Annotated in this window: 59 protein-coding genes (2 of these 59 cut by a window edge); 30 read left to right on the top strand and 29 right to left on the bottom strand. The window is 61.8% G+C overall.

Features of this window, described 5'->3' with window-relative positions; all coding sequences use genetic code 11:
- The 5 genes in view from mdcE to mdcA are tightly spaced (each overlapping or abutting the next) and all read right to left on the bottom strand, a layout consistent with a single transcriptional unit that may run on beyond the window.
- Positions 1-354, bottom strand: the 5' portion of a protein-coding gene (mdcE, locus tag QOM08_RS26345) for a biotin-independent malonate decarboxylase subunit gamma (protein WP_107323038.1). 450 nt of this gene lie to the left of the window's left edge; 354 of the gene's 804 nt are visible here — the first part of the coding sequence; it begins with the start codon at positions 352-354; its stop codon lies beyond the left edge, outside the window.
- On the bottom strand, positions 351-1,202 hold the full coding sequence (locus QOM08_RS26350) for a biotin-independent malonate decarboxylase subunit beta (protein WP_139048952.1): 852 nt from the start codon (positions 1,200-1,202) through the stop codon (positions 351-353). The genes mdcE and QOM08_RS26350 overlap by 4 nt, the downstream gene beginning before the upstream one ends.
- On the bottom strand, positions 1,195-1,494 hold the full coding sequence (locus tag QOM08_RS26355) for a malonate decarboxylase subunit delta (RefSeq protein WP_047226946.1): 300 nt from the start codon (positions 1,492-1,494) through the stop codon (positions 1,195-1,197). Before QOM08_RS26355 ends, QOM08_RS26350 begins: the two co-directional genes overlap by 8 nt.
- Positions 1,494-2,369 (bottom strand): triphosphoribosyl-dephospho-CoA synthase, encoded by an 876-nt coding sequence (locus QOM08_RS26360; protein WP_139048951.1) that lies wholly within the window; start codon positions 2,367-2,369, stop codon positions 1,494-1,496. The genes QOM08_RS26355 and QOM08_RS26360 overlap by 1 nt, the downstream gene beginning before the upstream one ends.
- Positions 2,370-4,040, bottom strand: a complete 1,671-nt coding sequence (gene mdcA / locus QOM08_RS26365; RefSeq protein ID WP_047226944.1) for a malonate decarboxylase subunit alpha — start codon at positions 4,038-4,040, stop codon at positions 2,370-2,372.
- A 289-nt stretch (positions 4,041-4,329) separates the two neighbouring features.
- Here mdcA and QOM08_RS26370 point away from each other — a divergent pair, with 289 nt between their 5' ends.
- Positions 4,330-4,698 carry a hypothetical protein gene (locus QOM08_RS26370; RefSeq protein ID WP_310663007.1) on the top strand — a complete coding sequence of 123 codons (369 nt, stop codon included), beginning with the start codon at positions 4,330-4,332 and terminating at the stop codon, positions 4,696-4,698.
- 257 nt (positions 4,699-4,955) lie between these two features.
- Here QOM08_RS26370 and QOM08_RS26375 read toward each other — a convergent pair whose 3' ends face one another.
- From QOM08_RS26375 to QOM08_RS26415, 9 genes are all read right to left on the bottom strand, one after another.
- Positions 4,956-5,381: a hypothetical protein gene (locus QOM08_RS26375; protein ID WP_139048949.1), complete on the bottom strand. Its 426-nt coding sequence runs from the start codon at positions 5,379-5,381 to the stop codon at positions 4,956-4,958.
- Complete coding sequence (locus QOM08_RS26380) at positions 5,344-5,973, bottom strand: nucleotidyltransferase domain-containing protein (protein ID WP_139048948.1); 630 nt, start codon at positions 5,971-5,973, stop codon at positions 5,344-5,346. Before QOM08_RS26380 ends, QOM08_RS26375 begins: the two co-directional genes overlap by 38 nt.
- A gap of 338 nt (positions 5,974-6,311) precedes the next feature.
- Positions 6,312-6,500, bottom strand: a complete 189-nt coding sequence (locus tag QOM08_RS26385) for a nucleoid-structuring protein H-NS (protein ID WP_171061304.1) — start codon at positions 6,498-6,500, stop codon at positions 6,312-6,314.
- Between the two features lie 193 nt (positions 6,501-6,693).
- Positions 6,694-7,161, bottom strand: coding sequence for a chemotaxis protein CheW (locus QOM08_RS26390; protein WP_139048946.1), 468 nt, complete (start codon positions 7,159-7,161; stop codon positions 6,694-6,696).
- Positions 7,154-13,072 carry an Hpt domain-containing protein gene (locus tag QOM08_RS26395; RefSeq protein WP_139048945.1) on the bottom strand — a complete coding sequence of 1,973 codons (5,919 nt, stop codon included), beginning with the start codon at positions 13,070-13,072 and terminating at the stop codon, positions 7,154-7,156. Before QOM08_RS26395 ends, QOM08_RS26390 begins: the two co-directional genes overlap by 8 nt.
- 138 nt (positions 13,073-13,210) lie before the next feature.
- Positions 13,211-15,268, bottom strand: coding sequence for a methyl-accepting chemotaxis protein (locus tag QOM08_RS26400; protein ID WP_139048944.1), 2,058 nt, complete (start codon positions 15,266-15,268; stop codon positions 13,211-13,213).
- 213 nt (positions 15,269-15,481) lie between these two features.
- A complete protein-coding gene (locus QOM08_RS26405) occupies positions 15,482-16,021 on the bottom strand; it encodes a chemotaxis protein CheW (RefSeq protein WP_047225996.1) in 540 nt (179 codons plus the stop codon).
- Between the two features lie 10 nt (positions 16,022-16,031).
- Positions 16,032-16,397, bottom strand: coding sequence for a twitching motility response regulator PilH (pilH, locus tag QOM08_RS26410; RefSeq protein WP_047226188.1), 366 nt, complete (start codon positions 16,395-16,397; stop codon positions 16,032-16,034).
- A 47-nt stretch (positions 16,398-16,444) separates the two neighbouring features.
- Positions 16,445-16,873: a PleD family two-component system response regulator gene (locus QOM08_RS26415; RefSeq protein WP_047225997.1), complete on the bottom strand. Its 429-nt coding sequence runs from the start codon at positions 16,871-16,873 to the stop codon at positions 16,445-16,447.
- 223 nt (positions 16,874-17,096) lie between these two features.
- Here QOM08_RS26415 and gshB point away from each other — a divergent pair, with 223 nt between their 5' ends.
- The 7 genes from gshB (at position 17,097) to QOM08_RS26450 (ending at position 23,099) form a co-directional block, all read left to right on the top strand.
- The gene (gene gshB / locus QOM08_RS26420) at positions 17,097-18,050 is read left to right on the top strand and encodes a glutathione synthase (RefSeq protein WP_139048943.1); all 954 of its coding nucleotides are present in this window, start codon (positions 17,097-17,099) and stop codon (positions 18,048-18,050) included.
- 77 nt (positions 18,051-18,127) lie between these two features.
- Positions 18,128-19,024 carry an energy transducer TonB gene (locus QOM08_RS26425; RefSeq protein WP_047225999.1) on the top strand — a complete coding sequence of 299 codons (897 nt, stop codon included), beginning with the start codon at positions 18,128-18,130 and terminating at the stop codon, positions 19,022-19,024.
- A 179-nt stretch (positions 19,025-19,203) separates the two neighbouring features.
- Positions 19,204-19,773, top strand: coding sequence for a YqgE/AlgH family protein (locus QOM08_RS26430; RefSeq protein ID WP_188251403.1), 570 nt, complete (start codon positions 19,204-19,206; stop codon positions 19,771-19,773).
- Entirely contained in the window at positions 19,773-20,210 is a 438-nt protein-coding gene (ruvX, locus tag QOM08_RS26435) for a Holliday junction resolvase RuvX (RefSeq protein WP_188251404.1), read from the top strand. Before QOM08_RS26430 ends, ruvX begins: the two co-directional genes overlap by 1 nt.
- 85 nt (positions 20,211-20,295) lie before the next feature.
- Positions 20,296-20,802 (top strand): bifunctional pyr operon transcriptional regulator/uracil phosphoribosyltransferase PyrR, encoded by a 507-nt coding sequence (gene pyrR, locus QOM08_RS26440; protein WP_047226002.1) that lies wholly within the window; start codon positions 20,296-20,298, stop codon positions 20,800-20,802.
- Positions 20,803-20,826: 24 nt separating this feature from the next.
- Entirely contained in the window at positions 20,827-21,831 is a 1,005-nt protein-coding gene (locus QOM08_RS26445; RefSeq protein WP_047226003.1) for an aspartate carbamoyltransferase catalytic subunit, read from the top strand.
- A complete protein-coding gene (locus QOM08_RS26450) occupies positions 21,828-23,099 on the top strand; it encodes a dihydroorotase (RefSeq protein ID WP_316912305.1) in 1,272 nt (423 codons plus the stop codon). The genes QOM08_RS26445 and QOM08_RS26450 overlap by 4 nt, the downstream gene beginning before the upstream one ends.
- A 121-nt stretch (positions 23,100-23,220) precedes the next feature.
- Here QOM08_RS26450 and QOM08_RS26455 read toward each other — a convergent pair whose 3' ends face one another.
- A complete protein-coding gene (locus tag QOM08_RS26455; protein ID WP_139048940.1) occupies positions 23,221-23,649 on the bottom strand; it encodes an NINE protein in 429 nt (142 codons plus the stop codon).
- A gap of 249 nt (positions 23,650-23,898) precedes the next feature.
- On the opposite strand from QOM08_RS26455, the gene QOM08_RS26460 reads away from it, so the two are divergent.
- Positions 23,899-24,510 (top strand): C40 family peptidase, encoded by a 612-nt coding sequence (locus QOM08_RS26460; protein ID WP_188251405.1) that lies wholly within the window; start codon positions 23,899-23,901, stop codon positions 24,508-24,510.
- Positions 24,511-24,654: 144 nt separating this feature from the next.
- Here the strand turns inward: QOM08_RS26460 and QOM08_RS26465 are convergent, their stop codons facing one another.
- The gene (locus QOM08_RS26465) at positions 24,655-25,689 is read right to left on the bottom strand and encodes a type IV pilus twitching motility protein PilT (RefSeq protein ID WP_047226007.1); all 1,035 of its coding nucleotides are present in this window, start codon (positions 25,687-25,689) and stop codon (positions 24,655-24,657) included.
- A 54-nt stretch (positions 25,690-25,743) separates the two neighbouring features.
- Between QOM08_RS26465 and QOM08_RS26470 the strand changes: the two genes are divergently transcribed.
- From QOM08_RS26470 to QOM08_RS26510, 9 genes are all read left to right on the top strand, one after another.
- Positions 25,744-26,430, top strand: a complete 687-nt coding sequence (locus tag QOM08_RS26470; RefSeq protein ID WP_047226008.1) for a YggS family pyridoxal phosphate-dependent enzyme — start codon at positions 25,744-25,746, stop codon at positions 26,428-26,430.
- A 42-nt stretch (positions 26,431-26,472) separates the two neighbouring features.
- Complete coding sequence (gene proC / locus QOM08_RS26475) at positions 26,473-27,291, top strand: pyrroline-5-carboxylate reductase (protein WP_047226009.1); 819 nt, start codon at positions 26,473-26,475, stop codon at positions 27,289-27,291.
- Between the two features lie 10 nt (positions 27,292-27,301).
- Complete coding sequence (locus tag QOM08_RS26480; RefSeq protein ID WP_047226010.1) at positions 27,302-27,892, top strand: YggT family protein; 591 nt, start codon at positions 27,302-27,304, stop codon at positions 27,890-27,892.
- A gap of 241 nt (positions 27,893-28,133) precedes the next feature.
- Positions 28,134-29,273 (top strand): homoserine O-succinyltransferase MetX, encoded by a 1,140-nt coding sequence (locus QOM08_RS26485; RefSeq protein ID WP_188251406.1) that lies wholly within the window; start codon positions 28,134-28,136, stop codon positions 29,271-29,273.
- A 7-nt stretch (positions 29,274-29,280) separates the two neighbouring features.
- Positions 29,281-29,901 carry a methionine biosynthesis protein MetW gene (metW, locus tag QOM08_RS26490; RefSeq protein WP_047226012.1) on the top strand — a complete coding sequence of 207 codons (621 nt, stop codon included), beginning with the start codon at positions 29,281-29,283 and terminating at the stop codon, positions 29,899-29,901.
- 25 nt (positions 29,902-29,926) lie between these two features.
- Complete coding sequence (locus QOM08_RS26495) at positions 29,927-30,361, top strand: DUF4426 domain-containing protein (RefSeq protein WP_047226013.1); 435 nt, start codon at positions 29,927-29,929, stop codon at positions 30,359-30,361.
- Entirely contained in the window at positions 30,358-30,954 is a 597-nt protein-coding gene (gene rdgB / locus QOM08_RS26500) for an RdgB/HAM1 family non-canonical purine NTP pyrophosphatase (RefSeq protein ID WP_047226014.1), read from the top strand. Before QOM08_RS26495 ends, rdgB begins: the two co-directional genes overlap by 4 nt.
- 62 nt (positions 30,955-31,016) lie before the next feature.
- Positions 31,017-32,150, top strand: a complete 1,134-nt coding sequence (hemW, locus tag QOM08_RS26505) for a radical SAM family heme chaperone HemW (RefSeq protein WP_223194443.1) — start codon at positions 31,017-31,019, stop codon at positions 32,148-32,150.
- Positions 32,151-32,167: 17 nt separating this feature from the next.
- On the top strand, positions 32,168-32,491 hold the full coding sequence (locus QOM08_RS26510) for a DUF3392 domain-containing protein (protein WP_047226016.1): 324 nt from the start codon (positions 32,168-32,170) through the stop codon (positions 32,489-32,491).
- 146 nt (positions 32,492-32,637) lie between these two features.
- On the opposite strand, the gene trmB is transcribed toward QOM08_RS26510, so the two are convergent.
- The 4 genes from trmB to QOM08_RS26530 all read right to left on the bottom strand — a co-directional run bounded on the left by trmB (position 32,638) and on the right by QOM08_RS26530 (position 34,884).
- Entirely contained in the window at positions 32,638-33,363 is a 726-nt protein-coding gene (gene trmB, locus QOM08_RS26515; RefSeq protein WP_047226017.1) for a tRNA (guanosine(46)-N7)-methyltransferase TrmB, read from the bottom strand.
- A gap of 9 nt (positions 33,364-33,372) precedes the next feature.
- Positions 33,373-34,167: a thiazole synthase gene (locus QOM08_RS26520; protein ID WP_003177480.1), complete on the bottom strand. Its 795-nt coding sequence runs from the start codon at positions 34,165-34,167 to the stop codon at positions 33,373-33,375.
- A gap of 54 nt (positions 34,168-34,221) precedes the next feature.
- Positions 34,222-34,422 carry a sulfur carrier protein ThiS gene (gene thiS / locus QOM08_RS26525; RefSeq protein WP_160893822.1) on the bottom strand — a complete coding sequence of 67 codons (201 nt, stop codon included), beginning with the start codon at positions 34,420-34,422 and terminating at the stop codon, positions 34,222-34,224.
- A 90-nt stretch (positions 34,423-34,512) separates the two neighbouring features.
- A complete protein-coding gene (locus tag QOM08_RS26530; protein WP_047226019.1) occupies positions 34,513-34,884 on the bottom strand; it encodes a DUF423 domain-containing protein in 372 nt (123 codons plus the stop codon).
- A gap of 73 nt (positions 34,885-34,957) precedes the next feature.
- Between QOM08_RS26530 and mtgA the strand changes: the two genes are divergently transcribed.
- Entirely contained in the window at positions 34,958-35,680 is a 723-nt protein-coding gene (mtgA, locus tag QOM08_RS26535; protein ID WP_047226020.1) for a monofunctional biosynthetic peptidoglycan transglycosylase, read from the top strand.
- Positions 35,681-35,879: 199 nt separating this feature from the next.
- Here mtgA and rpoH read toward each other — a convergent pair whose 3' ends face one another.
- From rpoH to ftsY, 4 genes are all read right to left on the bottom strand, one after another.
- On the bottom strand, positions 35,880-36,734 hold the full coding sequence (gene rpoH, locus QOM08_RS26540) for an RNA polymerase sigma factor RpoH (protein ID WP_003177476.1): 855 nt from the start codon (positions 36,732-36,734) through the stop codon (positions 35,880-35,882).
- A 113-nt stretch (positions 36,735-36,847) separates the two neighbouring features.
- A complete protein-coding gene (gene ftsX / locus QOM08_RS26545) occupies positions 36,848-37,870 on the bottom strand; it encodes a permease-like cell division protein FtsX (RefSeq protein ID WP_047226021.1) in 1,023 nt (340 codons plus the stop codon).
- Entirely contained in the window at positions 37,867-38,538 is a 672-nt protein-coding gene (gene ftsE / locus QOM08_RS26550; protein ID WP_024778908.1) for a cell division ATP-binding protein FtsE, read from the bottom strand. The genes ftsX and ftsE overlap by 4 nt, the downstream gene beginning before the upstream one ends.
- Positions 38,535-39,977 carry a signal recognition particle-docking protein FtsY gene (gene ftsY / locus QOM08_RS26555; protein WP_316912306.1) on the bottom strand — a complete coding sequence of 481 codons (1,443 nt, stop codon included), beginning with the start codon at positions 39,975-39,977 and terminating at the stop codon, positions 38,535-38,537. The genes ftsE and ftsY overlap by 4 nt, the downstream gene beginning before the upstream one ends.
- A gap of 342 nt (positions 39,978-40,319) precedes the next feature.
- Here ftsY and QOM08_RS26560 point away from each other — a divergent pair, with 342 nt between their 5' ends.
- From QOM08_RS26560 to QOM08_RS26575, 4 genes are read left to right on the top strand one after another with little or no spacing between them, the layout of a single operon-like run.
- A complete protein-coding gene (locus QOM08_RS26560) occupies positions 40,320-41,675 on the top strand; it encodes a M16 family metallopeptidase (protein ID WP_047226023.1) in 1,356 nt (451 codons plus the stop codon).
- On the top strand, positions 41,668-43,158 hold the full coding sequence (locus QOM08_RS26565; RefSeq protein WP_188251409.1) for a M16 family metallopeptidase: 1,491 nt from the start codon (positions 41,668-41,670) through the stop codon (positions 43,156-43,158). Before QOM08_RS26560 ends, QOM08_RS26565 begins: the two co-directional genes overlap by 8 nt.
- Positions 43,158-43,769, top strand: coding sequence for a 16S rRNA (guanine(966)-N(2))-methyltransferase RsmD (gene rsmD, locus QOM08_RS26570; protein WP_047226025.1), 612 nt, complete (start codon positions 43,158-43,160; stop codon positions 43,767-43,769). Before QOM08_RS26565 ends, rsmD begins: the two co-directional genes overlap by 1 nt.
- 29 nt (positions 43,770-43,798) lie before the next feature.
- Complete coding sequence (locus tag QOM08_RS26575) at positions 43,799-44,800, top strand: hydrolase (RefSeq protein WP_316912307.1); 1,002 nt, start codon at positions 43,799-43,801, stop codon at positions 44,798-44,800.
- Between the two features lie 39 nt (positions 44,801-44,839).
- On the opposite strand, the gene QOM08_RS26580 is transcribed toward QOM08_RS26575, so the two are convergent.
- Positions 44,840-45,694 (bottom strand): sulfurtransferase, encoded by an 855-nt coding sequence (locus QOM08_RS26580; protein ID WP_274090482.1) that lies wholly within the window; start codon positions 45,692-45,694, stop codon positions 44,840-44,842.
- Positions 45,695-45,727: 33 nt separating this feature from the next.
- Positions 45,728-46,399 carry a TetR/AcrR family transcriptional regulator gene (locus QOM08_RS26585; RefSeq protein ID WP_047226027.1) on the bottom strand — a complete coding sequence of 224 codons (672 nt, stop codon included), beginning with the start codon at positions 46,397-46,399 and terminating at the stop codon, positions 45,728-45,730.
- Between the two features lie 148 nt (positions 46,400-46,547).
- Here QOM08_RS26585 and QOM08_RS26590 point away from each other — a divergent pair, with 148 nt between their 5' ends.
- From QOM08_RS26590 to QOM08_RS26610, 5 genes are all read left to right on the top strand, one after another.
- Positions 46,548-47,978: a coniferyl aldehyde dehydrogenase gene (locus QOM08_RS26590; protein ID WP_316912308.1), complete on the top strand. Its 1,431-nt coding sequence runs from the start codon at positions 46,548-46,550 to the stop codon at positions 47,976-47,978.
- 27 nt (positions 47,979-48,005) lie between these two features.
- Complete coding sequence (locus tag QOM08_RS26595; RefSeq protein ID WP_316912309.1) at positions 48,006-48,551, top strand: twin-arginine translocation pathway signal protein; 546 nt, start codon at positions 48,006-48,008, stop codon at positions 48,549-48,551.
- A 146-nt stretch (positions 48,552-48,697) separates the two neighbouring features.
- Positions 48,698-50,293, top strand: a complete 1,596-nt coding sequence (locus QOM08_RS26600) for a GMC family oxidoreductase (protein WP_316912310.1) — start codon at positions 48,698-48,700, stop codon at positions 50,291-50,293.
- A 115-nt stretch (positions 50,294-50,408) separates the two neighbouring features.
- Positions 50,409-50,888 (top strand): pantetheine-phosphate adenylyltransferase, encoded by a 480-nt coding sequence (gene coaD / locus QOM08_RS26605; protein WP_007897855.1) that lies wholly within the window; start codon positions 50,409-50,411, stop codon positions 50,886-50,888.
- A 136-nt stretch (positions 50,889-51,024) separates the two neighbouring features.
- Positions 51,025-51,276 carry a YfhL family 4Fe-4S dicluster ferredoxin gene (locus QOM08_RS26610; RefSeq protein WP_047226031.1) on the top strand — a complete coding sequence of 84 codons (252 nt, stop codon included), beginning with the start codon at positions 51,025-51,027 and terminating at the stop codon, positions 51,274-51,276.
- A gap of 148 nt (positions 51,277-51,424) precedes the next feature.
- On the opposite strand, the gene QOM08_RS26615 is transcribed toward QOM08_RS26610, so the two are convergent.
- The 3 genes from QOM08_RS26615 to QOM08_RS26625 all read right to left on the bottom strand — a co-directional run bounded on the left by QOM08_RS26615 (position 51,425) and on the right by QOM08_RS26625 (position 53,478).
- Positions 51,425-51,742, bottom strand: a complete 318-nt coding sequence (locus QOM08_RS26615; protein ID WP_047226032.1) for a hypothetical protein — start codon at positions 51,740-51,742, stop codon at positions 51,425-51,427.
- Positions 51,743-51,804: 62 nt separating this feature from the next.
- Positions 51,805-52,617 carry a bifunctional DNA-formamidopyrimidine glycosylase/DNA-(apurinic or apyrimidinic site) lyase gene (mutM, locus tag QOM08_RS26620; RefSeq protein WP_047226033.1) on the bottom strand — a complete coding sequence of 271 codons (813 nt, stop codon included), beginning with the start codon at positions 52,615-52,617 and terminating at the stop codon, positions 51,805-51,807.
- 45 nt (positions 52,618-52,662) lie between these two features.
- A complete protein-coding gene (locus tag QOM08_RS26625; RefSeq protein ID WP_171061309.1) occupies positions 52,663-53,478 on the bottom strand; it encodes an HDOD domain-containing protein in 816 nt (271 codons plus the stop codon).
- Positions 53,479-53,677: 199 nt separating this feature from the next.
- Here QOM08_RS26625 and QOM08_RS26630 point away from each other — a divergent pair, with 199 nt between their 5' ends.
- Together QOM08_RS26630 and QOM08_RS26635 are read left to right on the top strand one after the other, a co-directional pair.
- Entirely contained in the window at positions 53,678-54,874 is a 1,197-nt protein-coding gene (locus QOM08_RS26630; protein WP_047226035.1) for a class I SAM-dependent rRNA methyltransferase, read from the top strand.
- Positions 54,875-55,279: 405 nt separating this feature from the next.
- Positions 55,280-55,521, top strand: partial view of a SagB family peptide dehydrogenase gene (locus QOM08_RS26635; protein WP_316912311.1) — the start only. It continues 841 nt past the right edge of the window; 242 of the gene's 1,083 nt are visible here — the first part of the coding sequence; the start codon lies at positions 55,280-55,282; its stop codon lies beyond the right edge, outside the window.

Genomic DNA, 55,521 nt, shown 5'->3' on the forward strand with positions numbered 1-55,521 from the left:
TGCGGCACCGGCCAAGGCCTGATGAATGCCCAGGGCTTCTTCGCGACGACCGTAGGCCTGGCTCGGCACATCGACGATGGCAATCAGCGCGCGCTTGCTGGACGCATCACGGTCGGCGTCAATAGCCTCATCCACGGCTTTGGCCAAGCCCCAGCCTTCCAGCAAACCGACTTCGCCGTTGCGGGCACGAGGGAAACGGCTATCGGGATCGGCCACGACGGCCAACAGCCGCACGTTTTGCTCGCCCAGTGTGACGTCGGCCACTTTCAGCGAAGCGGGCAGTCCTGCCAACGGCGTGGCGCCGTCGCTCAGAGCCGCGAACCAGCGCAAGCCTCTCAACGAATACGAATTCATGGGCGTTCTCCCTGATACAGCTGGCGAACCGCGGCCGGTTCGATTTGCACTTCAGTGTCCAGTCGGGCCAAACGTTGCAGGAATACCTCGGCCTGACCGCTGCGGTGCTCGGCGGGTACACCCAACTGCAACAACTGGCTGACTTGCTCGCGGATCTGCGCCACGTCATCAGCCACATAGCGGTCCACCAACCCGGTGGCGAAGCGTTGCTCACCGCCGGTCAGGCTCCAGATGAACGGCCGATCACGCGAGTCGTACTCGTCGATCCCGGCTTCCTGCTCGATCACTTGCGGACCGTTCAGGCCCAGTCGCGCTTCCTGGGTCACCAGCAGATAGCTGCACAGCCCAGCGGCGATGGACATGCCGCCAAAACAACCGACGCTGCCGGCCACCACGCCGATGACGGGCTGGTACTGGCGCAAGTCGACAATCGCCGAATGAATCTCGGCAATCGCCGCCAGCCCCAGATTGGCCTCTTGCAGACGCACGCCGCCGGTTTCCAGCAGCAACACGGCGCGGGTCGGGATGCCCTTGCGGTTGTCTTCAGCGGCCAGCTCCAGCGCGCCGGCGATCTTCGCCCCCCCGACTTCGCCAAGGCTGCCGCCCTGGAACGCACCTTCGATGGCCGCGATCACCACCGGCAGGCCAGCAAGCAAACCCTTGGCGATCACCACACCGTCGTCGCTTTGCGGCACCACGCCCTGGCGCAGCAGCCACGGCGACATGACTCGCTGAAAGGGGTCGAGCAGTTCACGGAACGAACCGTTATCCAGCAGGGCCTTGGCCCGTTGCCGGGCACCCAGCTCGACGAAGCTGTGTTTGTTGAGCAACGCGGCGCTGTCAGTCATGGCCGATCTCCTCGAAGCCCTGTTCCAGGCGCAAACGCACCACCCCGGGGGTGGCGCCGAAATCGTGGATGTCGATCGCCAGGGCCGGCGGCATCTGGCCGTCGAACATGCGGGCGAACAGGTGTTGCCAGCGTTGTTCACTGCCGTTGACCGAGGTCTGCACCTGAATGGTCAACTTGCCCGCCAGGCCCGGCTCGATCAGCACTTCCAGGTCGCCCGAGCCGACACAGCCCACCAGCGCCCGGCCCCGTGGCGGCTGCCCGGCGGGAAATTCAAAGGATAAGGTTTGCATCAGCACACTCCTGGGAAGAGGCCATCGCCGCGCTCGATACGGTCGAGGAACAGGCAGGCGGCGAGCAAGTCAGCAGCGCCGCCGGGCGAGGCGTTCATGGCAATCAGTTGTTGGTCCAGCGCATGCAACTGGCGACGACCGCCCAGGCTGGCACTGCCACCAGCGTCGAGCACCGCTCTGGCACCGTGGTGCATGGCCTGCAAACCCGGCTCACCGGCGCGGTAGAGCACGCAGGTGTCGGCCAACGTCGTCATGATCGCCAACAAGGCATCGAGCCGCGCGTTCTGTTCTCCCGCCCCCGCCGCGCGACTGCGCTTGAGTTGTGGCAGGCCCAGGCCGGTGACGGCCGGGAATGCCAGTTGCGCTTCTTCCCGGGCACCGCGCACGCCGTAGCGTTGGGCCACTTGAGCGCCATGGCTGAAAGGTTTGGGGGCGTAGCGATCGTTGAGCAAGGCCAGGCGGGCGGCACGTAAGGTGACGGCGCTGGCGACGCTGGATTCAGGTTCCAGCGCGGCCGCAGCCACCAACAACCCCAACGCCCAGATCGCGCCGCGGTGGGTGTTCACACCATCGGTGGTAGCGAGCATCGCCGCTTCCCCCTCACGGCCGATCCGCCCAAGGGCTTCGCGTAACGGCAGGCCGATCTCGCCGCATTCAAGGGCGGCGTCGGCCATTTCCTTGAATGCCGGCCACAGCGACAGCGCCGAAGCGTGCATCAGCCCCAAGTGCAGATCAGTGTGGGCGCCATTGCCGCGCCGATCCACCAGGGCCGGTTTGGGTGACAGGTCGGCTTCGTCGATCAGCGCGTCCACGGCCATGTCCGCCAAGCGCTCGGCCAAGGACAATTTTTTCGGTTGCAGGTTGAAGGCGTGCATTTACCAACTCCTGAACTTGGCGGGCGGGTTGTAGAGACCACCGGACCACTCCACCAGATCGGCCACGCTCTTGGCGGCGAGCAACTCGCGGGTGGCATCGGTGCGACGAATGCCGAGGTCTTCAGGCAGGGCAATCAAGCCTTCGCGGCGCATACGGGCAGTGTCTTTCGGGTTATGGCGCAAACCGATGGCAGTGACCCCGGCCACGGCCGCGATCATTGCCTGACGCTCTTCCAGCGAGCGGGCCTTGTACAGGTAGGCGATGCCTTCTTCGGTGAGCAAATGGGTGACGTCGTCGCCGTAGATCATGATCGGTGCCAGGGGCATGCCGGCTTTTTTCGCCACCTCCACCGCGTCGAGGGTTTCGACGAAGGTGGGTTTGCCGCCCTCCTGGAAGGTCTCGACCATCTGCACCACCAGTTTCTTGCCCCGTTCGAGCAACGGCGCCTCGCCATCGCCGTGGCGCATGTCGAGCCAGGCCGGCGTGCCGTGACGGCGCCCGCGCGGGTCGTGGCCCATGTTCGGCGCACCGCCGAAACCGGCCAGTCGGCCACGGGTCACCGTCGAGGAATGTCCGTCACCGTCCACCTGCAAAGTGGCGCCGATGAACAGGTCCACCGCGTATTGCCCGGCCAGTTGGCAGACCATGCGGTTGGAGCGCAGCGAGCCGTCATGACCGGTGAAGAACACGTCCGGCCGCGCGGCGATGTAGTTTTCCATGCCCAGTTCGGTGCCAAAGCAATGCACGCTTTCGACCCAGCCGCTTTCGATGGCCGGAATCAGGGTCGGATGGGGATTGAGGGTCCAGTTACGGCAGATCTTGCCCTTCAGGCCGAGGGACTCGCCGTAGGTCGGCAGGATCAGCTCGATGGCGGCGGTGTTGAACCCGATGCCGTGATTGAGGGACTGGACGTTGTGTTTTTCGTAGATCCCGCGGATGGCCATCATCGCCATCAATACATGCACCGGCTTGATGTGGCGCGGGTCGCGAGTGAACAACGGTTCGATGTAGAACGGCTTGTCGGCCACCACCACGAAATCGACCCAGGACGCCGGGATATCAACCCGTGGCAGGTCGCTGACATCGTCCACCAATTGGTTGACCTGGACGATGACGATGCCATCGCTGAAGGCCGCCGGCTCGATCAGCGCGGGGGTATCTTCGGTGCTGGGGCCGGTGTAGATATTGCCGGCACGGTCGGCCATGAACCCGGCCGAGAGCACCACGTTGGGAATCAGGTCCACCACCAACCGGGCATAGAGCTCGATGTAGGTGTGGATCGCGCCGACTTCCAGCAGCCCGTCTTCGAGCAACTGGCTGATGCGCAGGCTCTGGGTTCCGGCGAAGGAAAAATCCAGCTTGCGGGCAATGCCGCGTTCGAACAGGTCCAGATGTTCGGAGCGGCCGACGCTGGGCATGATCATGTGCAGGTCGTGCAGCTTCGCCGGGTCGACTTTGGCCAGAGAGCGTGACAGGAAATCCGCCTGCTTCTGGTTATTGCCTTCCAGCACCACGCGATCGCCCGGCAGAATCAACGCCTCCAGCGCCGCAACGATCTTGTCGGTGGGCAACACCACACCGTCGGCAAGCCCCTTCACCAGCTCGAGACGCCGCTGCTTTTCGCAACGCCGCCGCGTCCAGCGCGAGTCGGGGGATATTGTTGTTGTCATGACCACTCCACGGGTTCGCTGTCGTGGAGGCCACATTAGGAGTGTTGTGGCGAGGGCATCAATCAAGCTTAGCGGCGGATCGTTACGGTTGGCGTAATGGTTGTCCGGGTTGGAATCAGCCCATCCAATGCAAAACCATCCGTCGCATAACCGATCGGACCTGTCAGCCCTGACAGTATCTGATTTGCCGTTTGCAGGGCTGAATAAGCTGTGCAGCGATCCTCAATGCTCGCTTTCCAGGAACAAGGTCGATGCGCCTGTAACCTCACACAATATTTTGGAGGCATTTATGGAATACGAAGATCTCACCACATTCGATAGGGAAGACAGGAACAAGTGGGTTGATGGCGATGGGGCAGTCGACGCAAGAGTTGTGACTGAAGGCGAGAACAGTTTCTGGTCTGGAAAAATCGAGGGGCGTGAAATTTCTACGTTCAAACCAAGTCTGCGCAAGATCTTTAATATCGATCCCAGGTTGATGGGGAACATGTTTCTAGTAACTTACCGTTACCGCTTCAAACAGGAAGTGCTTCACTATATTCAGATTGCGATGACCAACGATAAGCATCAGATTTGGGCCGGCACATTGGTACATCCTGGCACACCTGGCGAAGAGTGGCAGGATTCAGAAACGTTTGCTTTTTCCCTTCACCCCTAACAATCGAGAGATGCTGCTAGGCCTGCGTGTCGGTAAGGACCATGCCGGAACGCTCTACGAATTTGAAATCGATAACATCAGGGTCAAGATGGTGTCCTAATCTGCGGAAAGCTGTAACACCCCCTGTGGGAGCGAGCTTGCTCGCGATGGCGGAGTGTCAGGCAACGTCAATGCTGACCTGTTCTGCCGCTATCGCGAGCAAGCTCGCTCCCACAGGGGAACGGGTTGGATTGGAAGTTTGCGGCGACCGCAACGGGTCAACTCATACTCATCAATTGCCGGACCCGTTCGAGCAGTTCTACCGCACTCTCAATCAGCTGGGTAAGCAGTGCATCATCTTCATTCATATACCCCTCGTACTCGGCAAGGTTGCGCCGCTCATGGCACAGCGCGAATAACCGGACCTGCACTTTACTGGCGTCTGCGGTGTGGACCAGACATTGAAAGACCAGATAACGCTTGTCCGAACGATAGCCGCTCAAGCGTAGCGCCGTGAGCGCTGCGGCATGGGCGGCGTTGTAGGCCAGGTCGAACCGGCTGGCAAATGAGAGGGAAGTTGTTTGTGCGTCCTTCAGGCGATCCACTGCAGAACGCATCAAGCCTTCACATTCCTGACGATCAGGCGGTTCGGCTTTCAGGCCGCCGCTATGTAACAGATTCTTCAGGTTTTCGTGCTTGCCCATCCTTGGACTCCAAAGGGTCTTCACCCAGCAAATTGATCTTGTCCTGTTGCGCTACCCGCACCACGAAACTGTTGCCAGCCGCAAATTTCGCAGCCCAGTCCTGGGGCGTGTAGAGCGTAGGGTTGAGGGGGCGACCCAGCTGCTCTTCCAAGGGCATGAGCCGCTCCATCACTTCACTGTAGTGCAGGCCTTCGCCGATCAGCATGAGATCTATGTCACTGGATGCGTTTGCCTGGCCCTTGGCAATGGAGCCATAGACGAACGCCCAGCTCAGTTGTTCTGAAAAGGGTTCCAGCGCCTGGCGCAACGGTTCGGCGATGCCGATGGTTTTCTGCACGATGCCCAACAGTTCGCTGTAAATCGGGCAATGTGGATTGGCTTGATAATGGGTTTGATTGCCCAGACGCGTCATGGTGAGCACACCAGAGCGTTGCAGGCGCTCCAACTCCCGCACGAGGCTGCCCTTACCGACTTGAGCCCAGCGGGCGATTTCGTTGGTGTAGAAGCTTTGATCCGGCTTACCGAACAACAAGCCCAAGACTCGCTGCTGGGTGGCAGTGAATAGAGCATCACTGAGAGAGAGCTGATTCATGGAGGCCACCGCGAGTCCCAAAAAGGGAACGATAGATCCCTTTTTGGGACCTATCAAGCTCTGAGCCCTGAATAAGTCCCAAGAAGGGACTGATCAGACCCTTTATGGGAACGATCCGTTGATATGACGCTGAATCAGCGGCATGCCTGAATCCAGTAATCGACACATAAATCATTGTGGGAGCGAGCTGGGTCTCGATAGCGGTGGGTCTACTTGCATCAATGCTGAATGTGCCGCCGCCTTCGCGAGCAAGCTTTGCTCCCACAGGTCCTACTCAAACAGGTCCAGTCCAAACAGGTCTGATGGCTGTACGCCCCCCGCAAGAGCCCGGCCGGCTATCAGGCCGCCTCGCGCAGGACGTTGATCTCGGGCGCCCCGTTAACCACGCTGGCCGAACGCAGGCATTGTGGAGTGGGCATCCCGGCATGGGTGCCGGGATAGCCGCGCTGGGCCATGGATGGCCCTTCGCGGCGGGCCCACGGAGCAATGCCTTCGTTCGGGCACACCGAGCCTAGGCGAGGTGTCAAGTGGTGGGGCAAAAGCGTTTTGCTTACTTTTGCCTGGGCCGGCATTCCGGCTTCTCAAAAGTGAGCCGCTGTAAGAGCGGAACCGCCAGCGGCCGTTACCGCATCAATGGATATGTACCCGGTCAACAAAACCCTGGTCGGCTGTCAGGCCGCCATCGCGAGCAAGCCCGCTCCCACAGGTACTGTGTCTGACCTAGTTTTTTGCCAACCCCGAGGCAACGACCAACTCCTCCAGCGCCAACAAATCCGGCACCTTCGCTACATGCTCGCCCACTTGTACCGCCGCCTGTTCCAGCCCACACAGCGGTACATCGACGTAGCTCAACTGGGTGTCGAGTTTGTAGGAACGCGGGATACCCTGGACCAGCAACGCAATGAACCGCAACTCCGGGTGCCCGCCCAGGGCATTGAGCACGACGATGCGCGCACGCTCGCCGATCACGGTTTTCTGGCCGCAGGCCGACTCGAAACTCAGCAACGGGATTTGCCGTTCGCGCCAGCTCACCCAACCCAGGAACCACGGCGGAGTGTCCATATCGAACGCGCTGCTCTGGTAGTCGATCAGCTCGGCCACAGCCACGTTGGGCAAAATCAGGTGCCGGTCGGCCAGGGGTAGCAGCAGCCCGGTGATGTGCCCGGTGCGCGGGTGAAGGTCATGCATGGGTTTTGCTCCAGCGGGCGATGCTGTCGAGCAGCACCGATTCCTGGTACGGCTTGCCCAGGTAGTCGTTGACGCCGATGGCCATGGCGCGGTCGCGGTGTTTCTGGCCGGTGCGGGAGGTGATCATGATGATCGGCAGGTGGGCCAGGCGCGGGTCATTGCGTACTTGCGTGGCCACTTCGAAGCCGTCCATGCGCGGCATTTCGATGTCCAGCAACATCAGGTCGGGGGAGTGTTCGGCCAGCAGCGCCATGGCATCCACGCCGTCCTTGGCGGTGAGCACGTGCATGCCGTGGCGCTCCAGCAGGCGGCTGGTGACCTTGCGGACCGTCACCGAGTCGTCCACCACCAGCACCAGCAATGCTCGCGGGTGTTCGCCCTCGCCTTGCGCCGCTGCCGGGCGGCGTGGGACCTGATGAGGCAAGGCGCGGATCGGCGCCAACAGGTCGAGAATCAACACCACCCGGCCATCGCCCAGGATCGTCGCCCCCGACAAGCCCTGCACCGCCGAAAATTGCGGGCCGAGGCTCTTGACCACGATCTCCCGGGTCCCGGCGGTAGCATCCACTTGCACCGCGATATGCCGCTCGCTGCATTGCATCAGCAGCACCGGCAACGGTTGGCTCTGGCCCAACAGTTTCGGGCGAGCGCCGGTTTTCAATAGCTCACCCAGGTAGCACAGCTCATAGCGTTGCCCGGCGTAGGTGTAGGTCGGCGGGTCGAGCTGGTAATAGCCATCCAGTTCAGCGGGCAACACCCGGACGATACTTTCGATGGTGTTCAGTGGGATCGCGTACTGGTCTTCGTGACATTGCACCATCAACGCCCGGTTGACCGCCACGGTAAACGGCAGGCGAATGCGGAAATGCACGCCCTGCCCCGGTGTGGAGTCGATGACCATACTGCCACCCAGTTGCCGCACCTCTTCATGGACCACGTCCATGCCGACGCCGCGCCCGGAAATCTGGGTGATTTTTTCGGCGGTGGAAAAGCCCGGCTGCAAGATGAATTGCAGCACGTCGCGGTCGCTGATGTCGCTGTCCGGTGCCAGCAGGCCACGCTTGATCGCCTTGCTGCGCACCGCCTCCAGCGGCACGCCGGCGCCGTCGTCGCGAATGTCGAAAATGATGTCGCCACCTTCCCGGGACAGGTCGAGGCTGATGCGCCCCCGGGCCGGTTTCCCGGCAGCGATGCGCACGTCGGCCGGCTCCAGGCCGTGGTCGACGGCATTGCGCAGCATATGCTCCAAGGGCGCGGCCATGCGCTCCAGCACGCTACGGTCCATTTCGCCTTCAGCATTGCCAACCACGAACTCCACGTCCTTGCCCAACTCCTGCGCCACTTGCCGCACGATGCGTTTGAGGCGCGGCAACATGCGCTCGAACGGCACCATGCGCGTGCGCATCAACCCTTCCTGAAGTTCGGTGTTGACCCGCCCCTGCTGTTGCAGCAGGTTCTCAGCGTCGTGATTGCTGCGTTCGAGGGTTTCCTTGAGATCGAGCAAGTCCGAGGCCGATTCGAACAGCGCCCGGGACAATTGCTGCAACTGGGAATGCCGGTCCATCTCCAGCGGGTCGAATTCTTCGTAGCCCAGGCGCTCGGCCTCGACCTGCTGGCGACTGAGGATCCGGCCCTGGGTTTCGGTATCAAGACGGCGCAACTGGTCGCGCATGCGCTCGATGGTGGTTTCCATCTCGCCCAGGGCCACGCGCGCGTCGTTGACCTGCTGTTCGATACGCCCACGGAAAATCGAGGTTTCCCCAGCCAGGTTCACCAGGTCGTCAAGCAGTTCGGCGGAGACCTTGACCATGTCCGCGCCGTCGCTCGGGGTGCCGGTCTCAAGCCTTGTGGGCGCAGGCGGCGGGGTCGGGGCCGGTTCCGGCGCGGGGACGACTTTGGGCGTCTCGCTGTCCTGCGGATGATTCACCGCCTGGATCTGCGCGATCAGCCGGTCGGCAACAGGGCACGGGTGGCCGGCGCGTACCGCATCGAGCATCTGCGCCAGCCGGTCATGGCTGCTTTGCAGCAAGGCGAACAGCGCCGGTGTCGGTTGGAGCAGCCCCGCCGACAAGCCTTCATAAAGATTTTCCAGCTCATGGGCCAGGTCGCCGATGGGGACGATTTCCACCATCCGCGCTCCACCCTTGAGGGTGTGCAAATCCCGCAACAGCGTTTCCAGGGCCTGACGGTTCGATGGTTCGTCCTGCCAGCGCAGCAGCGCTGAGCCTGCGCTGTCGAGAATGTCGAAACCTTCTTCGAGGAAGATTTCCAGCAGCTCCGGGTCATGTCCGGCCCCCTCGCCCTGGATCGCCCCTGCCGAATCGATTGGGTTCGGCTTGTCCTGACGGAACCGGCGAATGGCGTCGATCAGCGCAACGGGATCGCCCAACGGCTGGCCCTGCTGCAACTGCCCGAGCAGCAGATCGAGGCGTTCGTGACTGCTGCTGAGCAGTTGCTCGAGTTCCTCGCTGTGGCTGTAACGGCGGTCCACCAGCCCTTCGTAGAGATTTTCCAGCTCCTGGGCCAAGTCGCTCACCGGCCGGATATCGGCCATTCGTGCGCCGCCCTTGAGGGTGTGCAAGTCTCGTTGCAACGAGGACAGCGGTGCTGCGTTGTCCGGGTCGGCCAGCCAACGTTGCAGGGCCTGGGCGGCGCTTTCGAGGATGTCCTGCGCCTCTTCGAGGAAAATCGAGGCAATGTCGTCGTCCACTGAGGTCTCAGCAGGGGCGCTGCGCTGCAGTTCCGCTGTCGCGTTACCCAGTTCGCGGATGCTCAGGGTGCGGCTGCCATCGCTGCGGATCAGGCCGGTGGCGGATGGGTCCAGGCTCTCTTGGAGCAAGCCGCGCAGGGCCTGCACCCGCTCGGGCTGCGAGTGCACGTGTTGCCCGGCGGCCAGTTCATCGAGCATGTCGATCAAGGCTTCATGGGCGCGCTGCGCTTCCTGGAAAAACACGTCGCTGACTGCCAGGCTGCTTTCCTCCACTGCGCCATAGAGATCGAGCAAGGCTTCACAGAGCTCGTCCACCGGGTGCAAGTCGGCCAAGTGCGCGCCTTCGCCGAGGGTGGTCAGCTCGTCCAGCAGCGCACTGAGTTCCTGGCCTTCGCCGGGGTGCTGCTGCCAACGGCGCAAGAGGTTTTCGGCATCGAGCAGGATATCCATGCCCTGGGCGAGGAAGTTGTTGATCAGTTGGGGATCGCGCTTGGTCCGCAAGCCTTTGTCCGGTGCACTGAGGGCCGTTTGCAGGCGCTCGGCCAGCAGCGTTTGGGTTCGCTGGATCAGCTCTTCTGCGCCGGGGATCGGCGCCAGGGGGTCACCGTGCAACTGACGCAAGCCCAGGCGCAACAGGCCCTCGGCCTCCAGCAGCAATTCAGTTTCATCAAGGTCGAGGGCGATCAGGTGCGCCTTGTATTCCCGGGCCAACTGGTCCATCGCGCCGGCCAGCTCGGCAATCGGCAACACGCCGGCCATTGATGCGCTGCCCTTGAGGGTATGCAAGGCTCGCTGCAATTCGTCGTTGGCCTGCAGCGGCAAGTGTTCGGCGGCCTGGTCGAGAAAGCGATTGAGGCTGGCAAGGTGACCCTGGGCTTCGTTGTCGAATATCTTCAGCAACAACGGGTCGAGGGCGGCGACATCCTGGGCGTCTTCATCGTCATCGACGCCCTTTGCCAGCGCATGGGCACGGGCCGCCAGACGGTCGACATCGTCGCGCTGACGCTGGCGGTTGTCTGCAAACTCGCTCACCAGGGCCGGTAGCAACTGCACCGTCTCATCGAGCAACTGCCGGACCGCAGCACCCGGCTCAACACTGCGCTCCAGCACCCGGTTGAGCAGGTTTTCCACAGCCCAGGCCAGCTCTCCCAAGACCAGCGCCCGCACCATCCGACCGCTGCCCTTGAGGGTATGGAAGGCCCTGCGCAATTCGGCCAGGGCGCCATGGTCGTCAGGGTGAGCGGCCCAGCGCGGCAGGTATTCGCGCAAAACGTCGAGTACCTCGTCGGCTTCTTCAAGGAAGACCTCGCGCAGCTCGTCGTCCACCGGATGCTCGTCCAACGGCGGCGGCAGCAGGCTACCCGGCGTGCTCCGGGCCGGCGGGTTGACCGCCGAGACCGGGCTGGCCAGCATTTGGGCCAAGGACTGCACGGTCTGCGGGTCATCCAGCTCCTGCAAGTCCTGCATGACCTGGGCCTCGTTCGGGCTCAGCACATCGTCAAGCAACGGCACCCGGGCTTCGTCGGGGAAATAACCGAGGGCCCCCAGGCTGCGCTCGACCACGTCCAACAAGGGTTCGCCGGGCGTTTCCGGGTCTTCGCTCAAACGTTCCAGGTAATATTCGAGGCCGGTGATTACGTCGGCCAGGTGATCGAGTTCTTCCCAGCCCGGCTGGGCGTGATCCAACAGCAGATGCTCGCGAATGAAACCATTGCACGCCTCCACAAGGCTGGCGGCGCGGCTCAAGGGGATCATCGCCAGCGCGCCGCGCACCTGGGTCAGCAACGCCGGTAGCGCTTGCAGTTGTTCGCTGTTCCAGTCGGCGTCGATGTAGTCGACGATCATGTCCTTGGCCTGTTGCAGGCAGGTGTGGGCTTCCTTGATGACGATTTGGTGGATCTGGGTCAGGTCTGTGGTGGGCAGGTGGCTGTCTTCAGGGCTCTCGGGCTCGACGGTGCCGACCATGCCGGCCAGAGTGGCCTCGACGTAGAGCAAGGCCCCGGCGACATCCATGAGCGTCGCGTCATCCGGCTCGCGATGACCTTGGGCGAGGCTCAGGACCACCGCCAATTGATCGATGATCACTTTTCGCGGCTGACCGAAGCCGAGCACCGCCAGGGTGTCGGCGATCTGTCGCAGGGGCGCCAGCAGGCTGTCCAGCTCCGAGGCGTGCTGGCGGTCACTGCGCACGAACAGGTCGAGCCGCTCCTTGACCCGCACCAGCTCTTCGCAGAGTGCGGCGAGCACCGAGCGCATGGCATCGCGGTCCGGTCCGGCCAGGCGTGCGCGTTCTTCGTCGACCATGGCGCTGTCGGGCAGCGCGTCGTCCAGTGAGTAGCGTTCTTTCATGATCTGCATCTGCCCGCTGGGATGTTCGGCCTTGGCAATATAGAACAACAAACTCGTCAGCAACTGTGGCGGCGCCGGTTGATTGATGCCTTGCAGGCCCTGGTCCAACAGGCGCTTGAGTTCCTTGTCCGCTTCCTTGAATAAGCTGCGCAGGGCCGGGCTATTGGCGATACGCCCCTCGCGCATGCCTTCGACCAGGGCCGACGCCACCTGCCACAGCGCATTGAGCGGTGCGCCGGCGCACAGCCCTTCCAGGCGGTGGAAGACCTTGGCCAGATAGCCGAGATGGGTGGCGTCGTCCTGTTCGCGCAACAGCCCCACCAGGGCCACTTGCAGGGTCTGGCGCAGTTTGCGCAAGGTGTTGGGCAGGTCAGGCGGTTCGAGTCGCTTCAAGGCCTCGTCACTGAGCGGCGCGATCAGCGGTAACTCTGGACTGAACAGGCTGGTCTCCGACAACAGGCTCTCGCCCCGGGCGCTGCGCAAATCATTGATCAACGGCAGCACCACCAACGGCAGGTCGCGGCGGGCACCTTGGATGCGGTCCAGATAGATCGGCAACTGCCCAAGGGCCTGGCTCAACAGACTGATGGCTTCGTCGCGATGGGCGATGCGGTTGTCCTGCAGGGCGACGCACAGCTGTTCCATCTCCTCGGCCAGCAGCGCCGCACCATAGAACTCGACCATCTGCAGGCCGCCGTGCACCTGATGAATGCACGCCAGACAGTGCGCGAGGGCATCCGCCGCCTGCGGGTCGTCCACCAGGCGATTGAGCGCCAGATGGGCCTGCTTCAGCGTTTCGGCAATCTCGCCCTTGACCCACTCCAGGGCCACATAGTCGTGCCGATCACCCATAACCACTCCAATCAGCAGAACCTAACACCTCTGTGGGGAAGAAGTTTCTCTGTGGGAGCAAAGCTTGCTCGCGATGCAGACGCCGCAGCTCCCGAAGTACCGCGTTATCTTCATCGCGGGCAAGCCTTGCTCCCACAGTCACACTTTTCCCTCATCAACAGCCGCCGCCGGCAAAGTAAACCCCGACACCGAACGACGCAGCTGACTGGCCATTTTCGCCAGGTTGCCGATGCTCTCGGCGGTGGCGGTGGAGCCGGAAGAGGTTTGCGTGGTGATCTGCTGGATCACGTTCATGGTCAAGGAAATCTGCCCCGCCGACGTGGTCTGTTGCTGCGCCGCGTTGGAAATGCTCTGGATCAGCGCCGCCAGGGTCTTGGACACGCCTTCGATTTCTTCCAGGGCCACCCCGGCATCCTGGGCCAGTCGGGCGCCGCGCACCACTTCGGTGGTGGTCTGTTCCATGGAAATCACCGCCTCGTTCGTATCAGCCTGAATCGCCCGCACCAGGGTCTCGATCTGCCGGGTCGCCGCCGAAGAGCGCTCCGCCAGCCGCTGCACTTCATCGGCCACCACCGCGAACCCGCGCCCGGCGTCACCGGCCATGGACGCCTGGATAGCGGCGTTGAGTGCCAGGATGTTGGTCTGGTCGGCAATGTCATCGATCAGGCTGACAATGTCGCCGATTTCCTGAGACGACTCCCCCAGGCGCTTGATGCGCTTGGCCGTGTCCTGGATCTGCTCGCGAATGTTGTCCATGCCATGAATGGTGTTGTGCACCACCTCGTTGCCTTTGTTGGCGATCTCCACGGAGCGCTCGGCCACCGCCGACGACTCGGCGGCATTGGCCGAGACCTGATCGATGGACTGGGCCATTTCATTGATTGAAGTCGAAGCTTCGGATATCTGCTGGGCCTGATGTTCGGAAGCCTGCGCCAGGTGCATGGCCGTAGCCTGGGTTTCCTGCACCGCAGCGGCGACCTGGCCGGCGGTGAGGTTGATGGTGGCCACAAGGTCACGCAGTTGGTCCACCGAATAGTTGATGGAATCGGCGATGGTGCCGGTAAAGTCTTCGGTAACCGAGGCGGTCACGGTCAGGTCGCCATCGGCCAGGTCTTCGATCTCGTCCAGCAGACGCATGATCGCGTTCTGGTTGCGCTCATTCTTTTCTGCGGTTTCACGCAACTGCCGGTTGGTTTCGCGGACCATCACCAGCCCGATCAGGATGATCGACATCAGCGCCAACAGACCCAGCACATAACCACCGATGGCGTTTGCGGAACGCCCGCCGGCCAGGTTTTCGAACGCGGTGGCCAGGTGCGACGCTTCGTCCAGCAAGGTTTGCGACAGGTTGAAGATGTTGCCTGCCGACTCGCGGACCTTGAACAGCTCAGGAGAGGTTTCGAGGATTTCGTCCACCGAGCCGGAGACGAATTCGAAGAGTTCGCTGATCTCACTCAGGCGAGCCCGGGCATCGCGGTCCTGTACTTGGGAGATCTTCAAGGCCGGGTCACCTTGCGACATGCCATTGAGCACCTGACCAAAACGTGCGGCATCGCGGCCAAAGGTATCGGCGGCCTGACTAGCGTTTTCATCCCCCGCCAGCACGGTGTTCACCGCCCCGAGAATCCGTTCGGCCAGCAACGACTGGCGCTGGGCCATGGCGACCTGCGCGGCGGGCGCGCCGCGTTGCAGGAGAATTTCGACGACTTTTTCGTACTCGACCTGCAATTGCGGCACGGTTTCGGCGAGGGTTGCCGCCACCTGATGCAGCGACAGCACAGTCTGTTCGCTGGACAGGATGGCATCGGTGTTCTTGAGCAAGCGTTCCCAGTCCAGCTGTACGGCACGCATCTGCGGGCGCAGGGCAGCAGGTGCCGGTGGCAGGCCGGTCACCGGGTCGCCTTGCTTCAGGTAGCCCCAGCGCTGGGCGAAATCATTGCGCGCCTCGCTCAGCAACTTGAACGCCGCGGCCTTGCCGGCGGCCGCCTCGGTGGCGTTCTTGGCGATGCGCTGGGACAGCACCCGCAACTCACCGGCGTGGCCGATGTACTGCTTGTCGTAGTTGGACTGGGTGTTGAGGTAAGCGAAGTTGGCGAACAGCAGCATGATGAAGACAATCAGCGCGACGAACAGCACGATGATCTGCGAACGACTGCGCGACGCTTCCAGAGGCTTGCCTGTATTTGCTTTGATCATCGGTTCTCGCCTGTACTGCCCAATCCAACCCACTCACCACTGCCAACTGTAAGCAAGCCCTTGTAGTGCAGCCTGCTCAATCAGTGTGACTCTGTGGGAGCAAGGCTTGCCTGCGATGAAAACAACACGGTTTCCCGCCTACCGAGGCGCCGCCATCGCGAGCAAGCTTTGCTCCCACTGGCTCGTTCCCACAAGGGACCGTGTGGCATCTCGTCAAACAGCTACATCCATGAACCCCGGCGAGCGCGTCAGCGCAAACGGGCTGAACACCTGCCACTGCCGTTCACCGCGAAACCGGCCCTTGACGAAGGCCGACTCCGGGCCGTCAAGGTCGTCCATCAGCGTCGGCTCCAGGCTGTCCTGGGCAAAATGCTGCAATCCGAGGACTTCATCCACCAGCAACCCGGTAAAGACCTCGTCATGATCCACCACCAGCACCCGCCGCTGCTTGCGCACGCTCGACAGCTCATGGCCGAAGAAACCGCACAAATCCATCAACGGCAATAAGCGCCCGCGCAGATTAGCCACACCACGAACCCATGGCTTGACCCCGGGCAAATGTGTGTAGCGCGGTTCGTGCAGCACTTCGCTAACTTCGCCCATGGGCGCCACGTACCAGTGTTCGCCGAGGCGAAAACCGATGCCGCTCCAGCTGTCGCCGTGGGTCGGTTGTGACGGCAGGTCCGCCCCCAGCAGCCGGCAACGCCGGTCGATCTGCAGGAGCAGTTCGAAAGCGGTCAGGGATTGGCTCATGGCCGCGTCATCAACCCGCCAGCACGTTGTTCAGGGTCTTGATCAGGGTTTCTTCGTCCACCGGTTTGGTCAGGTAGTCCTTCGCGCCTTGGCGAGTGCCCCAGACCTTGTCGGTGTCCTGGTCCTTGGTGGTGATGATGATCACCGGGATGTGCCCGGTGTCCGGATCCTTGGTCAACTGGCGCGTGGCCTGGAAACCGTTGAGGCCGGGCATGACGATATCCATCAGGACCGCGTCGGGCTTTTCCTGGCGAGCCAGGGCCACGCCGTCGGCACCGTTTTCGGCCTTCAGGACCTGGTGGCCGTGCTTTTCCAGCATGCCGGTCAGTTTGTACATTTCGGTCGGCGAATCATCGACGATCAGAATTCGTGCCATGGTGTTCCCCATTTTTCGTTGACCCCAGGCCCGATGGCCGAGTGTCATTAATGTGCCTGGTGCGGCTGGACAGCGGCAAAGCCCGGAACATGAGCCCGTATCGCGCCCAGCAGTTCTTCCTTGCTGAAAGGCTTGGTCAAAAACTGATCGGAGCCGACGATGCGCCCCTTGGCCTTGTCGAACAAACCGTCCCGGGACGACAACATGATCACCGGCGTGGCCTTGAAAACGCTGTTGTTCTTGATCAGGGCACAAGTCTGGTAACCGTCCAGGCGCGGCATCATGATGTCGACAAAGATAATGCCCGGATGATGGTCGGCGATCTTGGCCAGGGCATCGAAGCCATCGACCGCCGTGATGACCTCGCAACCCACGTTGCGCAACAAGGTCTCGGCGGTGCGGCGGATGGTCTTCGAGTCGTCGATGACCATGACCTTCAAGGCGCTGGGTTGCTGCTGCGTAAGATGCTCTGCCATTGCCACTGCAAACCGGTTTTTAACGCGTAAGTGTGAACGACAGCGCAAACCCTTGATGTTCAAGGCCCGCACGTCACATGCCAGCCTTTTTAGCACAGTCTCCATCGCCGATCTATCGGCCGCTCGGTACAGTGGTTTTTCCTTGACCGCCAATCTTCCGGGCGCCACTCTGACGCCACTTTTTCACACCATTTGTGCCCATCAATTTTCGAGGAACCAAGCCATGAGCGTACGCGTCGGCATTGTCATGGACCCTATCGCCAGCATTTCCTATAAAAAGGATAGCTCGCTGGCCATGCTGCTGGCCGCTCAGAAGCGCGGCTGGGAGCTGTTCTACATGGAGCAGCGCGACCTCTACCAGGCCGAAGGCCAGGCGCGGGCACGGATGAAGCCGCTGAACGTCTTCGCCAACCCCGAAAAATGGTTTGAGCTGGGTACCGAACGCGATGCGCTGCTCAGCGACCTGGACGTGATCCTCATGCGCAAGGATCCGCCTTTCGACATGGAGTTCGTGTATTCCACCTACCTGCTGGAACAGGCCGAAAACGCCGGTGTGCTGGTGGTCAACAAACCCCAGAGCCTGCGCGACTGCAACGAAAAGCTGTTCGCCACGCTGTTCCCGCAATGCACGCCGCCCACCATCGTCAGCCGTCGCCCGGACGTGCTGCGTGAATTCGCCGACCATCACGGCGACGTGATCCTCAAGCCCCTGGACGGCATGGGCGGCTCCTCGATTTTCCGTCACACCGCCGGCCACCCCAACCTGTCGGTGATCCTGGAAACCCTGACCCTGCACGGCCAACAGCAGATCATGATCCAGGGTTACCTGCCGGCCATCGTCGATGGCGACAAGCGCATCCTGATGATCGACGGCGAACCGGTGGACTATTGCCTGGCGCGCATTCCCGCGGCCGGCGAAACCCGCGGCAACCTGGCGGCCGGCGGGCGTGGCGAGGCGCGTCCGTTGACTGAAAAGGACCGCTGGATCGCGGCCAAGGTCGGCCCGACCCTGCGGGAGAAAGGTCTGCTGTTCGTGGGCCTGGACGTGATCGGCGAGCACCTGACGGAAATCAACGTCACCAGCCCGACCTGCATCCGCGAGATCGACAACGCCTTCGGCACCGACATCGGCGCGATGCTGATGGATGCCATCGATCAGAAGCTCAAGGCTCGTTGATCCAGATCCTGCTGAAGGAAACCCACATTGCGTTATCATGCCCGGCCTGAAAAAAACGCGATGTTGGTTTCCTTGCCATGACCCTCCCGTCCGATCTGCCCCAAGAGCTCGCCCATCGCGGCGTGCGCCCGGCTGATCGTCTCGGTTTTACCCTGTTCCTGGCGGCATTGATCCACTTGGCACTGCTGCTGGGCGTCGGGTTTGCCACGGTAGAACCCAAACAGATCAGCCAGACCCTGGAAATCACCCTGGCCACCTTCAAAAGCGAAGCCAAGCCACAAAAAGCGGACTTCCTCGCCCAGGAAAACCAGCAAGGCAGTGGCACCCTGGAAAAAAAGGCAACGCCCAAGACCACCCAGATCGCGCCATTCCAGGACAATAAAGTGCAGAAGGTCACACCGCCGCCAGCGGCCAAGCCCGAGGTCCGGGAGACGGCGCCCAAGGCAGCCGTGACCACCGTGGCGCCGAAGCCGAAAAAAGCCCCGGTCAAGGAAGAGGTCAGGCCCGACCCCAAACCCAAGGCCCCGGTGCCCACCTTCGACAGCGCCCAACTGTCCAGCGACATCGCCAGCCTGGAAGCCGAGCTGGCCCAGGAACAGCAGTTGTATGCCAAACGCCCGCGTATCCACCGCCTGAGCGCCGCCTCGACCATGCGCGACAAGGGCGCCTGGTACAAAGATGAGTGGCGCAAGAAAGTCGAGCGCATCGGCAATCTCAACTACCCCGACGAAGCCCGGCGCAAGCAGATCTATGGCAACTTGCGGCTGCTGGTCTCGATCAACCGCGACGGCTCGTTGTATGAAGTGCTGGTGCTGGAGTCCTCCGGCCAGCCATTGCTGGATCAGGCCGCCCAGCGGATCGTGCGCCTGGCCGCGCCGTTCGCACCGTTTACCGGGGACCTGTCGGACATCGACCGCCTGGAAATCATCCGCACCTGGAAGTTCGCCCGGGGCGATCGTCTCTCCAGCAACTGACCCCATCCCCTTGTGGGAGCGAGCCTGCTCGCGATAGCAATCGAACATCCAGCATCGACGTCGCCTGACACACTGCATCGCGAGCAGGCTCGCTCCCACAGGGGTTTCGTGACAGTCTCCGGCATTTGCTGCACATCGCCAGCTTGTCAGTTCGCCCCTGCGCCGCCACACTAGCGCCTATGAAAAACGTCAGCCCCACCTACCTCAAGCATCACTTCCTGATTGCCATGCCACACATGGCCGATCCGAACTTTGCCCACACCTTGACCTACATCGTCGAGCACACGGCCAATGGGGCCATGGGGCTGGTGGTCAATCGGCCGCAGGAACTGAACCTGGCGGACATTCTTGAGCAGTTGCGCCCGGATGTAGAACCGCCACTCTTGTGCCAGCACGTCCCGATTTTCATCGGCGGCCCGGTGCAGACCGACCGAGGCTTCGTGCTCCACCCGACGGGGCCGTCCTACCAGGCCACCGTGGACCTGGATGGCGTCTCGCTGTCCACCTCCCAGGATGTGCTGTTCGCCATCGCCGACGGCGTAGGCCCGGAAAAAAGCCTGATCGCCCTCGGCTATGCCGGTTGGGAAGCCGGGCAATTGGAAGCCGAGCTGGCCGATAACGCCTGGCTGACCTGCCCGTTCGACGCCGACATCCTGTTCAACACCAGCAGCGAACTGCGCCTGGAAGCAGCGGCCAGCCGGCTGGGGGTCAACCTCAGTCTGCTCACCAGCCAGGCAGGACACGCCTGATGGCCCTGCGCTTGCTGCTGGGCTTCGATTACGGCACCAAACAGATCGGCGTGGCGGTCGGCCAGGTGATTACCGGCCAGGCCCGCGAGCTGTGCACCCTCAAGGCGCAGAACGGCGTTCCCGACTGGAACCAGGTCGAAGCGCTGATCAAGGAGTGGAAACCCGACGCCGTGGTGGTCGGCCTGCCGCTGAACATGGACGGCACGCCCAGCGAGATGTGCGTTCGTGCGGAGAAATTCGCCCGCAGGCTCAACGGCCGCTACAACCTGCCTTTCTATACCCACGACGAGCGTCTGACCACGTTCGAGGCCAAGGGTGAACGCTTGGTACGTGGCGGGCAGAAAGGCAGTTACCGCAACAACCCGGTAGACGCCATCGCGGCCGCCCTGCTGCTGCAAGGCTGGCTCGACGCCAACGCCGCCCTGTTCGAAACCTGATTTTTTTGAAAGCGCCGCCAGGGCGCTTTCTTTTAGCGATAAACCGGGCCTCTGACCACCGGCCCGGGAACCTGAAGGAGCCAGCATGAGCCTGCCCAATCCCGCCGAACTGATCAGCCAGATGGCGATTCGTCTCACGGCGCATCTGGAACAACGCGGCATCAGCGAACCGCGCTACATCGGCATTCGCACCGGTGGCGTCTGGGTCGCCCAGGCCTTGCTCGAAGAACTGGGCAGCGATGCGCCGCTGGGCACCCTCGATGTGTCGTTCTACCGCGACGACTTCAGCCAGAACGGCCTGCACCCGCAAGTACGCCCTTCGGCCCTGCCATTCGAGATTGAAGGCCAGCATCTGGTACTGATCGACGATGTGCTGATGAGCGGCCGGACCATCCGCGCCGCCATGAACGAACTGTTCGATTATGGCCGCCCCGCCAGCGTGACCCTGGTGTGCCTGCTGGACCTGGACGCCGCCGAGCTGCCGATCCGCCCGAACGTGGTCGGCGCGACGCTGACGCTGGCCGCTCACGAGCGAGTCAAGCTGTCCGGCCCCGCGCCGCTGCAACTCGAACTGCAAGACCTTGCCCTTTAACTGCCCTTGTAAGAGTCCATTGCGATGACGCCTCTCGAAACCAAGCGAGCGCTACAGCTCAACGATCAGGGCCAGCTGCGGCACTTCCTGTCCCTCGACGGCCTGCGCCGCGAGCTGCTGACGGAAATCCTCGACACCGCCGATTCGTTCCTCGAAGTCGGGGCCCGGGCGGTCAAGAAAGTCCCGTTGCTGCGCGGCAAGACCGTGTGCAACGTGTTCTTCGAAAACTCCACCCGCACCCGCACCACCTTCGAACTGGCGGCCCAGCGACTGTCGGCGGACGTGATCACCCTGAACGTGTCCACCTCCTCGGCGAGCAAGGGCGAAACCCTGCTCGATACCTTGCGCAACCTCGAGGCCATGGCGGCCGACATGTTCGTCGTGCGTCACGGTGATTCCGGCGCCGCGCATTTCATTGCCGAGCATGTATGCCCACAAGTGGCGATCATCAACGGCGGCGACGGCCGTCACGCCCACCCAACCCAGGGCATGCTGGACATGCTGACCATCCGTCGGCACAAGGGCAGCTTCGAGAACCTGTCGGTGGCTATCGTCGGCGACATCCTGCACTCGCGGGTGGCCCGCTCGAACATGCTCGCCCTCAAGACTCTCGGCTGCCCGGACATCCGCGTGATCGCGCCGAAAACCCTGCTGCCCATTGGCGTCGAGCAGTACGGTGTGAAGGTCTACACCGACATGACCGAAGGCCTCAAGGACGTGGACGTGGTGATCATGCTGCGCCTGCAGCGCGAACGCATGACCGGCGGCCTGTTGCCCAGCGAAGGCGAGTTCTACCGCCTGTTCGGCCTGACCACCGCGCGCCTGGCCGGGGCCAAGCCGGACGCCATCGTCATGCACCCGGGGCCGATCAACCGCGGGGTGGAGATCGAGTCGGCAGTGGCCGACGGACCACATTCGGTGATCCTCAACCAGGTGACCTACGGCATCGCCATCCGCATGGCCGTGCTGTCCATGGCCATGAGCGGGCAAACGGCCCAGCGCCAATTCGACCAGGAGAACGCCCAGTGAAGCTCAGCATTCTCGGCGCACGCGTGATCGATCCGGCCAGCGGCCTGGATCAAGTGACTGACATCCACATCGATGCCTGCAAAATTGTCGCCCTTGGCGCCGCTCCGGCCGGTTTTACCGCCGTTGATACCCTCAACGCCCAAGGCCTGGTGGCCGCCCCTGGCCTGGTGGACCTGAACGTCGCCCTGCGCGAACCCGGTTATAGCCGCAAAGGCAGTATCGTCAGCGAAACCCAGGCTGCCGCCGCCGGTGGCGTGACCAGTTTGTGCTGCCCGCCACAGACCAAGCCGGTACTGGACACCTCGGCCGTGGCCGAGCTGATCCTCGATCGCGCCCGCGAAGCCGGCAACACCAAGGTCTTCCCTATCGGCGCCTTGAGCAAAGGCCTCGATGGCGAGCAACTGGCAGAACTCATTGCGCTACGCGACGCCGGTTGCGTGGCGTTCGGCAATGGTCTGAACAGTTTTCGCAATACCCGCACCCTGTGCCGCGCCCTGGAATACGCTGCGACCTTCGGCCTGACGGTGATCTTCAACTCCCAGGATCACGATCTGGCTGAAGGTGGGCTGGCCCACGAAGGCCCGACCGCCACTTTCCTCGGCCTGCCGGGCATTCCGGAAACCGCCGAAACCGTGGCCCTGGCCCGGGACCTGCTGCTGGTGGAACAAAGCGGCGTGCGCGCACACTTCAGCCAGTTGACCAGCGCCCGCGGCGCCGCACTGATCGCCCAGGCCCAGGCTCGCGGCCTGCCCGTCACCGCCGATGTGGCGCTGTACCAACTGATCCTGACTGACGAAGCGCTGATCGACTTCAACAGCGTCTATCACGTCCAGCCGCCGCTGCGCACCCGCGCCGACCGCGATGGCTTGCGCGAGGCCGTGAAGTCCGGGGTGATCTCGGCCATCTCCAGCCATCACCAGCCCCACGAGCGCGATGCCAAGCTGGCACCATTCGGCGCCACGGAACCGGGCATCAGCAGCGTCGAACTGTTGCTGCCACTGGCCATGACACTGGTGGAAGACGGATTGCTGGACCTGCCGACCCTGCTGGCACGCCTGAGCAACGGCCCGGCCGACGCGCTGCAATTACCGGTGGGTAAACTGGCAGTGGGCGCGGCGGCGGACCTGGTGCTGTTCGACCCGGCGGCGTCCACCGTGGCGGGTGAAGCCTGGCGTTCCAAGGGTGACAACTGCCCGTTCCTTGGCCACAGTTTGCCGGGGGTGGTGCGTTATACGCTGATGGATGGGCGGATTACTCACCAGGCCTGACACCGCATCGCTCTTATCGCGAGCAGGCTCGCTCCCACAGGGATCTTCGGTGAACACATAACCTGTGAACACCTTGATCCAGTGTGGGAGCGAGCCTGCTCGCGATGCAGGCGACTCGGTCTTAATGAAAAGCCCCGCGCTTCTGCGCATTGCGAATCGAGACCTGATCGTTCAGCGTCCAGAAGTCATACAGCACCCCCAGGAAAAACACCCCGCCAGTCAGCAGGTAAAGGATGCCGGTGAGCCATTTGCCCTGGTACATGCGGTGCACACCCAGCACACCGAGAAACGTCAGCAGAATCCACGCCACGCTGTACTCGAGGGGACCCGGGGTGAAGCGCAGATCGGCCTCCCGATCCATGGCCGGAATCAGGAACAGGTCGATCAGCCAGCCGATGCCCAACAAGCCGAAGGTGAAAAACCAGATCGTGCCGGTGATCGGCTTGCCGTAGTAGAAGCGGTGGGCGCCGGTAAAGCCGAAAATCCACAAGAGATAGCCGATCACTTTGCTGTGGGTATCGCGTAAAGCGTCCTGCTGATAGCTGTTCATGAATCGCCTCTTTTGCCTCGATAGATAAATTTGTTCGGATTATTTGTGACTTTTTTATGGATTGCCGACAAGCGGTCTCCAGCGTCAGGAACCCGGTAAACCCCCGTGCTGTCTGGGTTCTGTCAGACAATCAGGTCAATATGTCGCAATTATGCGGGTTTCACCTGGGGTTGCGATTCGACAAACGGCCTCGGAACAGTAAAAAAAGCTGTTATAAAGTTGCGCGCTTACCTTCAAGAGCCCTGCCTAATGCGTCCATTTATCAAGACATGGCTAACCATTTGCCTATTATTGCCCCTGGCCGCCCACGCCACCAATCGTGAGCAACGTCTTCCCAACGTCAACGGCTACACCCCCAAATCCCATGTTTCTGCTCCTTCAAGCAAGAACAAGCGAAACACCCAGCGTTTGAGCACCGCCAATAGCAAGCTGGTTCCGGTCATGACCGCCAAGACAAGCAGCAACGTCTTGAGCCGTGCCGTGAACGTACTGGGAACACCTTACCGTTGGGGCGGCAGTAGCCCAAGCAAAGGTTTCGATTGCAGCGGGCTGGTGAAGTACGCCTTCAACGATGCCACCTTCGACCTGCCGCGCACTTCCAATGCGATGGCCAGCGGTCACGGCCAGAAGGTCGATCGCAAGGACCTCAAGCCCGGCGATCTGATCTTCTTCAAGCTCAAGAGCCGCCGGGTCAACCACGTGGCCATCTACCTGGGCAATGACCGCTTCATCCACGCCCCGCGCCGTGGCAAGTCGGTGACCATCGATACCTTGAACAAGCCGTACTGGAACAGCCACTACGTCCTTGCCAAGCGGGTGCTGCCCAAAGAGCCGAAAGGGATGCAGCTGGTTCAGCGCTGATTTGAAAGTGGCACATTTGCCAGTTCAAGCAAACTGTGGGAGCGAGCCTGTTCGCGATAGCGGTACATCCGTCAACTTCAATGTTGGCTGATCCAACGCTATCGCGAGCAAGCTCGCTCCCACAGGAGGTTTTGTGGCCGATCCTCAGAAGTTATCCGGCGTACGCGCCCGCTCCCGCGCATGTTCGCGACTGATCAGCCCCTTGTTCAGCAAATCCTTCAAACACATATCCAATGTCTGCATCCCCAGCGACCCACCGGTCTGGATCGCCGAGTACATCTGCGCCACCTTGTCCTCGCGGATCAGGTTACGGATCGCCGACGTTCCCAGCATGATTTCATGAGCCGCGACCCGGCCGCCGCCAATCTTCTTGACCAGCGTCTGTGAAATCACCGCCTGCAAGGATTCGGACAACATCGAACGAACCATGGATTTCTCATCCCCCGGGAACACGTCCACCACCCGGTCGATGGTCTTGGCCGCCGAGGTGGTGTGCAAGGTGCCAAACACCAGATGACCGGTTTCGGCGGCGGTCAGGGCCAGGCGGATGGTCTCCAGGTCACGCATCTCCCCCACCAGAATCACGTCCGGGTCTTCGCGCAGGGCTGAGCGCAGGGCCGTGGAGAAACTTTGGGTGTCGCGGTGCACTTCGCGCTGGTTGATCAGGCATTTGCGCGGCTCGTGGACAAACTCGATGGGATCTTCGATGGTGAGGATGTGATGGTGTTTGTGGGTGTTGAGGTAGTCGATCATCGCCGCCAGGGTGGTGGACTTGCCGGAGCCGGTCGGCCCGGTCACCAACACCAGCCCGCGAGGCGCCTCGGTCACTTTGCGAAACACTTCGCCCATCCCCAGGTCTTCCATGGTCAGGACTTTCGACGGGATGGTCCGGAACACCGCACCTGCACCGCGATTCTGGTTGAACGCATTGACCCGGAACCGTGCGACGCCCGGCACGTCGAAGGAAAAGTCGGTTTCCAGAAACTTCTCGTAATCTACCCGCTGCCGGTCGTTCATGATGTCGTAGATCAGCTCATGGACCTGCTTGTGGTCCAGGGCCGGCAGGTTGATCCGCCTCACATCGCCATCGACACGGATCATCGGCGGCAGCCCGGCGGACAAGTGCAGGTCCGATGCGCCCTGTTTGGCGCTGAACGCCAGTAGCTCAGTGATATCCATAGCGCTCCTCAATTCCAGTAGAATGCCGCGAACCTCACCGCTGGCGCTTCTTTAATGTCCACGATAGCAGACAACATTGCTCAGGTTAGATCGCGTATCCGCGCAGCCGAACAAGCCGCCCACCGCGACGAACACAGCGTGCAGCTGCTGGCGGTGAGCAAGACCAAGCCCGCCCAGGCCCTGCGTGAAGCCTATGCCGCCGGCCTGCGGGACTTTGGCGAGAACTATCTGCAGGAGGCGCTGGGCAAACAGGCCGAACTGACCGACCTGCCCTTGATCTGGCACTTCATCGGCCCCATTCAATCGAACAAGACGCGCGCTATCGCCGAACATTTCGACTGGGTGCATTCCGTGGATCGTTTGAAAATTGCACAACGCCTGTCCGAGCAGCGCCCGGCCGACCTACCGCCGCTGAATATCTGCATCCAGGTCAACGTCAGCGGTGAAGACAGCAAATCCGGCTGCACCGCGGCGGACCTGCCCGCTCTGGCCAGCGCCATCAGCGCGTTGCCACGCCTGAAGCTGCGTGGGTTGATGGCGATTCCCGAACCGACCGAGGAGCGTGCCGCCCAGGATGCCGCCTTCGCAGCGGTTCAACGCTTGCAAGCCGATCTGAAGCTACCGCTGGACACCCTTTCCATGGGCATGAGCCATGACCTCGAGTCGGCCATTGCCCAGGGCGCCACCTGGGTGCGGATCGGTACCGCGCTGTTTGGTGCGCGCGACTATAGCCGTAGCTAGCCGTACGCCATGCTGACTCAACTCTCTAATCAAGGACCTGTCATGAGCAACACACGTATTGCCTTCATCGGCGCCGGCAACATGGCCGCCAGCCTGATCGGCGGCCTGCGGGCCAAGGGTCTGGACGCTTCGCAGATCCGCGCCAGCGATCCGGGGGCCGAGACTCGCGCCCGGGTGAGCACAGAGCACGGCATCGAAACGTTCGCCGACAACGCCCAGGCCATCGAGGGCGCGGACGTCGTCGTGCTGGCGGTCAAGCCACAGGCGATGAAAACTGTTTGCGAGGCCATTCGTCCAAGCCTCAAACCCCATCAGATGGTGGTGTCGATCGCCGCCGGCATTACCTGCGCCAGCATGAACAACTGGCTCGGGTCCCAGCCGATCGTGCGCTGCATGCCCAACACCCCGGCGCTGCTGCGCCAGGGCGTCAGTGGGCTGTTCGCGACCGCACAAGTGACCGCCGAACAGCGCCAGCAGGCCGAAGAGCTGCTCTCGGCCGTAGGCCTGGCACTGTGGCTGGAAACCGAGCAGCAACTGGATGCGGTGACGGCCGTGTCCGGCTCGGGCCCGGCATACTTTTTCCTGCTGATCGAAGCCATGACCGCCGCCGGTGAAAAACTCGGCCTGCCGCGCGAAACCGCCGCCAAACTGACGTTGCAGACCGCCCTGGGCGCCGCCCACATGGCAGTGTCCAGCGATGTCGATGCGGCCGAACTGCGGCGCCGGGTGACTTCGCCAGCCGGCACCACCGAAGCCGCCATCAAATCGTTCCAGGCCGGGGGCTTCGAAGCCCTGGTGGAAAAAGCACTCGGCGCCGCCGCGCACCGCTCGGCCGAAATGGCCGAACAACTGGGCCAATAAGGAGCCATTCATGATCGGATTGAACACTGCAGCGGTCTACGTGCTGCAAACCCTCGGCAGCCTGTACCTGCTGATCGTACTGCTGCGCTTTGTGCTGCAACTGGTGCGCGCCAACTTCTACAACCCACTGTGCCAGTTCATCGTCAAGGCCACCCAGCCATTGCTCAAGCCACTGCGCCGGATCATTCCGAGCGTGTTCGGCCTGGACATGTCGTCGCTGGTACTGGCGATCATCGTGCAACTGGCGCTGATGGCCCTGACCCTGCTGCTGACCTACGGCACCACCGGCAACCCGCTGCAACTGCTGATCTGGTCGATCATTGGCGTGACCGCGCTGTTCCTGAAGATTTTCTTCTTCGCCCTGATCATCAGCGTGATCCTGTCCTGGGTCGCTCCCGGCAGCCACAACCCGGGCGCCGAACTGGTGAACCAGATCTGCGAGCCGGCGCTGGCACCGTTCCGCCGCATCGTGCCGAACCTCGGCGGGCTGGATATCTCGCCGATCCTGGCGTTCCTGGTGCTCAAGCTGATCGACATGCTGGTGATCAACAATCTGGCGGCGATGACCATGATGCCAGAAATCCTGCGCCTGCTGATCTAAAACGCTGCAGCCTTTCCTGTGGCGAGGGAGCTTGCTCCCGCTGGGCTGCGAAGCAGCCCCAAAGCGGGCGCCACCGTATCCCGGACAGTCACGGGCAGCAGCTTTCAGGGCCGCTTCGCGCCCCAGCGGGAGCAAGCTCCCTCGCCACGGGTAAAGCGGCGGACAATCAGCTCCGCCCTTTGCTTGCCGCTTGCCACAGCGGTCTTTAGACTTACGCCTCATTTCAACGAGAGCAGGGTCGATGCCAGCTGCCTTTCCCCCCGATTCCGTTGGTCTGGTGACGCCGCAAATGGCGCATTTCAGCGAGCCCCTGGCCCTGGCCTGCGGTCGTTCGTTGCCAGCCTATGACCTGATTTTCGAAACCTACGGCACCCTCAATGCCACGGCGAGCAATGCCGTGCTGATCTGCCATGCCTTGTCGGGGCATCACCACGCCGCCGGCTATCACAGTGTCGACGACCGCAAGCCGGGCTGGTGGGACAGTTGCATCGGCCCGGGCAAGCCCATCGACACCAACAAGTTCTTCGTGGTCAGCCTGAACAACCTCGGCGGCTGCAACGGCTCCACCGGCCCCAGCAGCGTCAACCCGGACACCGGCAAACCCTTCGGCGCCGACTTTCCGGTGCTGACCGTGGAAGACTGGGTCCACAGTCAGGCACGCCTGGCGGACCGCCTCGGTATCGCCCAGTGGGCCGCAGTGATCGGCGGCAGCCTGGGCGGCATGCAAGCCCTGCAATGGACCATCACTTACCCGGACCGTGTGCGCCACTGCCTGGCAATCGCCTCGGCCCCCAAGCTGTCGGCGCAGAACATCGCCTTCAACGAAGTGGCGCGCCAGGCGATCCTCACCGATCCGGAATTCCACGGCGGCTCGTTCCAGGAACACGGCGTGATTCCCAAGCGCGGGCTGATGCTGGCGCGGATGGTCGGGCATATCACCTACCTGTCCGATGATTCCATGGGCGAGAAATTCGGCCGCGGTCTCAAGAGCGAAAAGCTCAACTACGACTTCCACAGCGTCGAATTCCAGGTGGAAAGCTACCTGCGCTACCAGGGCGAAGAATTCTCCGGACGCTTCGACGCCAACACCTACCTGTTGATGACGAAAGCCCTGGACTACTTCGATCCGGCGGCGAACTTCGACGATGACCTGGCAAGAACCTTTGCAGGCGCCACCGCCAGGTTCTGCGTGATGTCGTTCACCACCGACTGGCGCTTCTCCCCGGCCCGCTCACGGGAGCTGGTGGACGCGCTGATGGCTGCCCGCAAGGACGTCTGCTACCTGGAAATCGACGCGCCCCAGGGTCACGACGCCTTTCTGATCCCGATCCCGCGCTACCTGCAGGCGTTCGGCAACTACATGAACCGTATAACGCTGTGAGGACGCCATGAGAGCCGATCTGGACATCATCCAGGAATGGATCCCCGCCGGCAGCCGCGTGCTCGACCTGGGCTGCGGCAACGGCGAACTGCTGACCTGGCTGCGCGACCACAAGCAAGTCACCGGCTACGGCCTGGAAAACGACCCGGACAACATCGCCGAGTGCGTGGCCAAGGGCATCAACGTGATCGAGCAGGACCTGGACAAGGGCCTGGGCAACTTCGCCAGCAACAGCTTCGACATCGTGGTCATGACCCAGGCGCTGCAAGCGGTGCACTACCCGGACAAGATCCTCGACGAAATGCTGCGGGTCGGGCGCCAGTGCATCATCACCTTCCCCAACTTCGGTCACTGGCGCTGCCGCTGGTACCTGGCGAGCAAGGGCCGCATGCCGGTGTCGGAGTTTCTGCCCTACACCTGGTACAACACGCCGAACATCCACTTCTGCACCTTCGAGGATTTCGAGGCGTTGTGCCGCGAACGCCAAGCCAAGGTCATCGATCGCCTGGCGGTGGACCAGCAGCACCGCCACGGGTGGGCCAGCAAGCTATGGCCTAATCTGTTAGGTGAAATAGGCATCTATCGGGTCAGCAGCCCAGGCCTTGCCGATCATCAGGTCGCGGTGTGAAGCCCGGCCTTTCCAGGAGCACGACATGAAACGTCTAGCGTTGTTTCTCATTACCGCCTGCCTGAGCGCCGGAGCCATGGCCGCGGATGTCATCAAGAGCGATCGCAAGGAAGTGTTCGGCGACATCACCGTGCACTACAACACCTTCAATTCCACCTTCCTGACGCCGGATATTGCCGACGCCGCCGGATTGATCCGCGACAAGACCCAGGGCGTGATCAACGTTTCGGTACTCAAGGATGGCAAACCCTTGAAGGCCGAGGTCAGCGGGACAGTCAAGGACCTTACCAGCAGCAGTGTCACGCTGAACTTCAAGGAGGTGGCCGAACCCAACGCGACCTATTACATCGCCCAATACCCGGTGAAACAGCAGGAAACCCGCACCTTCAACATCCAGGTGAAAACGGGCGACAAGATCAACACCCTCAACTTCAACCAGGAACTGTTCCCCGGCGAATGATGAATTTCACCCAACTCGTACTGGCCAGCCACAACGCCGGCAAACTCAAGGAGCTCCAGGCCATGCTCGGCGGGTCGGTGCAACTGCGCTCGATTGGCGAGTTCAGCCAGGTCGAACCTGAAGAAACCGGCCTGTCGTTCGTCGAGAACGCCATCCTCAAGGCCCGCAACGCCGCGCGCATTTCCGGCCTGCCGGCGCTGGCCGACGACTCCGGGCTGGCGGTGGACTTTCTCGGCGGTGCGCCGGGCATCTATTCAGCCCGCTACGCCGATGGCAAAGGCGACGCGGCGAACAACGCCAAGCTGCTCGAGGCCCTCAAGGATGTCCCCGAAGCCGAGCGCGGCGCACAGTTCGTCTGCGTCCTGGCCCTCGTCCGTCATGCCGACGATCCACTGCCGATCCTCTGCGAAGGCTTGTGGCACGGGCGCATTCTCACCGAAGCCAGCGGCGAGCACGGTTTTGGCTACGATCCGCTGTTCTGGGTGCCAGAGCGCAACTGCTCCAGCGCCGAACTGGGCCCGGTGGAAAAAAACCAGCTGAGTCACCGCGCCCGCGCCATGGCTTTGCTGCGCCAACGCCTGGGCCTGCAATGATCGATGAGTCCCCCGCACCTCTGATCCATGGCGGTGCGCAAACGCCTCGGGCGCCGCTGCCAATGCTGCCGCCCCTGGCGTTGTACATCCACATTCCGTGGTGTGTACGCAAATGCCCGTATTGCGATTTCAACTCCCATGCCGCCAGCCCGCAGTTGCCGGAAGAAGAATACGTCGACGCCTTGCTGGCCGATCTCGACCAGGACCTGCAGGCGGTGTATGGCCGGGAACTGAGCTCGATCTTTTTCGGCGGCGGTACTCCAAGCCTGTTCAGCGCCCAGGCCCTGGGCCGGCTGCTCAAAGGTGTCGAGGCGCGAATCCCCTTCGCCCATGACATTGAAATCACCCTGGAAGCCAACCCAGGGACCTTCGAGCAAGAGAAATTTGTCGCTTACCGGGCACTGGGCATCAATCGCCTGTCCATTGGCATCCAGAGCTTTCAGGAAGCCAAGCTCAAGGCTTTGGGCCGGATTCATAACGGTGACGAAGCTGTGCGCGCCGCCGACATGGCCCGTCAGGCCGGGTTCGACAACTTCAACCTGGACCTGATGCATGGCCTGCCCGATCAGTCCCTGGACGACGCCTTGAGCGACTTGCGCCAGGCCATTGCACTGAAGCCCACGCATCTGTCCTGGTATCAGTTGACCCTGGAGCCAAACACGGTGTTCTGGAACCAGCCGCCGACCTTGCCGGAGGACGACACGCTGTGGGACATCCAGGAAGCCGGGCAAGCGTTGCTGGCCGAACATGGCTACAGCCAATACGAAGTCTCGGCCTACGCCCAGCCCGGGCGACCGGCGCGGCATAACCTCAATTACTGGAGTTTCGGCGACTTCATCGGCATCGGCGCGGGCGCCCACGGCAAGCTCAGCCATCCGGACGGGCGTATTGTGCGCACCTGGAAAACCCGCCTGCCCAAGGACTACCTCAACCCAGCCAAACGCTTCCTGGCCGGCGAGAAAACCCTGAGCAATGAAGAACTGCCCTTCGAGTTCCTGATGAACGCGCTGCGCCTGACCGAAGGTGTGGACGCGCGGCTTTACCCCGAACGCACCGGCCTGCCTTTGCAGAGTCTGGCTGAAGGCCGACGCGAGGCCGAACAAAGCGGGTTGTTGCGGGTCGAACCGGCACGTCTGGCAGCCACCGAGCGCGGACAGTTGTTTCTCAATGACCTGTTGCAGAAATTTTTGAGCTAATCACACAAGGAAACCCCATGGATCTGGTACTCGACCTGCTCGCCACCGTGTCCCGCTGGAGCCGCAGCAACCTGTCGGAAATCTCCCTGGCATTGGTAGGCTGCCTGCTGGTGCTGTTTGGTGCCGACATCAAAGGCTGGGTCGAACAACGCCTTGGCAATATTGCCGGGGCCTTGCGCGTCCCGCTGATCGCCCTGCTGTGCATGATCGGCAGCGGCGCGGCCTTGATCTACGCCACGCCATGGGTCGTCCGGGGCTTGAGCCAGTTCAACAACTACAGCCTGGCACCGGTGCTGTTGGTGGTGCTGGTGTTGATTGGGGTGGTCGCTGACCGTCGCTGATTTTCGATGTAGCACAGAACGAAATGTGGGAGCGAGCTTGCTCGCGATGGCGGCCTGACAGTCAACATTGATATTGAATGTTATGGCCTCATCGCGAGCAAGCTCGCTCCCACAGGGGATCCCATTTCAGCAGGATCTTCTGGTGTTTAAGCCACCTTCTCGAACTTCAAATCCCAAACCCCATGCCCCAAGCGTTCGCCACGGCGTTCGAACTTGGTGATCGGTCGTTCGGCCGGGCGCGGTACGCACTTGCCGTCTTCGGCCAGGTTACGGTAACCCGGGGCGACGTTCATCACTTCCAGCATGTACTCGGCGTAGGGTTCCCAGTCGGTGGCCATGTGCAGCACACCGCCGACCTTCAACTTGCTGCGCACCAACTCAGCGAACGACGCCTGGACGATACGGCGCTTGTGATGGCGGCTCTTGTGCCATGGGTCCGGGAAGAACAGCATCAGCCGGTCGAGGCTGTTGTCGGCCACACAGCGGTTGAGCACTTCGATGGCGTCGCAGTCGTAGACCCGCAGGTTGGTCAGTCCTTGGGTCAGTACGCCGTTGAGTAGCGCGCCCACACCGGGACGATGAACTTCCACACCGATGAAATCCTGTTCCGGCGCCGCGGCGGCCATTTCCAGCAGCGAGTGGCCCATGCCGAAGCCGATTTCCAGCGAGCGCGGCGCCGAGCGGCCGAACACCTGGTCAAAGTCCACCGGCGCATCGGCCAGGGGCAGGACAAACAGCGGCGTGCCCTGTTCCAGGCCGCGTTGCTGGCCTTCGGTCATGCGCCCGGCGCGCATCACGAAACTCTTGATGCGGCGGTGTTGGCGCTCTTCGCCTTCTTCCGGGAGGACAGGCGTGTCGTTCGATTCAGTCATCAATGGCTCTTACTTGATCAGACCATCCAGCGGCGAAGAGGCGCTGGCGTAGAGTTTTTTCGGCATGCGGCCGGCGAGGTATGCCAGGCGACCGGCCACAATGGCGTGCTTCATGGCTTCGGCCATCAGGATCGGTTGCTGGGCATGGGCGATGGCCGAGTTCATCAGCACTGCTTCACAGCCCAGTTCCATGGCGATAGTGGCGTCGGACGCGGTGCCGACACCGGCATCCACCAACACCGGAATCTTGGCTTCTTCCAGGATGATCTGCAGGTTGTACGGGTTGCAGATCCCCAGACCCGTGCCGATCAGGCCAGCCAGCGGCATCACCGCGATGCAGCCGATTTCCGCCAGTTGACGGGCGATGATCGGGTCATCGCTGGTGTAGACCATCACGTCGAAACCTTCCTTGACCAGGGTTTCGGCGGCCTTGAGGGTTTCGATCACGTTGGGAAACAGGGTTTTCTGGTCCGCCAGCACTTCCAGTTTCACCAGGTTGTGGCCGTCGAGCAGCTCACGGGCCAGGCGGCAGGTGCGCACGGCCTCGATGGCGTCGAAGCAGCCGGCGGTGTTGGGCAGGATGGTGTAGCGATCTGGCGGCAGGATATCCAGCAGGTTCGGTTCGCCCGGGTTCTGGCCGATGTTGGTGCGGCGCACGGCAACGGTCACGATTTCAGCGCCCGAGGCTTCGATGGCCAGGCGGGTTTCTTCCATGTCGCGGTATTTGCCGGTGCCAACCAGCAGACGCGACTGGTAGGTACGACCGGCCAGGACGAAGGGCTTGTCGCTACGAACGATGCTCATGGGAAATCCTCTGTTGGGGTGAGGTTCTTGCGAAATACTGGAAAACCGCAGGGACTAGCCGCCGCCGATGGCGTGGACCACTTCGACGCTGTCGCCATCGTTCAACGTGGTGTCGGCGTGCTGGCTGCGCGGGACGATATCCAGATTGAGCTCCACCGCGACGCGGCGTCCGGTCAGTTCCAGACGGGTCAGCAGGGCCGCAACGGTTTCACCGTCGGGCAGATCAAGGGGTTCGCCGTTCAATTGAATGCGCATGCCGGATGCCGCCATCATTTTTAGGGGCTGGCATTCTAGCCCGATCAGTCTGGACGACCCAAGCCATTCGTCATGAATTGGACCGTGCGGTCAGCCCAACCGCCAGGCGGCAAGCCCCAGGCACAACCAGCCGATCAGGAACGCCACCCCACCGAACGGCGTGATAATGCCCAGTTTGCTGATGCCCGTGAGCGTCAGCAGGTACAGACTCCCGGAGAACAGCAGGATACCGATGACAAACGAAATCCCGGCCCAGGTGACGATACGTCCGGGGATGTGCGTGGCCAGCAGCGCGACGCCCAGCAACGCCAGGGTGTGTACCAACTGATAGGTGACGCCGGTATGAAAGATCGCCAGGTAATCGGCGCTCAGGCGATTTTTCAGGCCGTGGGCGGCAAACGCTCCCAGTGCCACGCCGGTGAAGCCGAAAAAAGCAGCCAGCATCAGAAAACTACGCAGCATGAGAACTCCAGTCAGACTCGGTGGACAGGGTCTGTATAATGGCCCGCTCGACGGGTTCGGCCAAGCCATCTCTATGTTACGTTCATTGTTTCGACGATTCGTTAAAGCCCTGCTCTGGTTCGCCGTCGGCAGCGTTGTGCTGGTGCTGTTGTTTCGCGTGGTGCCGCCGCCGTTCACCGCGCTGATGATCGAGCGCAAGGTTGAGTCCTGGTTCGGTGGCGAGCCGATCGACCTGCAGCGTACCTGGCAACCCTGGGATCAGATTTCCGACAACCTCAAAATCGCGGTAATCGCGGGTGAGGACCAGAAATTTCCAGAGCACTGGGGCTTCGACTTCGGTGCGATCCAGGCCGCGCTTACCCATAACGGACGTGGCGGCTCGATTCGCGGCGCCAGCACCCTCAGCCAGCAAGTGTCCAAGAACTTGTTCCTGTGGCCGGGCCGCAGCTGGCTGCGCAAGGGCCTGGAAGCCTGGTTTACCGCGCTGATCGAAATACTCTGGCCCAAGCAGCGGATCCTCGAGGTGTACCTCAACAGCGTCGAGTGGGATGACGGTGTGTTCGGTGCCGAAGCCGCAGCGCGGCATCACTTTGGGGTAAGCGCCGATGCATTGTCCCGGCAACAGGCCAGCCTGCTGGCGGCGGTCCTGCCCAACCCCCGGGTATGGAGCGCCGCACGCCCAAGCCCTTATGTACTGCGGCGCGCGAACTGGATCCGCCGGCAGATGAGCCAGTTGGGGGGCGACAGCTACCTGCTGGGGCTCAATGACTCGCGGCGGGCGCCTTGGGCCCAGTAGACCAGACACCGACATTCAACTGTGGGAGCGAGCTTGCTCGCGATGGCGGAGGGTCAGGCAGCATCGATGTTGAATGATAAGCCGCCATCGCGAGCAAGCTCGCTCCCACAGGGGGTCTGCGGCGAATCCAATAGTGAGCACACACAAAAACGCCCCGATCATCACTGATCGGGGCGTTTTTTATTACCGCTACCGCCGGTCAAGCCGCAATCGACACCTTGAGCTTGTTCATCGCGCTCTTCTCAAGCTGGCGAATCCGCTCGGCCGACACGTTGTACTTCTGCGCCAGGTCGTGCAGCGTGGCTTTTTCCTCGGCCAGCCAGCGCTGGTAAAGGATGTCACGGCTGCGCTCGTCCAGCACTTCCAGAGCTTCGTGCAGGTTGGTGTTGGAGTTGTCGCTCCAGTCGGCGTCTTCCAGTTGACGCGCCGGGTCATACCGGTGGTCTTCCAGGTAGTTGGCCGGCGACTGGAAAGCGCTGTCGTCGTCCGCTTCGGCGGCCGGGTCGAAGGCCATGTCATGGCCGGTCAGGCGACTTTCCATCTCGCGCACTTCCCGCGGCTCGACGCCCAGGCTCTCGGCCACACGATGGACTTCTTCATTGTTCAGCCAGGCCAGACGTTTCTTCTGGCTGCGCAGGTTGAAGAACAGCTTGCGCTGGGCCTTGGTGGTCGCGACTTTCACGATGCGCCAGTTGCGCAGGATGAACTCGTGGATTTCCGCCTTGATCCAGTGCACTGCAAACGACACCAGGCGCACACCCATTTCCGGGTTGAAACGCTTGACCGCCTTCATCAGGCCGACGTTGCCTTCCTGGATCAGGTCGGCCTGGGCCAGCCCGTAGCCGGAATAGCTGCGGGCGATATGTACAACAAAACGCAGGTGGGCGAGCACCATCTGCCGAGCCGCCTCAAGATCCTGCTCATAATAGAGACTCTCGGCCAGTTCACGCTCCTGCTCGGGCGTCAGCAAAGGGATGCTGTTCACCGTGTGCACATAGGCCTCCAGGTTCGCACCCGGGACCAGAGCATAAGCAGGTTGCAAAGAAGTGGTCATACGAAAAAACCTCCGACTCACATAACTCGTGCAGTTCAGCACTGCGAAAATTGACCGGGAACCGTAGGACAAGTTCCCACAAAAACCGAAAGGTCAATACGCGCAAAAAAACACTATTTTGGAGCAAGCTCACGCAAGTGGCGTGCTACCGCAATCCATGCACCGATATAACCCAACAGCACCGCGCCAAGCAAGAGCGACAGACCGTCGGCGGCTGGCACTCCGGCCAGGGAAAAATCACTGCCGTACAAACCGGCCAGCCCCACTACCGCGTCATTCAGCCAGTCCAGGCCAAACGCCAATACGCCCCAGGACAGAATCCCCGCACCGAAGCCATACAGCGCCCCCATATAAAGGAAGGGCCTGCGTACATAACTGTCCGTACCGCCGACGAGTTTAATCACTTCTATCTCGGTGCGGCGGTTTTCAATATGAAGACGAATGGTATTGCCTATCACCAAAAGTAATGCAGAAACCAGAAGCACCGTCAGACCGAAGACAAATCGGTCGCCGAGCTTGAGGATCGCCGCAAGACGCTCGACCCAGACTAGATCAAGTTGCGCCTGTTGTACCTTCGGCAACTCGGAAAGTCTTTGTCTTAATGCTTCAAGGGTCGGCTTGTCGACTTCGTCGGGTGTCACCAGTACCACTCCCGGCAGCGGGTTTTCCGGCAGTTCCTTGAGGGCATCGCCCAGGCCGGACTGCTGCTGGAATTCTTCCAGCGCCTGCTCGCGACCAATGTATTCGGCGTCGGCCACGCCCGGCATGGCCTTGATCTGCTCGCGCAACGCCTGGCCTTCGGCAGGGCTCGCTTCCAGCTGCAAATACAGGGAAATCTGCGCGGCACGCTGCCAGGAGCCACCCAGGCGCTCCACATTACTTAGCAATAATGACAGGCCCATGGGCAAACTCAGGGCCACCGCCATCACCATGCAGGTAAAAAAGCTGCCGATCGGCTGCTTGCCCAGACGCTTGAGGCTGTCCAGCAGGCTGGCGCGATGGCTTTCGACCCAGGCGTGAAACAGTGTCGCGAAATCCGGGCCGTCGTCATCGTCGCGCTTCTTCTTTGGCGGCTGCGGATCGGAGGCTTTCGGAGCCACGCGCTCGGCCACCTTGGGGCTGCGGGTCGCACTCATACGCCAGCCTCCCCGTCACCGATCAGTCGACCGCGTTGCAAGGTGAGCATGCGGTGACGCATGCGCGCGATCAGGGCCAAGTCGTGACTGGCAATCAGCACGCTGGTGCCCAAGCGATTGATGTCTTCGAATACGCCCATGATTTCCGCCGCCAGACGCGGGTCCAGGTTACCGGTAGGTTCGTCCGCCAACAGCAAGGCCGGGCGATGAACGATGGCGCGGGCGATGCCCACGCGCTGTTGCTGGCCGGTGGACAGGTCGCCGGGGTACAGATCGGTCTTGTCCGACAGCGCCACACGCTCCAGGGCCGAATCCACGCGCTTGTTGATCTCGGCCTTGGACAGGCCAAGGATCTGCAAGGGCAACGCCACGTTGTTGAACACCGTGCGATCGAACAGCAACTGGTGATTCTGGAACACCACGCCGATCTGCCGACGCAAGTAAGGGATCTGGGCATTACTGATGGTGCTCAGGTCCTGGCCGGCCAGCAGCAGTTTGCCGGTGGTGGGCCGTTCCATCGCCAGCAGCAGGCGCAGCAAGGTACTTTTACCAGCGCCGGAATGGCCGGTGACAAACAGAAACTCGCCACGACGGACCCGAAAGCTCAGCTCATGCAAGCCGACGTGACCGTTCGGATAGCGTTTACCGACCTGTTCGAAACGAATCATGAGTGCTCCCGCTCGGCAAACAGTGCCTGGACAAAGGGCTCGGCTTCAAAGGTGCGCAGATCGTCGATGCCTTCACCCACGCCGATGTAGCGAATCGGCAGGCCGAACTGCTTGGCCAGGGCGAAAATCACCCCGCCCTTGGCGGTCCCGTCGAGCTTGGTCAGGGCCAGTCCGGTCAGTTGGACGGTCTGGTTGAACTGCTTGGCCTGGTTGATGGCGTTCTGGCCGGTGCCGGCGTCCAGCACCAACAGCACCTCATGGGGTGCGTCGGCATCGAGCTTGCCGATCACCCGGCGAACCTTCTTCAGCTCTTCCATCAGGTTGTCTTTGGTGTGCAGGCGACCGGCCGTGTCGGCAATCAGCACATCGATGCCACGGGCCTTGGCGGCCTGCACGGCGTCGAAAATCACTGAAGCGGAGTCGGCGCCGGTGTGCTGGGCGATTACCGGAATCTTGTTGCGCTCGCCCCACACTTGCAGTTGTTCGACCGCGGCGGCGCGAAAGGTGTCGCCGGCGGCGAGCATGACTTTCTTGCCCTCCAACTGCAGCTTCTTCGCCAGTTTGCCGATGGTCGTGGTCTTGCCGGCGCCGTTGACGCCCACTACCAGGATCACGAACGGCTTGTTCTGCGAGGCAATCACCAGCGGCTGTTCCACCGGTTTGAGCATGTTGGTCAACTCGCCCTGCAAAGACTTGTACAAAGCGTCGGCGTCGGTGAGCTGCTTGCGCGCCACCTTTTGAGTCAGGCTCTGGATGATCACCGACGTCGCCTCGACGCCGACATCGGCGGTCAGCAAGCGCGTTTCGATGTCTTCCAGCAATTCGTCGTCGATGACTTTCTTGCCCAGGAACAGGCTGGCCATGCCTTCGCCGATGCTGGCGCTGGTCTTGGACAGGCCTTGCTTGAGGCGGGCGAAGAAGCCGACCTTGTTCTCTTCGGCGGCAGGCGCGGGCTCTGCGAGAGCTGGCAATTCAACTGCAACAGGCTCCGGTTCAGGGGCAGCAGGGGCAGCGACAGGCATGATGGCAGGCGCTGGCACTTCGACGATCGGCTCCACGGCCGGGGCCGCGACAGATGGGGTCAGTGCCGGAATCGGCGGGGCGATATGCGACGCCTGCGCGTCCTCCACCAACGCTACCGGCTCTTCCGCCACGGGCAAGGTCAGCCAGGGGGTTTGCCCTTCGGGTGGGGTCAGCGGTTGCTCGGCCACCGGTTCAGCGCTCGACCCCGGCTCGGGCTCGGCCGGTTGCAATACCGGCTCGGCAATCGGCAGGACAATCGGGGCAGCTTGTTCGGCCACCGCCTCGGCATCGGGCTCAGGCAGCGGTTGCGGCTGTTCGACGACAGTTTCCTGCGGCTTCTTGCGCAGCCATCCGAACAGGCCTTTTTTCTCGCCAGCCGCAGCTGGGGTCTTCTTGTCGTCGTTGGAACCAAACATGGAGGACGGCTATCTCACGGTAGCGACGCGCCCAGGGCGCCTCGGTGATAAATATTCGATGCTGAACAGACTGCGTTTCACCCAGCTTGTTCACGCGCAACATTTTGTCGAGTTGTCCCCAGGACACCTCAAGGTCGATTTTTTCGAAGGACTGGCAGGGCATCATCGGCGAAAACGCTGGGATCAACGAACAAACCCAGGGCTTCTTCCGAGAACCCAAACAACCCCGGACCGAGAAAAGGCCCGATAGGCGTGGCCGCCAGTAAAACGGATCAGTATCCTAGCACCCTCTCGCCCGCCGACGCTAAGACCTAGCGGGCAGCCCAACAGGTTTAAACACGAATGAATGCTCTTGCCCGCCGTGCTGCAGGCCTGCTGCTCAGCACAGTTTGTCTGCCTTTTTCAGCCTTGGCTGCCGATCCACAACCCACCCATGAATTTACCCTCGACAACGGCCTGAAGGTCGTGGTGCGCGAAGATCATCGCGCACCAGTGGTGGTGTCCCAGGTCTGGTACAAGGTTGGCTCCAGTTATGAAACCCCGGGCCAGACCGGTTTGTCCCACGCGCTGGAACACATGATGTTCAAGGGCAGCTCGAAAGTCGGCCCCGGCGAAGCTTCGCTGATCCTGCGCGACCTTGGCGCCGAAGAAAACGCTTTCACCAGCGATGACTTCACCGCTTACTACCAGGTGCTGGCCCGCGATCGCCTGGGCGTTGCCTTCGAACTGGAAGCCGACCGCATGGCCAGCCTGCGCCTGCCGCCGGAGGAGTTCAGCCGCGAGATCGAGGTGATCAAGGAAGAGCGCCGCATGCGCACCGACGACAAGCCGATGTCCAAGGCCTATGAGCGCTTCAAGGCCATGGCTTACCCGGCCAGCGGCTACCACACGCCGACCATCGGCTGGATGGCCGACCTGGAGCGGATGAAAGTCGAGGAACTGCGCCACTGGTACGAATCCTGGTACGCGCCGAACAACGCGACCCTGGTGGTGGTCGGCGACGTCACGCCCGACGAGGTCAAGACGCTGGCCCAGCGTTACTTTGGTCCGGTTGCCCGGCGCGACGTACCGCCAGCGAAGATCCCCTTGGAACTGGCCGAACCTGGCGAGCGGCAGATTACCCTGCATGTGCAGACCCAACTGCCAAGCCTGATGCTGGCCTTCAACGTACCGAGCATCGCCACCGCGACCGACAAACGCTCGGTCAATGCCCTGCGGCTGATCTCGGCCTTGCTGGATGGCGGCTACAGCGGGCGGATCCCGACCCAGCTGGAACGCGGCGAAGAGCTGGTGTCCGGCGGTTCGTCGAGCTACGACGCTTATACCCGTGGCGACACGCTGTTCACCTTGTCGGCCACGCCCAACACCCAGAAAAACAAGACAATGGCCCAAGCCGAGGCCGGTCTGTGGCGCTTGCTCGAACAGTTGAAAACCACTGCCCCGACCGCCGAGGAACTGGAGCGCGTCCGCGCTCAGGTCATCGCTGGGCTGGTGTACGAGCGCGATTCGATCACCAGCCAGGCCACCGCCATCGGCCAACTGGAAACGGTCGGTTTGTCCTGGAAACTGATGGACACCGAACTCGCCGAACTGCAAAGCGTGACCCCGCAAGATATCCAGAAGGCAGCCCAGCTGTATTTCACCCGCTCGCGCCTGAGCGTCGCGCACGTCCTGCCCGAGGAGAAAGCTCATGAGTGAGCGCAAATCATCGCGTCTGGTGCTGATCGGTGTGGTGTTGATCGCCCTGATCGGCGCCTTGGCCTTTTACCTGTCGCCATCCAATGACACCAACGCCAGCCAGGCGCTGGACAAAGCCAAGGCCAGCAACAAGCTGCAATCTTTGGCCGAACTTGACGGCAAGGCACCCAGCCGTCGCCAGCTCGACGTACAAACCTGGACAACCGCTGACGGCGCCAAAGTGTTGTTCGTCGAAGCCCGGGAATTGCCCATGTTCGACCTGCGCCTGACATTCGCCGCCGGCAGCAGCCAGGACGGCGATACACCCGGCCTGGCGCTGTTGACCAACGCCATGCTCAATGAGGGCGTAGCGGGCAAGGATGTCAGCGCCATTGCCCAAGGGTTCGAAAGCCTCGGCGCCGACTTCGGCAACGGTGCCTTGCGGGACATGGCCCTGGCGTCACTGCGCAGTCTCAGTGCGGTGGACAAGCGCGAGCCGGCGCTGAAGCTGTTCGCCGACGTCGTTGGCAAACCGACCTTCCCCGCCGACTCCTTTGCGCGCATCAAGAATCAGCTGCTGGCAGGTTTCGAGTACCAGAAGCAGAACCCCGGCAAACTGGCGGGGCTGGAACTGATGAAGCGTCTGTACGGTGATCATCCGTATGCCCATTCCAGTGACGGCACCGCGCAAAGCATTCCTGCGATCACGCTGGCCCAGGTCCAGGCTTTCCACACCAGGGCCTACGCCTCCGGCAACGCGGTGATTGCCTTGGTGGGGGACCTGTCCCGCGCCGAAGCCGAAGCGATTGCCAGTCAGGTGTCCGCCGCACTGCCGAAGGGCCCGGCGCTGGCAAAGACCGTGCAACCGGTTGAACCGAAGGCGAGCATCGGTCACATCGAGTTCCCGTCCAAGCAGACCAACCTGATGCTCGCGCAACTGGGCATCGACCGGGACGACCCGGACTATGCGGCCGTGTCCCTGGGCAACCAGATCCTCGGCGGTGGTGGTTTCGGCACGCGACTGATGACCGAAGTCCGGGAAAAGCGTGGTTTGACCTACGGCGTGTATTCCGGCTTCTCGCCGATGCAGGCCCGTGGCCCGTTCATGATCAACCTGCAGACCCGCGCCGAAATGAGCGAAGGCACGCTGAAACTGGTGCAGGAGGTTTTCGCCGATTACCTGAAGAACGGCCCAACCCAAAAAGAGCTCGATGACGCCAAGCGCGAGCTGGCCGGCAGTTTCCCGCTGTCCACCGCCAGCAACGAAGACATCGTCGGCCAGCTCGGGGCCATGGGTTTCTATGACTTGCCGCTCAGCTACCTGGAAGACTTCATGCGTCAGTCCCAGGAACTGACCGTCGAACAGGTCAAGGCCGCGCTGAACAAACACCTGAGCACGGATAAAATGGTCATCGTCACCGCCGGTCCGACCGTGCCGCAAAAGCCGCTGCCGGCACCCACTGAAAAACCTGCCGAGCAACCGCTCGGGGTTCCGGAGCACTAATGGCCCGCCCATCCAATTCCAGCAAGAAACCCGTGCATAACGGTGTGAATCAGTTGCGCATCATCGGCGGCCAATGGCGCAGCCGGCGCTTGAGCTTCCCCGACGCGCCGGGCCTGCGCCCAACCCCGGACCGGGTACGCGAAACCCTGTTCAATTGGCTCGCGCCCTACGTGGCCGGCGCTCGGGTACTCGACCCGTTTGCCGGCAGCGGTGCATTGTTTCTTGAGGCGTTGTCTCGTGGCGCCGCCATGGGGCAGGCGCTGGACGCCAGCAGCCTGGCGGTCTCCAGCCTGAAAGAGCACCTGGGCACACTGCGCTGCACCGTCGGTCAGGTGCAGACCGCCGACGCGCTGCGCTATCTGGACAGCCAGCCAGCGACGCCTTTCGACTTGGTGTTCCTCGACCCGCCTTTCAATCAGAACCTGCTGCCGGCCGTTTGCACCCTGCTCGAAGAACGTCATTGGCTGGCCGACGATGCCTGGGTCTACACTGAAAGCGAAGCCGCCCCGTCCACATTGGGGTTGCCGGGCAACTGGCGCCTGCATCGTGAACAGAAATCCGGACGGGTGTATTACGCGTTGTGGCAACGTGTGGCCGAGGCCGTTGGCTGAACGGCTGGCCAGTGCATCGAGAAATGATCGTGTCTGCTGCATCTGAACACTTCGTCCCGGCCCTGGGCCTTGGCAACCCGCACTTGCAAACCTTGTGGGGACCGCTGTGGCGCAAGACCATCCACATCGCTCGGGAACGTGAGCGCCTGTGGCTGGAAGACGGCGACTTTCTCGATCTCGACTGGCATGGCCCCCACCGAGTCGACGCGCCACTGGTGCTGGTGCTTCACGGGCTGACCGGTTCATCCAACTCGCCCTACGTGGCCGGCCTGCAACAGGCTCTTGGCAATCAGGGCTGGGCCAGCGTGGCGTTGAACTGGCGCGGTTGCTCGGGAGAGCCGAACCTGTTGCCCCGCAGCTATCACTCGGGGGCCAGCGAAGACTTGGCCGCCGCCATCGCCCATCTGCGGGCCCGCCGCCCCTTGGCACCGCTGTTTGCGGTGGGCTATTCACTGGGCGGCAACGTGCTGCTCAAGCACCTGGGGGAAACGGGCGGCGACAGTCAGTTGCAAGGAGCGGTCGCGGTGTCGGTACCGTTTCGCCTCGACCAGTGTGCCGATCGCATCGGACAGGGATTTTCCAGGTTTTATCAGGCCCATTTCATGCGCGAGATGGTGGCCTACGTGCGCAACAAGCAACGCCAGTTCCAGCACGACGGACGCCACGAGGGTCTGGCGACCCTCACAGCGCTGGGCTCCCTGGAAAACATGCGCACCTTCTGGGACTTCGATGGACGGGTGACGGCGCCGCTGCACGGCTTCTCTGACGCGGCGGACTATTACCGCCGCGCCTCCAGTCGCTACTTTCTGGGCGAGATCAGCACGCCGACCCTGGTCATCCAGGCCTGCGACGATCCTTTCGTATTCCCCCACAGCGTGCCCGAACCTGGCGAGCTGTCCGCCTCTACCCAGCTTGAACTGCATGCACAAGGCGGGCATGTGGGCTTTGTCGACGGGAGCTTGCGCCGCCCAGGGTATTATCTGGAGCGGCGAATCCCCGGTTGGCTGGCGGGCCTGTCCTGTAGGAGCTGAGGAGCGCAACAAGGCTGCGATCTCCTGCGGGGCCTGCGTTCAGTCACCGACCGCCACTTGCCTTTGGGGATCGGTGATCCACTCACTCCATGAACCGGCGTACAACCTCCCCAACGGATACCCCGCCAGGCACAAGGCAAACAGGTTATGGCATGCCGTCACGCCAGAGCCGCAATAGGCCACCAGTTCCGTCGGCGAGCGTCCTCCCAATTTCTCGGCAAAGCGCTGCTTGAGCTGGTCGACTGGCAGGAAGCGCCCATCAGCACCCAGGTTCTCGGTGAACGCTGCGCACTGCGCGCCCGGAATATGTCCGGCCACCGGATCGATCGGCTCGACCTCACCCTTGAAACGCGGCAACGCCCGGGCATCGAGCAAGGTCATGTCCGGCTCACCAAGACGCTGCTCAAGCGCCTCGGCACTGAGCAACAGGGTCGCGTCCGGCGAACCACTGAAGGTCCCGGGACCGTTGACCGCTGGATCGAGACTCAAGGGCAAGCCGGCGGCATGCCAAGCCTTGAGCCCGCCATCGAGGATATAAACGCCATCGCGCTTACCCAGCCAGGCCAGCAACCACCAGGCCCGGGCGGCATAGGCGCCAGGGCCGTCATCGTACAAAACGATGTCACTGTCGTTGCCGATCCCCCAGGCCCGCAAACGCTTCATCAGGGCCTCAGGCTCCGGCAGCGGATGGCGGCCGGTCACGCCTTTGGTGACCGGCCCACTCAGGTCCCGTTCGAGGTCAGCGAAGGATGCCCCGGCAATATGGCCTTCGGCGTAACTGCGCTGGCCGTAGTCCGAGTCCTCCAGGGCAAAACGACAATCGAGGATCACCAGTCCGGGCTGCGACCGCCTGTGTTCCAGGGCTTGAGGACTGATGAGTTGCGCAATGGGCATAACGGGCTCCTGTGGCTCGATCGAATTTGAATCTTACGCCCCTTCTTCCAGGGTCTGGGCCAGGGGGACATAGAACTCCTTGAACAGCGCATCCACCGCTTCGCGGGCCTGCTCAGTCACGAAACCGGCCTCCAGCACCAGCACTTGATAGACCCCACGCTTGATGGCCTGCTCGCTCAAATGGTTGGAATTTTCCCGTGTGGTGCAGAGGAAACGGACCCAGGACGTGAGGATGATCCAGGCATTGAGGGTGAGAGACTCGATTTGCACCCGGTCCATTTTCAGGATACCGGCGGCCACAAAGCCCTCGTAGATAGCGGTGCCGTGAATCAGACTACGCTGGGAAAACCGACGATAGCGCGCGGCAAGGTCCGGGTCGCTGTCGAGCAGGTGCTCCAGGTCTCGGTGCAGGAAGCGGTAGCGCCACATCGCCGAGAGCAACTCCTGCAGATAGAAGCGCTTGTCCTCGACAGTAGCCGCACGGCCTTGGGGCGGACGCAGGAAACTGTCCACCAGGTTTTCGTATTCACTGAACAATACGGCGATGATCGCCTGCTTGTTGGGGAAGTGGTAGTAGAGATTGCCCGGGGACATGTCCATGTGGGCGGCGATATGGTTGGTGCTGACGCTGCGCTCACCCTGCTGATTGAACAGCTCAAGGCTGTTCTGCACGATGCGCTCGCTGGTTTTTATTCGTATGGCCATGGCTTGAGCTTTAATTCGACGAAAGCATTGAACGGCATCTTACGACCTATCGGTCACGGGACAAACCCAAAGGCGTCACGGATGTCGGTTGACTTTTTAGAGCACAAGCTCTAGAAAACACTCACTCTAATACTATCGGTGCCCGCCCATGCCTGCCGACGTTGCTTACCTGCGCGAATCTCAACAGCACCTGGGCGAACTGCAAGCGCTTTTCGACACCCAGCGCCAGGCCTTTGCCGCCCACCCCATGCCACCTGCCGAGCAGCGGCGGCAATGGCTCAAGGCGTTGCGCGAGTTACTGAGCAACGAGCGACAAGCACTGATCGACGCTATCAGCCAGGACTTCAGCCACCGCAGCGCGGACGAAACGCTGCTGGCCGAGCTCATGCCGAGCCTGCACGGCATCCATTACGCCAGCCGACACCTCAAGGGCTGGATGAAACCTTCCCGGCGCAAGGTAGGCGTGGCCTTCCAGCCGGCGTCAGCCAAAGTGGTGTACCAACCGCTGGGCGTGGTCGGGGTCATCGTGCCTTGGAACTACCCGCTGTTCCTGGCTATCGGGCCGCTGGTGGGGGCATTGTCGGCGGGTAACAGGGTGATGCTCAAGCTGAGCGAATCGACCCCTGCCACCGGGTTGCTGCTCAAACAACTGCTGGCGCGCATTTTCCCTCAGGATCTGGTGTGCGTGGTGCTCGGCGAGGCTGAGGTCGGCATGGCGTTTTCCAGGTTGCCCTTCGACCACTTGCTGTTCACCGGCGCCACCAGCATTGGCAAGCACGTGATGCGCGCCGCCGCCGAGAACCTGACCCCGGTCACGCTCGAACTGGGAGGCAAATCGCCCGCCATCGTATCCGCGGACGTGCCCGTCAAACACGCCGCCGAGCGCATTGCATTCGGCAAAACCCTGAATGCCGGACAAACCTGTGTCGCGCCAGACTACGTACTGGTGCCGCAGAACCGTGTCGGCGAATTCGTTGAAGCGTATCGCGAAGCGGTTCGCGGGTTTTATCCGACCCTGACTGACAATCCGGACTACACCGCGATCATCAACGAACGACAATTGGCGCGACTCAACGGCTACATAAGCGATGCCACCAGCAAGGGCGCATTGCTGATCGAGTTGTTCGATCGAGGTCAGGGGCGACGCATGGCCCACAGCCTGTTGCTCAACGTCAGCGATGACATGACCGTCATGCAGGACGAAATCTTCGGCCCGCTGCTGCCCATCGTGCCTTATCAGGACCTGGACCAGGCATTTGCCTACATCAATCAGCGGCCTCGCCCGCTGGCGCTCTACTACTTTGGCTACAACAAGGCGGAACATCATCGCGTGCTCAACGAGACCCATTCCGGTGGCGTTTGCCTGAACGATACGCTGCTGCACGTCGCCCAGGACGACCTGCCCTTCGGCGGCATTGGCGCCTCGGGGATGGGGCACTACCACGGTCACGAAGGCTTCCTGACGTTCAGCAAGGCCAAGGGCGTGCTGAGCAAACAGCGGTTCAACGCGGCGAAGCTGATTTATCCACCTTACGGCAAGCCCCTCCAGAAACTGATCCAGAAGTTGTTTGTCCGTTAGCAGCAGTCTTTGCGGGTAATAACAATAATGAATCCAAGCCTGACCGATACACCTGCCCTCTCACGACGCGGCCTGTTGCAGTTCAGCCTCGGCGCCAGCGCCTTCCTGGTCACCGTCGGGCTGGGTGCCAGCCTGAGCGGTTGCGGCCCCAGCCGCTCGGCCAGCGGTTTTGTAGCCTTGCGTGACAACGACCTGCCGTTTTTGCGCGCCGTCATTCCCGTAATGCTGGACGGCTCCTTGGTCGCTGAAAAGCTTCCTGGCGCCGCTGAAGCGACCTTGCAAAGCCTGGACACCACCCTGGCTCATCTGTCCCCATCCATGCTCAAGCTCACGCACCAGTTATTCGACGTGCTCACGCTGGGCGTTACCCGTGGGCCACTGACCGGAATCTGGGGCTCGTGGGAAAACGCCAGCGTCGATGACATCCAGAAATTTCTCGGTCGGTGGGAAAACAGCTCGCTGGACCTGCTTCGCCAGGGGCACAGCTCGTTGCTGCAAATGGTCATGATGGCGTGGTACAGCCGGGCCGAGGCCTGGGCGCACTGTGGATACCCGGGACCGCCAACGGTTTAACAGTCACATCCAAACCCTGTGGGAGCGAGCCTGCTCGCGATGGCGGTATGTCAGTCAATACAGATGCAGCTGATCCGACGCCATCGCGAGCAGGCTCGCTCCCACAGGGGGGCATCACATACTCATAACCATAAGAGAGCACCAACATGCCCGTACTCGACCCCTTCCGCGAAGGTCTTGCCCGCGGCTGGACCACCTACAACGGTGCGCAGTTGACCCAGGACCTGACCCTGGAAGCGGACGTTGCGATCATCGGCACCGGCGCCGGCGGGGGCACCACGGCAGAAATCCTCAGCGCCGCCGGCTACAAGGTGGTGTTGATCGAGGAGGGTCCCCTCAAGACCAGCCATGACTTCAAGCTGCTCGAGGACCAGGCCTACACCAGCCTTTACCAGGAAGGCCTCGGACGCATGAGCAAGGACGGCGCCATCACCATTCTTCAGGGTCGCGCGGTGGGTGGCACGACATTGATCAACTGGACCTCCTGTTTCCGCACGCCCGATCAGACCCTGGATCACTGGGCCACCGAGCACAACGTCAAGGGCCACAGCCCCGAGGAAATGGCGCCCTGGTTCGAAAAAATGGAACAGCGCCTGGGAGTAGCACCCTGGTCGGTTCCGCCCAATGCCAACAACGACGTGATCCGCAAAGGCTGTGAACAACTGGGCTATAGCTGGCACGTCATCCCGCGCAATGTGCGCGGTTGCTGGAACCTGGGTTATTGCGGCATGGGCTGCCCGACCAACGCCAAGCAGTCGATGCTGGTCACCACCATTCCGGCCACGCTGGACAAGGGCGGCGCGCTGCTTTACCTGGCACGGGCCGAACGGCTGATGATCAAAAACGCTGCGGTTGTCGGCCTCGAATGCCTGGCCATGGACGAACGTTGTGTGGCACCGACAGGACGGCACGTCACGGTCAAGGCGCGGCACTACGTACTGGCCGGCGGCAGCATCAACAGTCCGGCCTTGCTGTTGCGCTCCGAAGCGCCCGACCCGCACGGACGCCTGGGTAAACGCACCTTCCTGCACCTGGTGAACATGTCGGCCGGGCAATTCGACGAGGTGATCAATCCGTTCTACGGCGCACCACAATCGATTTATTCAGATCATTTCCAGTGGCAGGACGGCGCCACCGGCAAGATGTCCTACAAACTGGAAGTTCCGCCCCTGCACCCGGCCCTCGCCGCCGCGCTACTGGGCGGGTTTGGCAGCGAGAACGCCGAGCATATGGCGCAACTGCCCCACACCCACGCCATGCTGGCGCTGTTGCGCGATGGTTTTCACCCCGACAGCAGCGGCGGCAACGTTCAGTTGCGCAGCGACGGCACACCTGTGCTCGACTACGCGGTGTCACCCTACGCCTGGGACGGTTTGCGCCGGGCGTTTCACAGCATGGCCGAGATTCAGTTTGCCGGCGGCGCCAGGGCGGTCATGCCGATGCACAGCGACGCCCGTTACGTGAAAACCCTGGCCCAGGCCCGTACGCTGATCGACGACCTGGACCTGACCTTGTACCGCACGCGCCTGGGCAGCGCCCATGTGATGGGTGGTTGCGCCATGGGCGAAGATCCGAAAAGCGCCGTCACCGACAGCCTTGGGCGACATCATCAATTGAGTAATCTTTCCATCCATGACGGCTCGCTGTTCCCCACCAGCATTGGCGCCAATCCGCAATTATCGGTGTATGGGCTGACGGCACAATTGGCCACATCCCTGGCCGATCGCTTGAAAAACCCATGAGTTGGCGGATTATTCGCACTGTCTATAGTGCTTACTTACCTTACAGCCGACTTGGCCGACCGAGTAGGCTGCGATACCATCCGACTCCCCAACGGACACCCGCCAGGACGACGCGATGAACCGAGTGTTGTACCCAGGTACCTTCGACCCTATTACCAAGGGCCATGGCGATCTGGTCGAACGCGCCTCGCGCCTGTTCGACCATGTGATCATCGCCGTCGCCGCCAGCCCGAAGAAAAACCCGCTGTTCCCGCTGGAGCAACGTGTGGAGCTGGCCCGCGAGGTCACCAAACATCTGCCCAATGTGGAAGTGGTCGGCTTCTCGACGCTGCTGGCGCACTTTGCCAAGGAAAAGAACGCCAATGTGTTCCTGCGTGGCCTGCGTGCGGTCTCGGACTTCGAATACGAGTTCCAACTGGCCAACATGAACCGCCAGTTGGCGCCGGACGTCGAGAGCCTGTTCCTGACGCCGTCGGAGCGCTACTCCTTCATTTCCTCGACCCTGGTGCGGGAAATTGCGGCGTTGGGCGGCGATATCACCAAGTTCGTCCACCCGGCCGTGGCCGATGCGTTGACCCTGCGCTTCAAGAAATAACCCGCTGGCTGCGGTCCACTTCGCAGCCAACACAGCGCAGTCCATCGCGCCCGCGTGCACTGCGCTCGCCAATGCGGCACAATTGCGCACATACGTTTTTCAGATGCCCGGGCCCAACGCCCCGGCAGGAGCCTGCATGTCCCTGATCATCACCGACGACTGCATCAATTGCGACGTCTGCGAACCCGAGTGCCCGAACGAGGCCATCTCCCAAGGCGAAGAGATCTACGTCATCGACCCGAACCTGTGCACCCAGTGCGTCGGCCATTACGACGAACCTCAGTGCCAACAGGTCTGCCCGGTAGATTGCATTCCGCTGGACGAGGCCCATCCGGAAACGGAAGAACAGTTGATGGCGAAATATCGCAAGATTACTGGCAAGGTTTGAGCCAGGTAGTTTTGTAGGGCCTGTGCCGGCCTCATCGCGAGCAGGCTCGCTCCCACAGGGTTCTGTGGTCGCGACACCATTCATGTCTTAAGCAAAATCCCTTGTGGGAGCGAGCCTGCTCGCGATGAGGCCAGCAGCCACAGCGACATCACTCCTGCTCAAACCCCTCCCCAACACACCCCAGGCACCGCACAAACGTCGCCTTCGCCGGGTCCACCACCAACGCCTTCCCCGCATCGCCGACGCCACCGCCCAACGCCGTAAAGGGTAACGACACCACAAATGCCCCGGCACCGATCACGGTGGCGGCGAGCAGCAGCGGACGGGCGATCAGCAGGTCGCCGATCATGGCGTAGGCCGGCGGATTCTGGATGGTGTAGCGCGGGTCGCCGCTGCCGCTGTTCGCCTGGGCAGGCAAACCGAGACACAACAGCAGCGCGAGAACGACAGGTCGGAGCAGATTCATCGGGCGATCCTTCGGCTAGGCAGTGTGACAACTGACTATAGGACTATAGACCGCAGGACGGATCAGCTCTGACAGCGTGGGCACCAGACGCTGGCGCGCTGGCCCAGGCGAATCTCCCGCAGCCCCGTACCGCAGACCTTACATGACTCGCCGCCCCGGCCATACACGAAGAGTTCCTGCTGGAAGTAACCCGGCTGGCCGTCTCCCCCGATGAAATCACGTAGCGTCGTACCGCCGCGCTCGATGGCATGGGCAAGGATGCGTTTGATCTCGATCGCCAGTTTCAGATAGCGCGCCCGGGAAATGCCCCCGGCTTCGCGGCGTGGGTCGATCCCGGCGGCGAACAGCGCTTCGGTCGCATAGATATTGCCCACCCCCACCACCACCGCGTTATCCATGATGAACGGCTTGACCGCCATGGAGCGTCCTCGGGAAAGCTGGAACAGACGCTCGCCATCGAATAGATCGGTCAACGGTTCCGGCCCGAGGCGAATCAGCAATTCGTGGTTGAGCGGGTCGAGGCTCCAGAGCATCGCCCCGAAGCGGCGCGGGTCGGTGTAGCGCAAGGCCAGGCCGGATTCCAGTTCGATGTCCACATGCTCATGTTTGGCGGCAGGCATGCCGACTTCCACCAAGCGCAGGTTACCGGACATGCCCAAGTGGCTGATCAAGGTGCCGACTTCGGCGTTGATCAGCAGGTACTTGGCCCGCCGCTCCACCAGCACGATCCGCTGACCCGACAGTCGCACATCAAGGTCTTCGGGGATCGGCCAGCGCAAGCGCCGGTCGCGTACGACCACACGGCTGACACGCTGCCCTTCCAGGTGGGGAGCAATTCCGCGGCGGGTGGTTTCGACTTCCGGCAGTTCTGGCATGGGGGTTCTCGAATAAGGCGAAGGCCTGGTGCTGGTTTTCGATGCTTAGCGCGTGGCGAGGTCGCGAATTTCCTGCTTCTGGGTCTGGAAATCGTATTCCGACAAACCGATGTAATCGAGCACCAGAGCGCCGACACAGGCCCACTCATGATCGACCGGCTGATTGCCCAGGACCCGGTGCGATGAGCAGATGTTTTCGGACATCTTCAGGATCGCCAGCAGGTTTTTCAGCTGACTGTTGTTGCGTGACGTCTCATCGCTGAAAATCGCCAGGGCGTTGTGATGGTTGGCGATGGCCTGACTGACATGGTCCGGCAGGCGCCAGGATTTGGAAGTGTAGTACCCGACCACCGCATGGTTGGTGTTGAATTCGCGGTTCTCGGTGTCCACCACCCGGCACTCGGCGCTGGCATTGGCGTAGGCCTGCTCCAGCACACTCATGTAGTTGGGGAACTGCTTGAGCATCAACGGCACGCCGCAATCATGGAACAGCCCCAAGGCGTAGGCTTCATCACCGTTTTCCAGACCGACGCGCTTGGCCAGGGTCAGGCAGGTCATCGCCACGTCCTGGGCCGTATCCCAGAAGCGATTGAGGGTGACGATGGCATCATCGTGCAGCTCGCCCTTGATCGACTGCGCGTTGATCAGGTTGATGATCGAACGGCTGCCCAGCAGGTTCACCGCGCGCTGGATCGAAGTGATCTTGTTGCGCAGGCCGTAGTACGGCGAATTGACGATCTTGAGCAAGGCACCCGAGAGGCCCGGGTCATGGGAGATCAGCTTGGCAATGGTCTCCAGGTCCGGATCAGGCATGTACTGCTCCATCTGCAGATCCACCATGATCTGCGGCTGGGGCGGCACACTGATGCCTTGCAGGGACTGTTGGATCTGTTCGGCGGAAAGCTCTTGGGACATGGGCATACACTCTGGGTCAGGCGGCGATTCTAACCCTTAAAGATGGATCCGATACACCGTCGGGCAAATCGCGCCACATGTCCATCACAAGCCCCGCACAGGCCGCAACACGCTATACTCCCGCTCTTTTTTCCGGAGCGACGTCATGTCCCTGCCCAGCCTGCGCCTCAAAGCCAACGCCGACCGTCGCCTGCGCGCCGGCCATCTGTGGGTCTACAGCAACGAAATCGATGTAGCCGCTACCCCGCTGCACGGCTTCAAGGCCGGCGACCAGGCCATCCTCGAAGCCGCTGGCGGCAAGCCGTTGGGCATCGTCGCGATGAGCCCCAACAACCTGATCTGCGCCCGCCTGCTGTCCCGTGACGTGAAGCTGCCGCTGGACAAATCCCTGCTGGTGCATCGTCTCAACGTGGCGCTGTCGTTGCGTGAGCGCTTGTTCGACAAGCCGTTCTATCGCCTGGTCTATGGCGACTCCGACCTGCTGCCTGGCCTTGTAGTCGACCGTTTCGGCGACATCCTGGTGGTGCAGATCGCCTCGGCCACCATGGAAGCCCACAAGGACGACGTGATCGCCGCCCTGACCCAGGTGCTCAAGCCCAGCGGCATCCTGTTCAAGAACGATTCCGCCGCCCGCGATGCCGAAGGCCTGAACCGCTACGTCGAGACCGTGTTCGGCCTCGTACCGGAGTGGGTCGCCCTGGAAGAGAACGGCGTGAAGTTCGAAGCTCCAGTCATGGCAGGTCAGAAAACCGGCTGGTTCTACGACCACCGCATGAACCGCGCACGCCTGGCGCCGTATGCCAAGGGCAAGCGCGTACTGGATCTGTTCAGCTACATCGGCGGTTGGGGCGTGCAGGCCGCGGCGTTCGGTGCCAGCGAAGTATTCTGCGTCGACGCCTCGGCCTTCGCCCTCGATGGCGTAGAGCGCAACGCGGCGTTGAATGGCTTTGCCGAAAAGCTGACCTGCATTGAAGGCGACGTGTTCGAAGCCCTGAAAGAACTCAAGGCCAGTGAAGAGCGTTTCGACGTCATCGTTGCCGACCCGCCAGCGTTCATCAAGCGCAAGAAAGACCTGAAAAATGGTGAAGGCGCCTATCGCCGCCTCAACGAACAGGCCATGCGCCTGCTCAGCAAGGATGGCATCCTGGTCAGCGCTTCGTGCTCGATGCACCTGCCCGAAGACGACCTGCAAAACATCCTGCTGACCAGCGCCCGGCACCTGGACCGCAACATCCAGCTGCTCGAACGCGGGGGCCAGGGACCGGACCATCCGGTACACCCAGCCATCGCCGAGACCCGCTACATCAAGAGCATCACCTGCCGGTTGCTGCCCAACAGCTGAATCATTTGCTGACCCTTATTAAACGCAGCCCTGGCTGCGTTTTTTTTTGCACGTGTGAAAAGTTACCGAGCGCTTAAGCAAAAGCCTACAAAATAACTTTTTGTATGAGTCATCCCACATTATTACTGGAACTTTCCTACTCAATATCTGCTTGCCAAGCACTCATTAAAAACTATGATTGAACTGTCACTTCGCAAGTGATGACCCTCGAAAAAAACAACATTTATTCAAACCTCTTATTCAAAAAAGGAGCTGTATCATGAAAGCAATCAATCTGGAAGCTAACAAGATCGCAAACCTGGCCGGCCTGATTGTTCCAACAGGCCGCTAAGTAAGTAAAGGGTGGAGCTGAGGAGTGCCGGCGCCTCAGCCCATCCATGCTCGCCCCCTCAGCGGAAAACCTTAATGCATATAAATCCGTGTGTTTTCATACTTGCGCGCCCGCCGCACCAGATTGTATGGAACTATGAGCAGCACACTCAGTTCGAGCTCGATCTGCATTATTCAACGCGACTGGCACAACTTATTCACAACCCTTCACACTTCGACACTTGCAACCCCATCGACATTGAATTCCTGAATGCCGGCATATTGACTGCAGAACCCAAAGAAGCCCTCGAATGGCGATGGGACGAGTTATCCAGAAT

This window comes from Pseudomonas sp. P105, assembly GCF_032614175.1.
In the GTDB taxonomy this organism is placed as follows: Bacteria; Pseudomonadota; Gammaproteobacteria; order Pseudomonadales; family Pseudomonadaceae; genus Aquipseudomonas; species Aquipseudomonas rhizophila.

Bases quoted from the DNA above. Each gene is read 5' to 3' on its own strand.
- QOM08_RS26350 (WP_139048952.1), bottom strand. From the start codon at position 1,202: ATGACTGACAGCGCCGCGTTGCTCAACAAACACAGCTTCGTCGAGCTG.
- QOM08_RS26355 (WP_047226946.1), bottom strand. From the start codon at position 1,494: ATGCAAACCTTATCCTTTGAATTTCCCGCCGGGCAGCCGCCACGGGGC.
- QOM08_RS26360 (WP_139048951.1), bottom strand. From the start codon at position 2,369: ATGCACGCCTTCAACCTGCAACCGAAAAAATTGTCCTTGGCCGAGCGC.
- mdcA (WP_047226944.1), bottom strand. From the start codon at position 4,040: ATGACAACAACAATATCCCCCGACTCGCGCTGGACGCGGCGGCGTTGC.
- QOM08_RS26370 (WP_310663007.1), top strand. From the start codon at position 4,330: ATGGAATACGAAGATCTCACCACATTCGATAGGGAAGACAGGAACAAG.
- QOM08_RS26375 (WP_139048949.1), bottom strand. From the start codon at position 5,381: ATGGGCAAGCACGAAAACCTGAAGAATCTGTTACATAGCGGCGGCCTG.
- QOM08_RS26380 (WP_139048948.1), bottom strand. From the start codon at position 5,973: ATGAATCAGCTCTCTCTCAGTGATGCTCTATTCACTGCCACCCAGCAG.
- QOM08_RS26390 (WP_139048946.1), bottom strand. From the start codon at position 7,161: ATGCATGACCTTCACCCGCGCACCGGGCACATCACCGGGCTGCTGCTA.
- QOM08_RS26395 (WP_139048945.1), bottom strand. From the start codon at position 13,072: ATGGGTGATCGGCACGACTATGTGGCCCTGGAGTGGGTCAAGGGCGAG.
- QOM08_RS26400 (WP_139048944.1), bottom strand. From the start codon at position 15,268: ATGATCAAAGCAAATACAGGCAAGCCTCTGGAAGCGTCGCGCAGTCGT.
- QOM08_RS26405 (WP_047225996.1), bottom strand. From the start codon at position 16,021: ATGAGCCAATCCCTGACCGCTTTCGAACTGCTCCTGCAGATCGACCGG.
- pilH (WP_047226188.1), bottom strand. From the start codon at position 16,397: ATGGCACGAATTCTGATCGTCGATGATTCGCCGACCGAAATGTACAAA.
- QOM08_RS26415 (WP_047225997.1), bottom strand. From the start codon at position 16,873: ATGGCAGAGCATCTTACGCAGCAGCAACCCAGCGCCTTGAAGGTCATG.
- gshB (WP_139048943.1), top strand. From the start codon at position 17,097: ATGAGCGTACGCGTCGGCATTGTCATGGACCCTATCGCCAGCATTTCC.
- QOM08_RS26425 (WP_047225999.1), top strand. From the start codon at position 18,128: ATGACCCTCCCGTCCGATCTGCCCCAAGAGCTCGCCCATCGCGGCGTG.
- QOM08_RS26430 (WP_188251403.1), top strand. From the start codon at position 19,204: ATGAAAAACGTCAGCCCCACCTACCTCAAGCATCACTTCCTGATTGCC.
- ruvX (WP_188251404.1), top strand. From the start codon at position 19,773: ATGGCCCTGCGCTTGCTGCTGGGCTTCGATTACGGCACCAAACAGATC.
- pyrR (WP_047226002.1), top strand. From the start codon at position 20,296: ATGAGCCTGCCCAATCCCGCCGAACTGATCAGCCAGATGGCGATTCGT.
- QOM08_RS26445 (WP_047226003.1), top strand. From the start codon at position 20,827: ATGACGCCTCTCGAAACCAAGCGAGCGCTACAGCTCAACGATCAGGGC.
- QOM08_RS26455 (WP_139048940.1), bottom strand. From the start codon at position 23,649: ATGAACAGCTATCAGCAGGACGCTTTACGCGATACCCACAGCAAAGTG.
- QOM08_RS26460 (WP_188251405.1), top strand. From the start codon at position 23,899: ATGCGTCCATTTATCAAGACATGGCTAACCATTTGCCTATTATTGCCC.
- QOM08_RS26465 (WP_047226007.1), bottom strand. From the start codon at position 25,689: ATGGATATCACTGAGCTACTGGCGTTCAGCGCCAAACAGGGCGCATCG.
- QOM08_RS26470 (WP_047226008.1), top strand. From the start codon at position 25,744: ATGTCCACGATAGCAGACAACATTGCTCAGGTTAGATCGCGTATCCGC.
- proC (WP_047226009.1), top strand. From the start codon at position 26,473: ATGAGCAACACACGTATTGCCTTCATCGGCGCCGGCAACATGGCCGCC.
- QOM08_RS26480 (WP_047226010.1), top strand. From the start codon at position 27,302: ATGATCGGATTGAACACTGCAGCGGTCTACGTGCTGCAAACCCTCGGC.
- QOM08_RS26485 (WP_188251406.1), top strand. From the start codon at position 28,134: ATGCCAGCTGCCTTTCCCCCCGATTCCGTTGGTCTGGTGACGCCGCAA.
- metW (WP_047226012.1), top strand. From the start codon at position 29,281: ATGAGAGCCGATCTGGACATCATCCAGGAATGGATCCCCGCCGGCAGC.
- QOM08_RS26495 (WP_047226013.1), top strand. From the start codon at position 29,927: ATGAAACGTCTAGCGTTGTTTCTCATTACCGCCTGCCTGAGCGCCGGA.
- rdgB (WP_047226014.1), top strand. From the start codon at position 30,358: ATGATGAATTTCACCCAACTCGTACTGGCCAGCCACAACGCCGGCAAA.
- hemW (WP_223194443.1), top strand. From the start codon at position 31,017: ATGCTGCCGCCCCTGGCGTTGTACATCCACATTCCGTGGTGTGTACGC.
- QOM08_RS26510 (WP_047226016.1), top strand. From the start codon at position 32,168: ATGGATCTGGTACTCGACCTGCTCGCCACCGTGTCCCGCTGGAGCCGC.
- trmB (WP_047226017.1), bottom strand. From the start codon at position 33,363: ATGACTGAATCGAACGACACGCCTGTCCTCCCGGAAGAAGGCGAAGAG.
- QOM08_RS26520 (WP_003177480.1), bottom strand. From the start codon at position 34,167: ATGAGCATCGTTCGTAGCGACAAGCCCTTCGTCCTGGCCGGTCGTACC.
- thiS (WP_160893822.1), bottom strand. From the start codon at position 34,422: ATGCGCATTCAATTGAACGGCGAACCCCTTGATCTGCCCGACGGTGAA.
- QOM08_RS26530 (WP_047226019.1), bottom strand. From the start codon at position 34,884: ATGCTGCGTAGTTTTCTGATGCTGGCTGCTTTTTTCGGCTTCACCGGC.
- mtgA (WP_047226020.1), top strand. From the start codon at position 34,958: ATGTTACGTTCATTGTTTCGACGATTCGTTAAAGCCCTGCTCTGGTTC.
- rpoH (WP_003177476.1), bottom strand. From the start codon at position 36,734: ATGACCACTTCTTTGCAACCTGCTTATGCTCTGGTCCCGGGTGCGAAC.
- ftsX (WP_047226021.1), bottom strand. From the start codon at position 37,870: ATGAGTGCGACCCGCAGCCCCAAGGTGGCCGAGCGCGTGGCTCCGAAA.
- ftsE (WP_024778908.1), bottom strand. From the start codon at position 38,538: ATGATTCGTTTCGAACAGGTCGGTAAACGCTATCCGAACGGTCACGTC.
- ftsY (WP_316912306.1), bottom strand. From the start codon at position 39,977: ATGTTTGGTTCCAACGACGACAAGAAGACCCCAGCTGCGGCTGGCGAG.
- QOM08_RS26560 (WP_047226023.1), top strand. From the start codon at position 40,320: ATGAATGCTCTTGCCCGCCGTGCTGCAGGCCTGCTGCTCAGCACAGTT.
- QOM08_RS26565 (WP_188251409.1), top strand. From the start codon at position 41,668: ATGAGTGAGCGCAAATCATCGCGTCTGGTGCTGATCGGTGTGGTGTTG.
- rsmD (WP_047226025.1), top strand. From the start codon at position 43,158: ATGGCCCGCCCATCCAATTCCAGCAAGAAACCCGTGCATAACGGTGTG.
- QOM08_RS26580 (WP_274090482.1), bottom strand. From the start codon at position 45,694: ATGCCCATTGCGCAACTCATCAGTCCTCAAGCCCTGGAACACAGGCGG.
- QOM08_RS26585 (WP_047226027.1), bottom strand. From the start codon at position 46,399: ATGGCCATACGAATAAAAACCAGCGAGCGCATCGTGCAGAACAGCCTT.
- QOM08_RS26590 (WP_316912308.1), top strand. From the start codon at position 46,548: ATGCCTGCCGACGTTGCTTACCTGCGCGAATCTCAACAGCACCTGGGC.
- QOM08_RS26595 (WP_316912309.1), top strand. From the start codon at position 48,006: ATGAATCCAAGCCTGACCGATACACCTGCCCTCTCACGACGCGGCCTG.
- QOM08_RS26600 (WP_316912310.1), top strand. From the start codon at position 48,698: ATGCCCGTACTCGACCCCTTCCGCGAAGGTCTTGCCCGCGGCTGGACC.
- coaD (WP_007897855.1), top strand. From the start codon at position 50,409: ATGAACCGAGTGTTGTACCCAGGTACCTTCGACCCTATTACCAAGGGC.
- QOM08_RS26610 (WP_047226031.1), top strand. From the start codon at position 51,025: ATGTCCCTGATCATCACCGACGACTGCATCAATTGCGACGTCTGCGAA.
- QOM08_RS26615 (WP_047226032.1), bottom strand. From the start codon at position 51,742: ATGAATCTGCTCCGACCTGTCGTTCTCGCGCTGCTGTTGTGTCTCGGT.
- mutM (WP_047226033.1), bottom strand. From the start codon at position 52,617: ATGCCAGAACTGCCGGAAGTCGAAACCACCCGCCGCGGAATTGCTCCC.
- QOM08_RS26630 (WP_047226035.1), top strand. From the start codon at position 53,678: ATGTCCCTGCCCAGCCTGCGCCTCAAAGCCAACGCCGACCGTCGCCTG.